The sequence below is a fragment of the Raoultibacter timonensis genome (assembly GCF_022845715.1).
GTDB classification, from domain to species: domain Bacteria; phylum Actinomycetota; class Coriobacteriia; order Coriobacteriales; family Eggerthellaceae; genus Raoultibacter; species Raoultibacter timonensis.
Genome location: NZ_AP025564.1, coordinates 2,537,543 through 2,595,213, shown reverse-complemented (window position 1 = coordinate 2,595,213; position 57,671 = coordinate 2,537,543). Strand labels below are relative to the sequence as shown.

Sequence of the window (57,671 nt, the reverse complement as noted above, 5' to 3'; positions counted from 1 at the left end):
GCACATCACGCAGTACACGTAGAAGACGACGTAGGTGGTCACAATGAGGGATCCCTGATGGTATCCGCCCGATTCATCGAGGTAGAAAAGGCAGCCCGTCCACGTGTTCGCCAGCACGCAGAGCAGGTATAGGAGATAGGGAACGGCGCCGAGTGCGGCGATCGTGCGCTTTCGGGGGCGCGCTTCGGCAACGGTCGCGTACGTATAGTAATAATAAGCCGTGCTGATGAGCGGGGTTGCGACGAAGTACAGCGTGGTGACGATCCAGGTGATTCCCATGACCTCGACGGTGCCGTTCGCAATGAGCAACGTCGAGGCTATGTTGAGCCCGATCGCCGAAACGGTGATGATGAGGCATGCCTGGAAGATGCGGTTCTTCAGGCTCGGCGTCAAATAGCTCTTACGCGAATAGGCGAGTATGATGCATGCTATGACGAACGCGATGCACTCCGCCGTGAAATTCCATGTCACGAGATTCCTGTCTCCGTTGGTACCCGAAGGTAATTATAGGCAATTGTATCGTATATAAAAGCGATTGGATTCGGATACTCTTATATAAGATAGGTGCGCAGTTGCTAGCTAGGTGCCCGGCTGCGCCGATAAAGGACACTTTGTGGAGCGGAGAACTCCCCAGAATTACTTCTTGCAACCACGCCACCGGGCGTATATAATTCTCGGTTGCGTCTGGTTATGGATGGATACACCCGGACGCGTGGAAAGCCGGAGTCGTAAATGCCTCACTCCAGAGCGGGCATTAGGCGGCAATCGGAGCCACACAGGTTATGAGGGTCTTCTGGGGTACGCAAGGAGTGTGCGTGCGAGCGGAAGGCCAATAAAGGACCTTGAGGGTGCGCCGGATTGGCGTGAAAGGCTCCTTCGAGACGAGCTGGCGGCCTCTGTGCCGCGTGCGAGCGAGAAGGATCCTTGAACGGCAAGGCGGCGTGCAGGAAAGGGCCGAGAAAGGAAAGAAATGGGAGTCAAGCAATACAAGCCGACCAGCCCCGGCAGGCGCTTCCAGACGGTCTCGGATTTTGCCGAGATCACCTGCACCACGCCGGAAAAGTCGCTGTTGACGCCGCTGCCTAAGAAGGCTGGCCGCAACAACAACGGTCGCATCACCACCCGCCATCAGGGCGGCGGCACGAAGCGCCGTTACCGTATCATCGATTTCAAGCGCAACAAGGACGGGGTTCCCGCCAAGGTTGCGACCATCGAATACGATCCGAACCGCTCCGCCCGCATCGCGCTTCTGCACTACGCAGACGGCGAGAAGCGCTACATCCTTCATCCGAAGGGCCTGCGCGTGGGCGACGTCGTCATGAGCGGTGTCGACGCCGACATCAAGCCCGGAAACGCGCTTCCCCTGTCGGCGATCCCTGTGGGCACGCTTGTCCACGCTGTCGAGCTTCAGCCCGGCCGCGGTGCCGCAATCGCGCGTTCCGCCGGCACGAGCATCCAGCTCATGGGCAAGGAAGGCGACTACGCCATCCTGCGCATGCCCTCCTCCGAAATGCGTCGCGTTCTCGTGACCTGCCGCGCCACGGTTGGCGAGGTCGGCAACGCCGAGCACGGAAACATCAAGATCGGCAAGGCCGGCCGTAACCGCTGGAAGGGCATCCGCCCGAGCGTTCGCGGTACCGTCATGAACCCGGTCGACCATCCGCACGGCGGCGGCGAAGGCAAGAACAAGTCCGCCGGCCGTCACCCGGTCACCCCCTGGGGCGTTCCCACCAAGGGCCATCGCACCCGCAATCCCAAGAAGGCTTCGAGCCGCTTGATCATCCGTCGGCGCAAGAAGTAGCGCGAGCGCATAAGGAGTAGATGTGAGTAGAAGTTTGAAAAAAGGTCCTTTCGTCGAGCCGCGCCTTCTCGATCGCATTGAGGCGATGAACGCGGCAGGCGAGAAGAACGTCATCAAGACCTGGTCTCGTGCCAGCACCATCTTCCCGGAAATGGTGGGCCACACCATCGCCGTCCATGATGGCCGCAAGCACGTGCCCGTATATGTAACCGAATCCATGGTCGGCCATAAGCTCGGGGAATTCGCGCCTTCGCGTACGTTCCGCGGTCATTCGGCCGACAAAGGCAAGCGATAGGAGGACGCGAGCATGGAAGCTAAAGCAGTATCGCGTTTCGTGCGCGTCTCGCCTCGCAAGGCCCGCATCGTCATCGATCAGATCCGCGGCAAGTCGGTTCCGGCTGCCCGCGAGATCCTCAAGTTCACCAACCGCGGCATTGCCGAGACGGTCGAGAAGACCCTCAACTCTGCCGTCGCCAACGCCGAGCACAACCATCACGTTCGTGCCGAGTCGCTGGTAGTCAAGACCGCATTCGCAGACGAAGGCCCCACCTTGAAGCGCATTCGCCCGCGTGCAAAGGGCTCCGCGTCGCGCATCCGCAAGCGCACGAGCCACATCACCATCATCGTCGCAACACGAGAGGAGGCATAAAGCACATGGGTCAGAAAGTCAGCCCCACCGGATTCCGTCTCGGTATCACCGAGGAGTGGCGCAGCCGCTGGTATTCGGATAAGGATTACGCGAAGAACCTCGAAAACGACCTGGCTATTCGCAAGTTTCTGGACAAGTATCTCGCCCGCGCCGCCGTCTCCAAAGTGGAAGTCGAGCGTGCCGGTGACAAGATCAAGGTCATCATCACCACGGCTCGCCCGGGCGTTGTGATCGGCAAGAAGGGTGCCGAGATCGACACCCTGCGCAAGAAGCTCGACAAGATCGCCAACGGCCCCGTTTCGGTCGAGGTTATCGAAGTCAAGCGCCCCGAACTCGACGCCGTGCTCATCGCCCAGAGCGTCGCAGAGCAGCTCGAGGGCCGCGTGGCCTTCCGCCGCGCAATGCGCAAGGCCGTTCAGTCCGCTCGCAAGAGCGGTGCCCAGGGCATCCGCATCCAGTGCGCCGGTCGTCTCGGCGGTGCCGAGATGAGCCGCCGCGAGTGGTACCGCGAAGGCCGTGTGCCGCTGCACACCCTGCGCGCCAAGATCGATTACGGCTTCGCCACCGCTGCAACCACCATGGGCTCCATCGGCGTGCAAGTGTGGGTCTACCACGGCGAAGTGCTCCCCGGCCAGAAGGCTCCCCAGCCGGCTCTCGAGGGAAGCTCTCGCCCCAACCGTTCCCGTCGCAACGAGAGGGGGGCAAAGTAAATGCTCGTACCTAAGCGTGTTAAGCACCGCAAGGTGCAGCGTGGCTCGATGAAGGGCAAAGCCAAGGGCGGCACCCGTCTGAACCACGGCTCCTACGGCATTCAGGCCCAGGAGGCTTCCTGGATCACGAACCGCCAGATTGAGGCTGCCCGTATCGCCATGACCCGTCACATGAAGCGTGGCGGTAAAGTGTGGATCACGATCTTCCCGGACAAGCCGATCACCCAGAAGCCTGCGGAAACCCGCATGGGCTCGGGTAAAGGTAACCCCGAGAGCTGGGTGGCGGTCGTCAAGCCCGGCCGCATCATGTTCGAGATCGACGGTGTTGATGAGGAGACCGCCAAAGAGGCGCTGCGTCTCGCCATCAACAAATTGCCCATCAAGTGCAAGATTGTTTCTCGCGAAACGGAAGGGCAGGCATAAATGAAGGCAGCAGAGATCCGCGAGCTTTCGGCTGAGGATTTGCAGGCGAAGCTTAAAGAAGCGCGCGCAGAGCTTTTCAATCTGCGTTTCCAGATGGCCACGAGCCAGCTTGACAACACCGCTCGCGTGAGTCAGGTCAAGAAGGACATCGCCCGCATCCAAACCGAGATGCGCGCCCGCGAGCTGAGCGCTTAAGCTCTTAAGCGAACTGAAAGGTTAGGTAGAGAATAGATGAGTGAAGAACGTAATTCTCGCAAGGTTCGCCAGGGCGTCGTCGTAAGCGCCGCGGGCGATAAGACCTGCGTTGTTCAAGTTAAAGAACGCAAGCCGCACCCTGTGTACGGTAAGATGATGACGAGCACGAAGAAGTTCCATGCTCATGACGAGGAGAACGCCGCTGGAGTGGGCGATACCGTCACGATCATGGAGACCCGCCCGCTCTCCAAGCTGAAGCGCTGGCGCCTGCTCAAGATCGTAGAAAAGGCCAAATAGTCTACTTGCTTGCAAGGACTATACGAGACGAAAGTTAGGTTAACGCAATGATTCAGATGCAAACCATGCTCGCAGTGGCCGATAATTCCGGCGCTCGCAAGGTGCAGTGCATCAAGGTCCTGGGCGGCTCCAAGCGCCGCTACGCAGGACTGGGCGATGTCATCATCTGCAGCGTCAAGGAAGCTGCGCCCAACGGCAACGTGAAGAAGGGCGAAGTCGTCCGATGCGTGGTCGTGCGCGTGAAGAAGGAAGTCCGTCGCTCGGACGGCAGCTACATCAAGTTCGATCAGAACGCTGCCGTGCTTATCGACAACTCCGGAGCTCCGAAGGGCACCCGTATCTTCGGGCCCGTCGCTCGCGAGCTGCGCGACAAGAAGTACATGAAGATCGTGTCCCTGGCACCGGAAACGCTGTAAGGGGGTATACGTAAAATGGCAAAGATGAACATCAAAAAGGGCGACAAGGTCAAGGTTCTGACCGGCAAGGACAAGGGCAAAGAGGCCGTTGTCCTGCGCGCGCTGCCCCAAAACGAGCGCGTGGTCGTCGAGAAGGTCAACGTCGTCAAGAAGGCGCTTCGTCCGACTCAGCAGAACCCGCAGGGCGGTATTTCGAGCGTCGAAGCCCCGATCCACGTTTCCAACGTTGCGATCGTGTGCCCCGAGTGCAAGCAGGCCACCCGCATCGCCATCAAGCGCGAAGACGGCAAGAAGATCCGCTACTGCAAGAAGTGCGGCAAGGCCATCGACAAGTAGGAACCGAGTCAGAAGCCCGCATACGGGCTTTCGGCTTACACTGGTAGGAACATGACCCCCGCGCATGCGGGGGACGCAGGGTCGGAAATCCTGTGTTTAATTCATCGAAGAGAGGTTACACAACATGGCTATTCCTCGTTTGAAGGAGCTGTACAACACCGAGATCGTGCCCGCGCTTGAAAAGGAGCTCGGCGTCGATAACATCAACAAGGTTCCGCGTCTCGAGAAGATCGTCGTGAACATGGGCGTCGGTGCGGCTTCCAACGATTCGAAACTGCTCGATGCCGCTATGGCCGATCTGCGCATCATCACCGGCCAGCAGCCCGCCATCACGCGTGCGAAGAAGTCCATCGCCGGTTTCCACGTACGCGAAGGCCAGCCCATCGGCTGCAAGGTCACGCTGCGCGGCGACCGCATGTGGGAGTTCCTGGATCGCCTGCTCGCCACCGCTCTTCCGCGCGTTCGCGACTTCCGCGGCATTCCGGACACGAGCTTCGACGGCCGCGGCAACTACACGCTCGGCATCACCGAGCAGCTGATCTTCCCCGAGATCGAATACGACAAGGTCGATCGCACCCGCGGCATGGACATCACGTTCGTGACCACCGCTGCGGAAAACGAGAGTGCTTTCGCGCTGCTCAAGGCGCTGGGCTTCCCGTTCAAGAATTAGGAACCAAAACCCGAATGCCATCGGGTTGGTTATAGGAAAGAAGGAATTGCATGGCTAAGAAATCGATGATCGCCAAAGCTAAGCGCGAGCCGAAGTTTTCGACGCGCCAGCACAACCGTTGCACTCGCTGTGGTCGCCCCCGCGCGTACTACCGCAAGTTCGGTCTGTGCCGCGTCTGTCTTCGCGAGCTTGCGAACAAGGGCGAACTTCCCGGCGTGACCAAGTCTTCCTGGTAAGACCCTAGGCAGTATCGGTACGCAACGGGTGTGCCGTCGGTATAGGCGGAGGCGCTATGGGCGCCGACGAACCGGACCCCCGGCTCATCACGAACCAAAGGAGAAACAATGAGCATGAACGACCCCATTGCAGATATGCTTACGCGCGTGCGTAACGCAAACTCTGCAAGCAAGCCGACGGTTTCCATGCCGTCGAGCAAGAAGCTTGTCGAAATCGCCCGCATCATGCAGGAAGAGGGCTACATCGCAGGCTACGACATCGAGAAGGCGGAACCCCGCGACATTCTCGAGATCACGCTGAAGTACGGCGACAAGAAGAGCAAGACGATCCGCGGCTTGAAGCGCATCTCCAAGCCGGGTCTGCGCATCTACGCCGGAAAAGACGAGCTGCCCCGCGTTCTGGGCGGCCTCGGTACGGCTATTATCTCGACGAGCCACGGCGTCATGACCGATCGCGATGCCCGCAAAGCAGGCGTCGGCGGCGAAGTCATCGCCTACATCTGGTAGGAAAGGAAGGGATTCAGATATGTCTCGTATCGGCAAACAACCCATCGCCGTTCCTGCTGGCGTCGAAGTTACCATCGACGGAACCACCGTTTCGGTCAAGGGTGCGAAGGGCGAACTGTCCCGCACGCTTCCCGAGATGATGATCATCAGCCGCGAAGGCGACGAAATCATCGTCGAGCGTCCGGACGACAGCCGCGAAGCGAAGAGCTTGCACGGTTTGACCCGCACGCTTGTCAGCAACATGGTCGAGGGCGTGTCCACCGGCTTCAAGAAGAAGCTCGAACTCGTCGGCGTTGGCTACCGCGCCGCGCTGAAAGGCACCGACCTCGAAATGCAGCTCGGTTTTTCCCACCCGGTTCTGATCAAGGCCCCCGAAGGCATCACCTTCGAGGTCCCGAGCCAGACCGAGATCATCGTTTCCGGTCCCAGCAAAGAAGCAGTGGGTCAGGTTGCGGCGAACATTCGCAAGTGGCGCAAGCCCGAACCTTACAAGGGCAAGGGTATCCGCTACGAGGGCGAACGTGTCCGTCGTAAGCTCGGCAAAGCTGCCAAGTCCGATTAATCGCGATCACCGTAGCTGAGAAAAAGGACTGAAGGGAAACTATTATGAAGAAACTCAAAGCAAAGCAAGCCGGGCTGCGTCGTCGCCATACCCGTGTCCGCGGGAAGATCTCCGGAACGCCGGCCCGTCCGCGCCTGTGCATTACGCGCAGCAACTCGAATATGTACGCTCAGGTTATCGACGACGTCGCGGGCAAGACCATCTGCGCGGTGTCCACGCTCGGCCCCGATTTCAAAGCGACCGAGAAGAACGGCGCGACCGTCGATGGTGCCGCCGCTCTTGGAAGCCTGATCGGTAAGAAAGCGATAGAGTCCGGCGTCACGGAAGTTGTCTTCGACCGTGGCGGAAACCTGTATCACGGGCGCATCAAGGCTGTTGCCGACGGTGCCCGCGAAGCCGGCTTGAAATTTTAAAAGGGGTGTTAAACGCTTATGGCTCGTAAACAGCAAGATAACCAGGCGGCCGTTCCTGAGCTTCAGGAGCGCGTGGTCTACATCAACCGCGTTTCCAAGGTTGTCAAAGGCGGCCGTCGTTTCGCCCTGACCGCGCTTGTGGTCGTCGGCGACGGCAACGGACGCGTGGGCGTCGGCATGGGCAAGTCCCAGGAAGTGCCGATCGCCATCAAGAAGGGCGTCGAGGATGCCAAGAAGAACATGTTCACCGTGCCGCTGACCGACGAGAAGACGCTTCCGCATGATATTCTCGGCGAGTACGGCGCAGGCCGCGTGCTCATCAAGCCGGCGACTCCCGGTACCGGCGTTATCGCCGGCGGTCCGGTCCGTGCGATCATGGAACTCGCCGGGGTTACCGACGTGCTCACCAAGTCGCTCGGCACCAACAACGCCATGAACATCGTGAAGGCAGCTGCCGAGGGTCTCAAGAACATGGAGAGCCCCGAAGAGGTTGCCAAGCGCCGTGGCGTTTCGGTCGCCCAGATCTACGGCTGGAAGGAGAAGAAGTAACCATGGCTGACAAGACTCTTCGCGTCAAGCAGGTCAAGAGCGCTATCGGATGCCCGTCCGACCAGGGTAAGACCCTGAAGGCTCTGGGTCTCGGCAAGATTGGCCGCACGGTCGAGCAGGTGGATAACCCCTGCGTGCGCGGCATGATCTTCAAGGTTAAGCATCTCGTGGAAGTCGAAGAAGCCTAAACGGCTTCTTCGTTTCCGTATATACTGCTCGGCTGAGGATAGTATATACTTACTCGGAAGTTTGCTGGCGGCGAGCTGCCAGCATCGGGCATGAGCCCGATACAGCGAATATAAAGGAGAACCATCAATGGAACTGAAAGATCTCGTACCCGCAGAAGGATCCAAAAAGGCCCGCAAGCGCGTCGGCCGCGGCCCCGCATCGGGCACCGGCAAGACTGCAGGTCGCGGATATAACGGTCAGAAGTCCCGTGCGGGCGGCGGCAAGGGCGTAGGATTCGAGGGCGGCCAGACCCCCTTGGCGCGTCGTCTGCCCAAGCTCCCCGGTTTCCGCAACATCAATCACGTCGAGTACGTGCCGGTCAACGTCAGCCGTCTCGAGGCCTGCTTCGAGGCCGGCGATGTCGTCGATTGCGACACCCTGAAGGCAAAGGGCATCATCAAGCACTCCGATGCGCTCGTCAAGGTTCTCGGCGACGGCGAGATTACCAAGTCTCTTACGGTGAAGGTTGATAAGGTTTCTGCTTCGGCGAAGGCAAAGATCGAGGCAGCCGGAGGAAAGGTTGAAGAGCCTTGCTAAGCTCAATTGTAGATGCATTCAAGGTCCCGGAGCTGCGTAAGAAGATTCTCTTCACGCTGGCCATCCTTGCTCTGTATCGCTTCGGGGCGTACGTCCCCGTGCCGGGTATTCCGTTCAACGAGTTCGCCAACTCGTTCCAGGACGCCGGCGTCTCGATGACCATGCTCGACCTGTTCACCGGCGGTGCCCTTTCTAACTTCTCGGTGTTCTCGCTCGGCATCATGCCCTACATCACCGCATCGATCATCATGCAGTTGATGCAGGGCGTCATCCCGGCGGTCGGCAGGTGGGCCAAGGAGGGCGATTCCGGTCGCAAGAAGATCACCCAGGTCACGCGTTACCTGACGCTTGGCCTCGGTCTGATCAACGCCATCGGCTACCTCTTCCTGTTCAAATCGGACCAGTACGGTGTCGTGTTCTCGACCGAAGTGCCCGAGCTTCTCACCGACATCCTCGTCGTGTTCACGCTCGTAGCAGGCACGGCGTTCATCATGTGGATGGGCGAGCTCATCACGCAGCGGGGCATCGGCAACGGCATGTCGCTCATCATCTTCGTGAGCATCGTGAGCCGCGTGCCCTCCGCCATCTTCTCGTCGATCAACCTGCAGGCCGATCTGGGAATGGGCATCGCGATCACCGCGTTGATCGTGGTGGTGGTGCTCGTGTGCATTCCGCTCATCATCTTCGTCGAGCGGGCGCAGCGGCGCATCCCCGTGAACTACGCGAAGCGGATCCAGGGCCGCAAGATGATGGGAGGCCAGTCCACCTACATTCCCTTGAAGGTGAACGCGGCGGGCGTTATCCCGATCATCTTCGCGAGCTGCCTGATCTACTTCCCGGCCCAGATCGCAGCGTTGTTCAACGTCGAATGGCTGACGGGCTTCGCGAACGCGATTTCGACGGGCTGGGTCAACTGGATCATCACGCTCATCCTGATCGTCTTCTTCGCCTATTTCTACACCTCGATGGTGTTCAACCCCGAAGAGACGGCCGATAACCTGCGCAAGCAGGGCGGGTTCGTGCCCGGCGTGCGCCCCGGTTCGGCAACGGTGCTCTACATCAAGAATGTTATCAACCGCGTGACGCTGCCCGGCGGCATCTTCATCGGCCTGATCGCGGTCGTGCCGAGCATCATCTTCTTCTTCACGGGCAACCAGCTCATCCAGGCGTTCGGCGGTACTTCGATCCTCATCATGATCGGCGTCGCCCTCGACACCATGAGCAAGATCGAGTCGCAGCTGAAAATGCACAACTACGACGGGTTCTTCAAGTAGCCCGGCGTCGAAGATTCAACGATTGCGAACGGAGTCCCTTGTGGGACTCCGTTGCATTTTCTGGTCCTGTTCTTTCGGGATGCGTGCAGCATGCGGGCCTTGCGGCTTGCGTCGGCACGGAGCGGCCCGGTTTCCGCTTCCCATCCCACGTTTCCAGCACCTCGCGCCCGCACCCCGCACCCATCTCTCGCATCTCGCACCCCGCACCCTGCACCCCGCACCCATCTCGCGTATTCCGCATCCCGTCTCTCGCTTCCAACTTCTCGCCCGCGCGCCGAAAGGATCAACCGAGGTCCGCTACGCGTGTTTTTGATCGAAGTGTTGCGTTTTCGGGCTTCGATGGGGGAAGTTGACGGCCCGGGTGCGGTACTCATCGCAACGGGCGATATCTGCAATCCTCTGAACAGGCGTTATGAATGAATGCTGGATAACCGCTCCGCAAAGCGGTTATTGGACTGCAACACAAAGGGCAAAAACATGTATTTAGGCTCCCTCTTCGCTGGCGATCTGACGACGACCCGAAGACGAGGACCGATATCGTGGCGGGCGAGGCTTGGGACCTTTTGCCCTCGGGGCCGCCGGCAGGGGGCAAATGAGCTCTTATACCGCGAATCTCTTGAAAAACGGACCAGTCCCCAGCTGCTTTGCTACAATACGATAATCGTATGTAACGAAAGGATTTGAACATGAACATCGTGTTGTTGGGGGCTCCCGGCGCCGGCAAGGGCACGCAAGCCGCAAAGCTCGTTGAGGAGTACGAACTTCCGCATATCTCGACGGGCGACATGCTGCGCGCCGCGGTTAAAGAGGGTACCCCGCTGGGGAAGAAGGCCAAGTCCTTCATGGATGCCGGAGATCTTGTTCCCGATGACGTAATCATCGGCCTTGTGACTGAGCGTTTGCAGGGCAAGGACACCGAGAAGGGGTTCATCCTCGACGGATTCCCGCGCACGTCCGCCCAGGCAGTCGCGCTCGACGCCGAGCTTTCGAAGCTCGGTCGTCCGCTCGACGCCGCCCTGCTCATCGACGTTGATCCCGAAGTGATCGTCAACCGCCTCACATCGCGCCGTATGTGCAAGGAGTGCGGCTACATCGGCACGATCGCCGACGAGACGTGCCCCAAGTGCGGTGGCGAAATGTACCAGCGCGACGACGACAACGAGGCGACGGTACGCAACCGCCTCGATGTGTACGAGAAGTCCACGGCTCCGCTGATCGACTACTACCGCGGCTGCGATCTGCTCGTGGCCATCGACGGCGACCGCGATCCCGCGGTCGTGTACGCGGACGTGAAGAAGAGCCTCGGCCTGTAAGGCGAATGCGAAGCCGAGTCGAGCATCGGTTGCGCGAGCGGGATCCGGCTTGCGAAACGAGCTCGTCCGGCTCGGTTGTTCGGCATAGGCAATGAAAGGGGGTTGGCTGCTGCCAGCCCCCTTTCATTGCGCGGGCTTGCGCGACGGTCTCGGGCGGTGCTTCTTTTGTCGTCGCCCGGCTCCGGGGAATCGCGTATAATCTGTTAAGCTCATGCCAACTCTATGGGAAAAGATCAGACGAATCGTCGGCGACTATGCGCGCGCGAACAAGGCTGCCCTCAAACACGTCGCCCGATGCGTCGCCGTTATCGTGCTTTTGGCGACCGCGCTCGAGGTTTTCGTCTTCAACATCAACTATTTCACGTCGGCGGGCTACAATACGATCGATTTGACCAGCAAGCTCGATCTTCAGCAAACCCATGATGGGGAAAAGACCCAGTACCGGTTGACCGAGGTCGATCACGTGATCGAGTTCTCGAATCTCAACACCGAGGTTCGCAATATCAGGCTCGATTTCGATTTCGCTCAACCAGCCCAGGCGCTTCAGGTGAAGATCCAGTTCACCGACCAAGCCCACCATACCTATTTCGATTCCACCGAGTATACGGTAGGTGTTCCCGAGACCACTGTGTCCACGTTCGTCGATCAAAGCGAGTACATCAACCTCAACACGACGGGCTTGGTTGACAACCTTCGCATCGAGATCGTCGGCGATAACGTGCAGTATCCCATTCTGCTCGACGGCATTACCGTCAATGCGCATCATCCGTTCGACTTCAACGTGACGCGCTATCTCATCGCACTCGGTATCCTGGCGCTCGTTTGCGTGTTCAGGCCCAAATCGAGTATCTACCGCTGCTTCATCGTCGAGCAGCCCCGCCGTTCCAAGGCCATCATAATCGGTACGGTTGTCATCGAGGTGTATCTGATGGCAACGTTTCTGTTCTTCGGCTCGAATCTCGTCGGCGTAGCCACGCAGTCGTACAACTTCGGCGCATGGGACGGCACGTCCATCGTCAATACGTTCGAGGTCGGCGGCGATAACGCCCAGCAGTACGCCGAGCTTGCCAAGGCTATGGCGAAAGGGCAGCTCTACCTCGATGAGGAGCCTCCGCAGTGGCTCCAGGACATGGACGACCCCTACGACAAGGGAGCTCGCGACGAAGCGCAGAAAGTAACGGGGGAGCCGTATCTGTTCGATGTGGCGTATCACGACGGGCGCTATTACGTGTACTTCGGGGTGGTCCCCGTCCTGCTGTTCTACCTGCCGTTCTATCTGCTTACGGGTGCGAATTTCCCGACGGCTATCGGTGTGCTTATCGCATGCATCGCGTTCGTGCTCGGGTGCTCGGCGCTGCTCGACCGCTTCGCGCGCTACCACTTCAAACGGGTGAGCCTCGGGTTGTACCTGCTGCTGCAGATACCGCTCGTGTTCTGCTGCGGGGTGCTCTATCTGCTCAAGTTCCCAACGTTTTACTCGCTGCCGATCATGCTCGGGCTGGCGTTCTCGGTCTGGGGTCTGTACTTCTGGATGAGGGGGAGGGCCTCCGGTTCGCCATGCAAATGGTATTTGGCGGGTTCGCTGTGCATGGCGCTCGTGGCGGGATGCCGCCCGCAACTGCTCGCTCTCTCGCTTTTGGCGTTCCCTTTGTTCTGGAGGCTGTTCATCACGAAACGGCATCTGCTCACGCCGAGAGGCGCGCGCGAGTTCGCCTGCTTGGTTGCGCCGTATCTCGTGGTCGCGGCGGGGCTTATGTGGTACAACTACGCCCGCTTCGGCTCGCCGACGAACTTCGGCGCGAACTACAACCTCACGGTCAACGATATGACCAAGCGCGGTTTCAGCTTTGGAAGGCTCGCTCCGGCGTTCTTTACCTACTTCCTGCAGCCGCCGAGCATTACGGGCGTGTTTCCGTTTATCCAAGCGGCTCCGTTCGAGACGACGTACATGGGGCAGACCATCAAAGAGGTCACGTTCGGCGGTATTCTGGCTTGCCTGCCGATCCTCTGGATCCTGCCGTTTTCGAAGCGCATTCTCAAGATGCGCATTGCGCAGCGCTCGACTCGCACCATTGCGGGCGTCATCATCGTCTTGATTTCGGCAGGCGTCCTCGTCGCCTTGCTCGACGCCCAGATGGCAGGTATCCTGCAGCGCTACTACGCCGATTTCAGCTTCATGTTCCTTGCCGCCGCCGTACTGCTGGCATTCATCGTGAACGAGAACCTCGATCAGGGGTCGACGAAGCGCAATGTGCTCATGAAGGTGCTCATAGCGCTTGTCTCGATCAGCTTGGTCTACAGTCTGCTCGTATGCTTCGTGCCGGAGACGGGCTGGTATTCAGACGTGTATCCTTGGGCCTATCAGAGCGTCATCGAAACGGCTCAGTTCTGGACGTAGGTGGGCTGCGATGGCGAAAGCGAAAGCCTCCAAGAAGAATGGGCAGGCCAAGGCGGAGCGCGCCGCAGCCGAGGGTGAGCAGGCAGCTCGCGAGGCAATCGGCCGCTCCGGGCAATCCGGGGAACTCCCGAGCGCCGTATCGCGCGAGGCTCCTCCCGCCTCGTCGGAGGCGGTTCATAAATCGATGGTTTCGAACAAGCGGGCGAACACGAAACCGGAACTGCTCGTGCGCAAGCGCCTTCGCGAAGCGGGCTTGACCGGCTACCGTCTTCAGTGGAAGGTTCCGGGGCGCCCCGATGTCGCGTGGCCCGGAAAGCGCATCGCCCTGTTCGTCAACGGATGCTTCTGGCACCGCTGCCCGCATTGCAACCTGCCGCTTCCGAAATCGAACGTCGAATACTGGCACATCAAGTTCGAGCGCAACGTGGAGCGCGACGAAAGAAACCTTGCGGCTTTGCGGGACATGGGCTGGCGCGTGCACGTCATCTGGGAATGCCAGCTCAAGAAGAAGGTGATCGACGATACGTTCGCCGATCTTCTGCCCGTGCTGGCCGAGGAGCTCGGCAAGGAGCTGAAAGCCGCCGAGGTTTCAAAACCCGAATTGCCAGCGTAGGCAAAAGCGTTACCAGCGGGCTCGCTGCTTGAGGGATCCCGGTTTCCCATTCACGTTCCCACCATAAAATCAAGCCGTTTGCCGATGGGAGCGACCGCGCCATGCTGCCCGTTTCAATCGTCGCGACGGGCGGCGAATCGAGACTGGTATCATGAATGCCGTGTATCCGACCAGACGAAGTTCGGCCAGACGAAGATTTTCGAGCGAGTGGGGTATTGCCGGGGTAGTTCGGCGCCTCGTTCGAATGGGTGCCATCGTTGCATCGCGCCCCTCTTCGAGCTTCCGGTCAGAGTGAAATCCCTTCAAAAGGAGAGGTGTATGACGAGAGAACTCAAATCCATGGACGGAAACAATGCTGCGGCGTACGTCTCCTATGCGTTTACCGAGGTAGCGGGCATTTACCCCATCACTCCGTCGAGCCCTATGGCCGACTTGGTTGATCAGTGGGCCGCCGCCGGCCAGAAGAACATCTTCGGCACCACGGTGAAGGTATGCGAGATGCAATCGGAAGGCGGTGCCGCAGGCGCAGTCCACGGTTCGCTTGCCGCCGGCGCGTTGACCACCACCTACACGGCTTCCCAGGGTCTGCTTCTCATGATCCCCAACATGTACAAGATGGCAGCCGAAATGCTGCCGAGCGTGTTTCACGTAAGCGCCCGCACGGTTGCCACCCAGGCTCTCAGCATCTTCGGCGACCATTCCGACGTCATGGCGTGCCGCCAAACCGGTTTCGCCATGCTCGCCGAGAGCAACGTCCAGGAGGTCATGGATCTGTCTGCCGTCGCCCACCTTGCGGCCATCAAGGGCCGCGTTCCCTTCATCAACTTCTTCGACGGCTTCCGCACGTCGCATGAAGTGCAGAAGATCGCCGTATGGGATTACGACGATCTGGCCGAGATGTGCGATATGGATGCGGTGCGCGACTTCCGCGACCACGCGCTCAACCCCGAGCGTCCGGCCATGCGCGGCAGCCACGAGAACGGCGATGTGTTCTTCCAGCACCGCGAGGCATGCAACAGCCATTACGCTGCGCTGCCTGCGGTAGTCGAAGATTACATGCACCAGGTGAACGCCAAGCTCGGCACCGATTACGAACTGTTCAACTACTACGGCGCCGCGGATGCCGATCGCGTTATCGTAGCGATGGGCTCGTTCTGCGACGTCGTCGAAGAGGTCGTCGACTACCTGAATGCGCACGGCGAGAAGGTCGGCCTCGTGAAGGTTCGCCTGTACCGCCCGTTCGTGACCGAGAAGTTCATGGCGGCGCTGCCCGAGACCGTGAAGAAGATCGCAGTCATGGACCGCACCAAAGAGCCGGGCGCCGTAGGCGAGCCGCTCTACATGGACGTGGTGAACGCGCTCGTGCACGAAGGCCGCACCGATCTCATCGTGGTCGGCGGCCGTTACGGTCTGGCTTCGAAGGACACGCCCCCCTCGTCGGTGTTCGCCGTATACACCGAGCTCGAGAAGGACGCTCCGGCGCGCGAGTTCACGGTCGGCATCGTCGACGACGTGACGAACCTCTCGCTTCCCGAAGATCCGGCGAGTCCGAATACCGCAGCTGAAGGCACCATCGAGTGCAAGTTCTGGGGTCTCGGCGGCGATGGCACGGTCGGCGCTAACAAGAACTCCATCAAGATCATCGGCGACCATACCGATAAGTACGTGCAGGCCTACTTCCAGTACGACTCCAAGAAGACCGGCGGCGTGACGATCAGCCACCTGCGCTTCGGCGACTCGCCCATCAGGAGCACCTACTACGTCAACAAGGCCGACTTCGTCGCCTGCCATAACCCGTCGTACGTGACCAAGGGCTTTCGCATGGTCAACGACGTCAAGCCCGGCGGCACGTTCATGATCAACTGCCAATGGACGCCCGAGGAGCTCGAGCATCATCTGAACGCCGAGGCGAAGCGCTATATCGCCGAGAACGATATCAAGCTCTACACCATCAACGCCATCGATCTCGCCCAGGAGATCGGCATGGGCAAACGCACGAACACCATCCTGCAATCGGCGTTCTTCGCGCTTGCGAACGTGATTCCCCAGAACGAAGCCCTTCAGTACATGAAGGACGCGGCGACCAAGTCCTACCTTAAGAAGGGCCAGGAAATCGTCGGCATGAACCATCGCGCCATCGAAGCGGGCGCTACGGCCTTCATGCAGGTCGAAGTGCCGGCGAGCTGGGCCGAGGCGACCGATGAGGCCGATACCGCCGAGCTTGCGGGTCGTCCCGAGCTCGTGAAGCAGGTTGTCGAGATCATGGAGCCGGTCGGCCGCATGGACGGCGACCGCCTGCCCGTTTCGGCATTCGTCGCTCATGCTGACGGCCAGTTCGAGCAGGGCGCTGCCGCCTACGAGAAGCGCGGCGTTGCCGTGAGCGTGCCCGAATGGGACGCTGCGACCTGTATCCAGTGCAACCAGTGCGCCTTCGTGTGCCCGCATGCCACCATTCGTCCCTTCGCCCTGACCGAAGCAGAGGCTGCCGGCGCCCCGTCGGCAGCCAAGCTCGTGCCGATGAAGGGCAAGGGCAACGACGGGTTCCAATACACGCTTGCCATCTCGCCGCTCGACTGCATGGGCTGCGGCGTGTGCGTGAACGTGTGCCCGACCGATTCGCTTGCTATGGTCGCACAGGAAAACGAGCTCGCCCAGCAGGGCGTGTTCGAGTACTGCGTCGCCCAGGTTTCCGATAAGCCCGAGCTGGAAGATGTCAGCGTGAAGGGCAGTCAGTTCAAGCAGCCGCTGCTCGAGTTCTCGGGCGCTTGCGCCGGCTGCGCGGAGACCGCGTACGCGAAGCTCGTCACCCAGCTGTTCGGCGATCGCATGTACGTTGCGAACGCCACGGGCTGCTCGTCGATTTGGGGAGGGCCTGCGGCTACGTCGCCTTATGCCATCAACAAGGACGGCCATGGCCCCGCGTGGTCGAACTCGCTCTTTGAAGACAACGCCGAGCACGGTTTGGGCATGCTGCTCGGACACGAGGCCGTACGCGACAAGCTCGTTGCCGATACGGAGAAGCTCATCGCGGCAGCGGGTGCCGGCGAAGCGGTCAAGGCGGCTGCGCAGGCATGGATCGACTCCATGGGCGATGCGGATGCGAGCAAGGACGCTTCGGCTGCCTACATCGCCGAGCTCGAGAAGCTCGCTGCAGGTGCCGATGGCGAAGCCGGCAAGCTTGCCGCTGCCGTTCTCGAGAACAAAGAATACCTGACCAAGAAGTCCGTCTGGATCTTCGGCGGCGACGGTTGGGCGTACGACATCGGCTACGGCGGACTCGATCACGTGCTCGCTTCGGGCAAAGACGTGAACGTGTTCGTCTTCGATACCGAGGTGTATTCCAATACCGGCGGCCAGGCTTCGAAGGCTTCCAACATCGGCCAGGTCGCCCAGTTCGCGGCTTCTGGCAAGGATATCAAGAAGAAGAGCCTGACCGAGATCGCCATGGCCTACGGGTACGTGTACGTAGCGCAGGTCGCCATGGGTGCGAAACCCGCGCAGACCATCAAGGCCATCGCCGAGGCCGAAGCCTATCCCGGGCCGTCGCTCATCATCGGCTACTCGCCGTGCGAGATGCACTCCATCAAGGGCGGCATGGCGAATTGCCAGGACGAGATGAAGAAGGCTGTGGACTGCGGTTACTGGAACCTGTTCCGCTTCAATCCCGAAGCGCCTGCGGGCAAGAAGTTTGTTCTGGACTCCAAAGAACCTGCCGGCGGCTACCAGGAGTTCCTCATGAACGAGGCTCGCTACAGCCGTTTGACCCGCGAGTTCCCCGAGCGCGCAACCGAGCTGTTCGAGCGCAACGAGAAGGCGGCGGTCGATCGCTACGAGCATCTTCTGAAGCTCAAGGAGGTGTACTCCGAGGCGTAGGGCCTCGGTACGAGGTATCAAGGAAAAGGGGCTTGGACGATAATCAAGCCTCTTTTCTTGTATAGTATGCACGTACGAAAACATCCATGCACCAAACAAGGAAGGAAAGAGGGTTCCAATGGCAGAACTACCCCTGATCTTGGGCCTCGTGGCCGGCGTTTTAGCAGCCGTCTACGCGGGTGTCTTGATCACTCGGATCAACAAGTTGCCAGCTGGCAACGAAACGATGCAGGGTATTGCATCGGCAATCCAGGAAGGCGCAATGGCGTATCTTGGCCGCCAGTACCGCACCGTCGCCATCGTGGGCGTCGTTGTGGCTATCGTACTGCTCGTCCCCGGATTCATGGGCGTATCGGGCTTCGGCATTTGGACGGCTATCGGCTTTGTCGTCGGTGGCGTGGCTTCGGCCGCTGCGGGCTTCATCGGCATGCGCATTTCGGTTGCGGCGAACGTGCGCACGGCTGAAGCGGCACGCACCGGGCTCGGTCATGCCCTGCGCGTGGCGTTTCAATCGGGCACCGTCACCGGCATGTTCGTGATCGGCCTGGGCATTCTTTCGGTGTCCATCATGTCGTTTCTCGTGTTCGCGGGCATCGCGCCGTTCTCGGCGCTCGTCGGACTTGGCTTCGGCGGTTCGCTCATTTCGGTGTTCGCCCGTCTCGGCGGCGGTATCTTCACGAAGGCCGCCGACGTAGGAGCCGACCTCGTCGGCAAGGTGGAAGCGGGCATCCCCGAGGACGATCCGCGTAACCCCGCCGTTATCGCCGACAACGTGGGCGATAACGTGGGCGACTGCGCCGGTATGGCGGCCGACCTGTTCGAGACCTACGTCGTGACCACGGTTGCCGCCATGCTCATCGGCAACCTTGCATTCGGCGGCGACAGCATCTACGTGTCGCTCGGTTTCCCGGTCGTGATCGGCGTCGCCTCGATCATCGCTTCGATCATCGGCACGCTGTTCGTCAAGATGAGCCCGAACGGCACCATCATGGGTGCGCTGTACAAGGGCCTGTGGATTTCGGCGATCATCGCCATCATCGCGTTCTTCCCGATCACGAACTGGATGCTCGAGGGCGTTACCGTGGTGAATACCTCGCTCGCCCCGGCGGGCATCACGCCGCTTTCCATCTGGATCTGCGCCGTCATCGGCGTTGTGCTCACGGCGGCAATGGTCTACATCACCGACCACTACACGTCTTCTGAGAAGAAGCCGGTCGAATCCATCGCCGAGGCAAGCGTTTCGGGCCACGGCACGAACGTTATCCAGGGCTTGGCTGTCGGCATGGAGGCCACCGGCCTCCCGATTCTCGTAATCGTCGTCGCGACGCTTGCGAGCTTCTTCTTGGGCGGCATCTTCGGCATCGCCGTCGCAGCGCTCTCGATGCTTTCGATGGCGGGCATCGTCGTCGCCATCGACTCCTTCGGTCCGGTGACCGACAACGCGGGCGGAATCGCCGAGATGAGCGGTTTGCCCGAGAGCGTGCGCGAGAACACCGACGCGCTCGACGCGGTGGGCAACACCACCAAGGCCGTTACCAAGGGCTACGCCATCGCTTCGGCCGCGTTGGCCGCCGTGGTTCTGTTCGCCGACTTCACCCATACGGTGACCGAGGAGACCGGCGCGGTGTTCTCGTTCGACCTGGCGAACCCGTTCGTCCTCATCGGCCTGTTCATCGGCGGCCTCCTGCCGTACCTGTTCGCATCGCGCGCGATGACGAGCGTCGGCAAGGCTGCAGGCGACGTCGTCGAAGAGGTGCGCCGTCAGTTCAAGGAGATCCCCGGCATCATGGAGGGTACGGGCAAGCCCGACTACGCGAGATGCGTCGACCTCGTGACCAAGGCTGCGCTGCGCGAGATGGTGCTTCCGGCTATGATTCCGATCGGCACGCCCGTTCTCATCATCGTCGTCGGCTTCATCCTGCAGGCGATCGGCTATCCCCAGGCGTTCGAGTTCACCACCCTCGTGCTGGGCGGGGCGCTCGTGGGCACCATCATCACGGGCCTGTTCGTCGCCATCTCCATGACGAGCGGCGGCGGTGCGTGGGATAACGCCAAGAAGCTCATCGAGGAGGGCAAGTACGGCGGAAAGGGCTCGTTCGCCCATCAGGCCGCCGTTACCGGCGACACCGTCGGCGACCCCTACAAGGACACGGCGGGTCCCGCGTTGAACTCCATGATCAAAGTGTTCAACATCGTGGCGCTCCTGCTGGTTCCGCTTCTGGCGCTGCTTGCGTAAAGCGCGCGTTCAGGTAAGCTCTGCAAGGGTCGACGGCATCGTGCCGCCGGCCCTTTTCTTTGGCCGAATCGCAGCGCGGCTTTGACCTCGGATACGCGATCTTCCTTTTGGCTTGGGGTTTGCTGCGCCGTTCGGGGATGCGAGCCCGCTTCGCCATACCCTGACGGTGTCCACGAAGGGCCTCTGTGCGAAGAGAATTCCGGATTAATCGCCCTTTCGCTTTTTGCGATCAGGACTTTTGCTGCAGATATTCCATCATGTAGCGCCTGAAACCTCGCACGGAAGCGATCGGCGGACAGGGGCCGAGGGTTTGGCGGTTGAGCGTGGTTCGGTGGCTGGAGCCTTGCCGATTGTTCGCAGGATGGACGATCGGCGCAAGGGTTGACGGGGCTACGGCTGGTTTTGCCTCATGGGGTCTCCCGCTTGCCCTCCACGAGGTCGATGAGTTCTTGATGGGTGTGCACGCCGAGCTTTGCGTAGATATGGCTCACGTGGGTTTTCACGGTATTGTACGAAACGACGAGCTTCTCCTGGATGAAGCGGGCGTTGCGGCCCTGCGCGAGCAGGCCGAATATCTCGTCCTCGCGGGCGGTGAGGCCGTGGGTTTCGCTCAGCATACGGCAGCGCTGTTCGAAATCGGCGGGGCGCTCGCTCGGGGCAAGGGGTGCCGCAGGTTCCACTTTGCGAATCGTGTCACCGAAGCTGAAATTGCGCTGCGTGGCCAGGATGTAGATCACGAGGCCGAACACGATGCAGGCGGAGACGGTTGCGATCATGCCGTAATCGACATGGTAGTATTGGTTTGCGAGCCGTCCTAGGTTCGCGCCGATGATCGTACCGAGCGAAGCCATGGCGTTGCCCCATGTGAGCACGACGAGCGCATTGGGTGTGTTCTTGGCGGAAAGCGCAACGAGTACGAAGTACATGAGGATCTCGAACAGCCCGGTGCCGCTGCTCAAAAGGTTGCTTGCGATCAGGTCGTTTTGCGTTCCGGCGATCGAGGGCACGAGAAAGCCCGCGATACTGAGCAGGATCGATGCTCTGAACAGCGCATCGGGGTCGAGAGGCCGCTTGCTGACGAGTCGGATGAGGGCGTAGACGCCGAGCGGGATGAGGGCGAGCAGGGGGAAGATGGGCACGCGGTCGGTTTCGGCGAAGGTGAGGGTATAGCCGTAGATGAATCGGAAGATGATGAGCGTGATGAACACCTGGTGGACGAACGGGAGATACGACGCCGGCGAGGTGACCGCCGCATCGGCGGGGGAATCGGCGGCGAGAATCTGACGCAGGATGGGGCGCGCAAGGGAGCTGCAGAGCGCAAGCGTGAGAAAGGGAACGGCTGCGAACAGAAGCAGATTCGCCTCGATCGGAAGATAGGGAAACGCGATGCGCAATGCGTAGGATGCGAAATAGGCAAGCGCGATGCATACGCCCAAGACGCGCAGATCGAGCCCCATGCAGGCGACGCCGACGATAACGGCTGCAAGGCTGATGCCGATCGTGGCCACCGACGCCCCGATGGCGAGCGTGAGAAACGAATTCAGATACAGACCCGCGAGCGTGAGGATGGCACCCGCCGCGAGCGAGGCGAGGATTCCCGAGAAGAGGCGCTTTTTGAGCATACCTGGCTTCCAGCGGGCGACGAGCGCCATGACGATGAGCGCGAGCCCGCCTGCTGCGGCGCTGATTTCGCGGGTCCACGGCGAAACGGCATCGAAGAGTGGAAACGCGCAGTAGTTGAGCAACCAGTACTCCGTGAACACGAGCACGAGCGCCCCGAAGCATGACGCAATGCGTTTCGCCTGCTTGCCTTCGATGTTCCGCAGCGTGCGTGCGGCATCGGACGATGCGATCGTGTGAGCCATGGATCCCCTCAGGTAACGACTTCAATTTCGATGTTCATTCTAACAGGGTGATTTGTGCGATACAGCGGGTAGCGGCCAAAATCACCCGAGTCGTATGATGAAAAAACGGCCCGTGCGACGCTACGGTCTTACGAGTCGGGAGCATCGATTCGATTCGAAGTGCAGCCGACGTATAAGAAAAAGCAGGGCAAGGGAGGATCTATGAAATCATCAACCACCATGCAGAAAAGCGGCATGAGCCGCCGCGCCTTCTTAGGACTCGGCGCAACGGCAGCCGCACTTGCAGGCGCAGGCCTTGCGGGGTGCGCCCCTGCGGCTCCCTCGGCGAGCGCCGAGGGCGGAAGCGGTGCCGATGCGGCAACCGACTGGCTCGGTGCCGAGCCGGAGATCGACGAGAGCGATATCGTCGAGACCGTCGACACCGAAGTGCTCGTATGCGGAGCGGGAACGTCGGGCTTGTTCGCCGCGTGCTCGGCAGCCGAGGAGGGTGCCAAGGTCGTATGCCTCGAAAAGGGCTCCATCGGCGGCGGCGTGCGCGACAACCTCGGCTCGATCAACAGCCGTCTCCAGAAGGAAGCGGGCGTGGAGATCGACGAGAACGAGATCTGCAACGATTTGACCCGCTACGCGAACAATTACTGCAATCAGCGCCTCTACCATATCTGGGCTCAGAATTCCGGCGAGGCGATCGACTGGTACCAGGATCGGCTCGAGGAGGCGGGCTTCGAGCTGTTCTTCGAGGGTGCCGAGAATGCGAAGCCGTCGCGCTACAAGCACTGGCCGACCGGCCACATTCCCAGCTGGCCCGCCGATGCCGAGTTCGCCGGCCTCAAAGATGTGGTCAACGGCAAGATCGTACTCGGCGACTATGCGAAGGAGAAGGGCGTCGATTTCCGCTTCTTGACGCCGCTCGTCAAGCTCGTCAAAGAGGGCGACAAGGTTACGGGCGCCATCGCGAAGGGCCCCGACGGCTACATCAGGATCAACGCCTCGAAGGGCACCGTGGTGTGCACGGGCGGCTATGCGCGCAACGAGGACATGCTCAAGGCGCTGCAGCCCCAGACGCTCAGCAAGTACTCGCTTTCCATCGCCATCGACGGCACGACGGGCGACGGCATCAAATCATGTCTGTGGGCAGGGGCGCACATGGACGAGGCCCATACGGCCATGGTGTTCGACCGCGTTGCCGTCAAGCCCGACGAGTACGGCGGAGCTGAAACGGTGGGGTCGCTGTTCTGGATGGGGTCGAACCCCTGGCTCAAGGTCAACCTCAACGGCGAGCGCTTCACCAACGAATCGGCTCCCTACGACTACGTGCTCAACGCCGCCATCGCACAGCCGCACCATACGGTCGTCGACATCTGGGATTCGGATTATGCGACCTACCTCGAGCAGTTCGATATCCACGGATGCGCCCGCGTGTACCCGTTCGATAACGGCGCGCCTACCAATATGACGCTCGAAGTGACGGAGGGCATCAACGAGGGCCTCATCGAAAACGGCTACATCATCAAAGCCGATACGATCGAGGAGCTGGCGAAGGGTCTCGGCATTCCCGCAGATAACCTGAAGAAGACGGTCGACCGTCAGAACGAGAACTTCGACAACCAGATCGATCCCGATTTCGGCAAGGAGGATTTCCGTCTGTCCGCCATCCGTACGCCCCCGTTTTACGGGGTGCGCACCTCGGGCTACATGCTCTGCACGCTCGACGGCATCACGATCAACGAGGATTTCCAGGCGGTTGACGAGGGCGGCAACGCGATCGAGGGCCTGTACGTGGCGGGCGTCGATTCGGGATCGTACTTCGCCCACACCTACCCGAACATGTCGACCGGCCATTGCTGCGGACGTTCGGTTACCTTCGCCCGCATGATCGGCAAGGCGCTCGCTGCGAAGTAGCATCGAGCCTCTATCGGCAACGTCTCCCTCAACGCTGCCCGCATAAGAAAACCCGCGCAGTTCGGTTGCGCGGGTTTTCTTGCGTCGCGATTAATAATTTGGAAAGATATAATTAAGAAAGTCTCAAGGTGGGAAGAATAGCCATTAATCTTTGCGGCTCGTAATCTCATTGTTGGCACCGATTGTGTCAATCCCAGGGGGAGTGCAACAAAGAGGAGGATCAATGACGAGCTATTTGGAGCGAATCCGGCAGTCTTCGGACATCACCCGAAGGGGATTCATCAAAGCAAGCGCGGCTGCTACGGCGGCTCTTGCTGTTTCGGGAAGCCTTGCGGGCTGCGCGAACAAAGTGGAACCGGCCGATGCGAATGCAGGCGGCACTGAAGCGGTCGCAGTCGACGGGGAGTGGGTCACGGCGGCGTGCTGGCATAACTGCGGGGGACGCTGCCTCAACAAGGTTTTGGTGAAGGACGGTGTAGCGCTCCGACAGAAAACCGACGACACTCATGAGGACAGCCCCGATTACCCTCAGCAGCGTGCGTGCCTTCGCGGCCGTTCGCAGCGCAAGCAGGTGTTTTCTGCCGATCGCATCAAGTACCCCATGAAACGCAAGGGGTGGAGCCCCGATAACCCTCAGGGCGAACTGCGCGGCAAAGACGAATGGGAGCGCATCGAATGGGACGAGGCCCTCTCCTACGTAGCCGATGAGCTGAAGAAGGCGAAAGAGCAGTACGGAAATCGCTCGATCCTGGCTGCCGGATCGGAAATCGGCCGCTTGCTGACGTTGTTCGGCGGTTACACCGCGTCGTGGGGTACGGGCTCGTACGGCTCTTTTGCGCTTACGGCGGGCATAATCGGCGCCGAGGTGTGGTCGGGCGGTATCAACGATCGAATTGATATGAGGGAGAACACCGAACTCTTCGTAATGATCGGATCGAATCCTGCATGGAGCTCAGGCGGCAGTCCGGCGTTCCATATGCTGCAGGCGAAGGAGAACGGAGCGCGGTTCGTAGCGATTGATCCGTATTACAATGATACCTATGAGCTGCTTGGAGCCGAATGGCTGCCTATCCGTCCCGGTCAGGATACAGCATTTCTTATCGGGTTAGCGTATGCGCTTATCGATGGCGACGCTCAAGGCGGGAATCTTATCGATTGGGATTTTCTCAATACGCACGCAATCGGATTCGATGCGGAGCATATGCCTGAGGGCAGCGATCCCCGAGGCAATTTCAGGGACTATGTTCTGGGAACCTACGACGGTCTTCCGAAGACTCCCGAATGGGCTGCAGAGCTTTGCGGCATCTCGGGGGAGCGTATACGTCAGCTTGCGGAGGAAATCGCCCCGAGCAGGGCGGTGGCGCTTATGTGCGGATGGGCGCCGGCCCGAACCCATAATTCGGACGGATTCCCCCAGGTGTTCTCGACGATCGGTGCGATGACGGGACATATGGGCAAGCCCGGTCATATGACCGGAGTCAACTGCCATAGCGCAGCGGGCAACGGAGGTCCTTCTCTCGTGAACCCAGGACCCTCTGGAGTTGCTGCGATCAAGGAGGTTCCCGTTGACGACAGCATCAATAAAACCGAGATCTGGAAAGCGATCATGACGGGGCGGTATACGTGGAATGGACGCTCTGGAACCGTCACGATGCCGGCGGATGCGGAGAAAGCTCCAGGGGAAGTACGCGATATCGATATCCATGTAATCTATCACGGAGGCGGTGCCGCACTCCAGACGACGGATGCCATGTCGGAAGGGATAGCCGCCCATCGCAAGGTCGACTTCGCCGTCTCCCACGCGCAGTTCCTTACGACTAACGCACTGTATTCCGACATCATCCTCCCGGTTACGACCCTGTGGGAAAGGCCTGGCGGATTGCTTACCGGTAACCGTGAAATGCTCATCATGTACACGCAGGTTACGGAACCGCTCTTCGAAAGCCAGAGCGACCAGTGGATCGCTCGCGAGCTGGCCAAGAAACTCGGAATGGAAGAGAGCGCCGTCTACGATATCGACGAAAACCAGCAGTTCTTCAATACGGTTGCCGGGGCCACCTATGTCGAGGACGACGGCGTGACCGCATCGCCGCTGGTGACGATTACGGAAGAAGACATTGAGGAGTGGGGCGCGGTGGGTACGCCCCAGGAAGGCGTCATCTCTTTTAAGGACTTCAAAGAAAAGGGAGTGTACCAAATCGAGCGCAAGGCGGGCGACAACTACGGGTTCGTCGCATACAGCGGTTTCGCGAAGGATCCCGAGAGCAACCCCCTTCCTTCGCTATCGGGCAAGCTGGAAATCTACTCAGCACGTCTTGCCGAGATCGTGAACGGCATGGGATATAGTACGATTGAGCCTGTTCCGACGTACATCCCCCAAGCTTGCGGATATGAGGCAACCTTTGGCGATTATGCGGCGGGAGAGAAGGGCGACTATCCCTTCCAGATATTCAACATCCATTACCTTCGTCGCTCGCATACAGTGTTCGATAACATTCCTTGGTTGCGCGAAGCGTGGGCGAATCCCGTCTATCTCAACGCGCAAGATGCTGAAGAGAGGAATATCGCTGCAGGCGATACGGTGCGGATAACGAGCCCGTACGGTTCGGTGCTGCGCAAAGCCACGCTGACCAATCGCGTGATCCCCGGCGTTGTCATGCTTCCGCATGGTGCCTGGGTAGATATGGACGACGATGACGAGAACGATACCGCAGGAGCCGATAACGTCATTTGCGGGGGTTGTCCCACTGGTCAAGGCGTTTCTGGTTGGAACACCGCGATCTGCAACTTTGAAAAGTACGACGGCGAAGCGATAGTCGATGATGCGGCGCGTCCTCAGCGCATCATCTGCGAATAGCGAATGGAGAGATCATGGGACGAAAAGGCTTTTACTATAACCAAAACGCCTGCATCGGATGCCGCACCTGTCAGGTAGCCTGCAAGGATAAGAACGATCTGGACGTGGGTACGCTTTTCCGTCACGTTACCAGCTACGAAACGGGAACGTTTCCCGAAGCGCATGTCTACCACTATGCTGCGACCTGCAATCACTGCGAAGACGCGGCGTGCGTTGCGGTGTGCCCGAATGCTGCGACCTACTACGACGAGAACGACGGCACAGTGCAGCACGATGACGAGAAATGCATAGGATGCCAGTATTGCGTAAAGGCGTGCCCTTATGGAGTTCCGCAGTACATCGCAGACATCCAGAAAACGCATAAGTGCGATGCGTGCATCGGCCTTCGGTCGACGGGAGAGCAGCCTGCATGCGTTGCCGCATGCCCCATGAGGGCCCTTGATTTCGGGGATATCGAAGAGGTGAGGAAGGCTCACCCCGATGCGGTCGATCAGATCGCCGTTCTGCCCGAAGCATCGCAGACGAACCCGTCGGTTGCTATCGGCGCGAAGGAAGTCGCCCTTGCGGTCGATCCGGTTGCGATAGCTCTTTAGCCTGCATGTCCACAATGGCCGCAGTATCGCATAACGGTACTGCGGCCTTATGCGTAAGGGGGAATTATGGATGAGGCGATCGAGGCCCTTTTGGCTGCCCGGAACTTCCTGTATTCGTATCTGAGCCGAGCATTTGCAGCCGAGCCGGACGAAGCGTTTCTGGAAATCGTAAAGAGCGATTACACGTACGACATGTGGACTCTTCTGGACGGCAGGGGAGGAGAAGCGGAAAAGCTTCAGCGTGCCCTTGCGGTGCTGGCGGAAAAGCCCTCTGCCCTTGCGGAATTGCGAAGCGAGTACACGAGGCTGTTCGTCGGCCCCGATCAATTACCTGCACCGCCGTGGGAATCGATTTACGTTTCGGGGGAAGCCCTTTTATTCCAGAAGAGCACCCTGGCTGTCCGAGATGCCTATCGTGCTTCAGGATTTCGGGCAGCTGGGTATCCCCGCGAAGCGGACGACCATATCGCGACGGAGCTGAACTTCATGGCGGTTCTTGCGGAGAGAGCCTATCGTGCCTACGAGTCTTGCGAGCATGGGGCGCTGCTCGATTCGCTCGATGCCCACGAGAGGTTCCTCGGGCATCATACGGCGCTTTGGCTCGGAGCCTTCGCCGAGCGGCTCGAAGCGTGCGGTGTATCGGAATTCTATGCTTCGTTCGCGGCGCTGAGTGTTCTCTTCTGCACGCATGAAAGCGAGGTTTTGAAAGAGCTCCAAGACTCGGTGTAGTACTATGGATTGCGGGAGGCGCTTGTGGGTAACATCACGCTGAAAACGAAGTTCGTCGTGCTGATCTCAGCGCTCGTCGTCGTGTCTCTTTTCGCCAACCTGGCGTGGACATCAGTCAACAAGCGCGCTCAGATGGAAAACGAGCTGCGCGAGAAGGGCGAAGTGCTCGCACAGCAGATGGATGCGGTATGGGAGTTCATGGCATCGAACCAGGATCGCCTCGAGCAGATATCGTATACCGAAGACGGCGTGTACCAGGGTCTTCACTGCGCGATCGTCGGGCGTAGCATCGGACTCTTGTTCACCTCGCAATCCGAGTACACGACGCGGTTCGTGAACTTCGACCCGCGAAACGACGCCGACGAGCCCGACGAGTTCGAGGCCGAGGCCCTCGCTGCATTCACCGAGCAAGAGGGCCGAACCGAGTACTACGAGATAGCCGAGTACCAGGGTGAAGAGGTGTTTCGCTATCTTGCGCCCATGACGATCGAGGAAAACTGCCTCGATTGCCACGGCGAGCCAAAGGGTGAGATCGATGTGACGGGCTTCCCTAAAGAGGGGTGGACGATAGGGGATGTGGGCGGTGCCATCAGCATCATCATGCCGCTCGACGTATACCGCGAAAGCGAGCAGTCCGCCATCGTGCAGGATGTGATCTTCTTCGGCGGCATGCTTGCGTTCTGCCTCGTCATCGTCTATGTGGCGCTCGGCTATCTCGTAACCCGGCCGCTCAACAAGATCCAGGCAGGCGTTGAGCAGATCAAGACAGGCGACCTCGACGTGGAGCTCGCCTATACCGAATCGTCGCGCGAGATGAACACGCTTACGGCTGATTTCAACCGGATGGCCGAGGAGCTTTCGACGATGTACGGCAATCTCGAAACCCAGGTCGAGGATCGAACCGCCCAGCTCGCCCACGCAAACGACGTGCTCGAGCGACAGCGCGCCCAGCTCGAAGAAGTGAACGGCCTCTTGCGCGACGAGAATCAGTACAAATCCGAATTCTTGGCCATGATGAGCCATGAGCTGCGCACGCCGCTTACCTCCATCATCGCGTTCGCTGAGATGCTCAACAAGGAGAGCGAGCCGAAAGACGAGAAGGAAGCCGAGACGCGCCGCGAGATCGAAGCGAACAGTCGGGCGCTTCTGTTCATGATCAACGATATTTTGGAGATGAGTCGCCTCGATGCGGGTAGGATAGAGATGAATGTTGAAACGGTCGATTTGGGGGATGTCGCCGGGCTGGTGCAGTCGGTCGTGCAGCCGTTGGCGAAGCAGAATGGAATCGAGTTCACGTGCGAGATCGACGCGGATGTGCCGCTGATCGAAGCCGACTTCGAGAAAGTCAGGCACGTGCTCGAGAACCTGGCGGGCAATGCGGTGAAATTCACGCCCAGGGGCGGATCGGTGCGCTTGCACATAAGCCACCATCCCGAGTGTCGGGAGGTGTGGCTCAGAGTCGCCGATACGGGCATCGGCATTGCCAAGAAAGACCAGCAGCGGGTGTTTGAGCGTTTCGTCCAAGCCGACTCCTCCGCTTCGCGCAAGTACAGCGGTACGGGGCTCGGCTTGGCATTGGCGAAAGAATATACCGAAATGCACCACGGCAGCATCTCGCTGGAAAGCGCAATCGGCGAAGGCAGCGTCTTCACCGTGCGCATGCCGGTCGGCCACGACGCCGAAAGCGAACGGGAGGCGATGTGTAGATGACCCAGGCGAAGATCATGCTCATTGACGATGACGAGAGCTTGCATGTGCTCGTCAGGCGTCTTGCCGAAGATGCGGGATACGCGTTCTGCTCGGCGTACGGGGGAGAAGAGGGTCTAAAAGTCCTCGGCTCCGAAAAGCCCGATCTGCTGCTGCTCGACGTCATGATGCCGGGCACGAACGGGTTCGACGCCTGCCGCCAGATGAGAGAAGACGGCAGGCGCATACCGATCATCTTCCTTTCCGCAAAGGGCGATATCGTCGACAAGAGCATCGGCTTCAAGGCGGGCGGCGACGATTATGTGGTGAAGCCGTTCAGCTCCGACGAACTGCTTCTGCGCATCGAGGCCCATCTGCGCAGGCATAAATCGGATCTCGCGTTCGCCAAGGCGATCACGCGGGAGGGAAGCAACGTGACGGGCGACATCGAGGTGTGCTTCAACCGGTACGAAGTTCGGCTGCGCGGCGAGAAGGTCGATCTCACGGCGAAGGAGTTCGAGATACTGGCCCTTCTGGCGGCGAGTCCCGGCCAGGTGTTTACGCGCGCGCAGATATTCGAGCATATCTGGGGCGAGGGAAGCGATGTGGACGAGAGCAGCATCACGGTGTTCATCCGTAAGATCCGCGAGAAGATCGAGGATAATCCCTCGCAACCCAAATACCTGCTCACCGTATGGCGCGTGGGATACAAGTTCGCCGAACGCGTGTAGCGCATAGCTTGCGGCGGGTCGCATGCCACCGGATAGCATGCGAGCCGCCGCCTCTTTTCCGCATCCGCAAGCCATCCTTTGGGATGCGGTTTGGTAACGTTGCGAGAGGAGTTTGCCCTTGTAATCTTGACGGTCGGGTGTCGGTACAATACAGTATTCAAAACATGACGAAACCGATAGTAGAACCGAGGTGCAGATCGCTTGAATACGCAAGAGGCGTTGCAGTCTTTCGACCTTGATCCACGTCTGTTCTACGACGCTATGGCTTTCAGTACCGATGACTACCTGTACGTTATCGATATGGCGACCGATCGTGCGCTCATCTCGGACAACATGAAGGCAGATTTCGATCTGCCCGACTGCCTGTTCGAGGGGCTCATCCCCTTATGGCGCGCACTCATCGCCGAGCGCGATCTTCAGAGCTTCGACGAATCCATCGATGACATGGTGGCCGGCCGTACCGATTCGCACGACCTCGAGTATCAGGTGAGAAACCGCAAGGGCGAATACGTGTGGATCGTCTGCCGCGGGCTTATGAAGCGCGACGAGAACGGCGCTCCTGCCATGTTCGCGGGTGTGGTTACCAACCTCGAGCGCAAGGGCAAGATCGATCCGACGACGGGACTGTTCATGCACGATAAGTGCATCCAGGTGCTCGACCGCATGCTTGCTCGCGACCGTGTTGCCGGCGGTGTGCTGCTGCTCGGTCTCGACGATTTCTCTCGCATCAATTCGTTGAACGACCATGCATTCGGCAATGTTGTTTTGCGCGTGTTCGCCCAGGGCGTTCAGCGGCTGCTGCCCGAAGACGCTTCGATCTTCCGCTTCGATGGCGATGAATTCGCGATCGTCGCCGAGGGGGCCGATCGCGCCGCGATGGAGGATCTGTACCATGCGATTCACGCGCTCGCGAACCGACAGCAGGATATCGACGGGACCACGTACTTCTGCACGGTTTCGGGCGGGATTGCGATGGGGGATGCGGAGCAATCCAGCGGCTCGGATTTGATCAAGCATGCCGAAAGCGCTTTGGAGGAGAGCAAGCATCGGGGGAAGAACACGGTCTCGTTTTTCTCGGCCGATATGACCGAGGCGAAGCTTCGCCGCCTCGAACTGAGCGACCGCCTTCAAGCATCGGTGCTCGAAGGCATGCGCGGATTCTCGGTTCACTATCAACCGCTTGTGAACGCCGATACGATGAGGATCGACGGAGCGGAGGCCCTGCTTCGCTGGAAAGACGAAAGCCTCGGGCCGGTCGGTCCCGACGAGTTCATTCCCGTACTCGAATCGTACGGCCTTATCGGACAGGTGGGGCGCTGGGTGCTCGAGCGGGCGGTGGAGCAATGCGCCGCTTGGAGCAAGGCGCGTTCTGGATTCATAATGAACGTGAACATTTCGTATCTGCAGCTGTTCGAGTCCGATTTCATCCCATTCGTCAAGCAAGTGCTGGATGAATCCCAGGTCAATCCGTCGCAGCTCGTGCTCGAGATGACTGAAAGCTATTTCGTCACCGATCTCGACGCGCTTAAAACGACGTTCGATCGGCTGCGCAGTCTCGGCATTCGACTTGCTATGGACGATTTCGGAACCGGGTACTCGTCGCTCGGCATGCTCTCCCAATCTCCCGCCGATATCGTCAAGATCGATCGCATGTTCATTCGCAACATCGACGGGGAGGCGTTCAACCGCTCGTTCATCGATGCGGTCATCGACTTGTGCCACAGCGTCGGCATCGAGGTGACGGTCGAAGGCGTCGAGGAGCCGACCGAGCTCGATACCGTTCGCTCGATCGGCGCCGACTGCATCCAGGGCTTTCTCGTATCGAGGCCCCTTTCCGCAGCCGATTTCGAAGAACGCTTCCTGGCGTAAACGCAAGGTTGCAGCGAGCAGGGCGGTGCCGTTCGCATGCGCGCGGCGAGGCGATGGCGGTGCCGTTCGCATGCGCGTTAGGGCTGCAGGAGCTCGATCAGGTCGTCTTCGGTCAGATTGGCCAGGGAGACGCCTGCGTTGCCCGAACCGATGATGCGATCGGCCAACCCGCTTTTCGCTTCCTGCAGTTTGAGGATGCGCTCTTCGATCGTATCTTTGGCGATCATCTTGTATACGCTGACCACCTTCGATTGCCCGATGCGGTGGGTGCGGTCGGTGGCTTGGGCTTGCGCGGCGGCATTCCACCAAGGATCTGCATGGATTACGATCGACGCCCCGGTGAGGTTGAGCCCGGTACCGCCCGCTTTGAGCGACATCAGAAAGGCCGGCGTATCGTCTTCGTTGAACGCATTTACCAGATCGAGCCGTTTTCTCTTGGCCGTCGAGCCGGTGAGGGTGTAGTGGGGGATACCCGATGCGTCGAGACGTTCGGCGATGAGCGCAAGGAAGCTGGTGAACTGCGAGAACACGAGCACCTTTTCGCCTGCGCCGCACGCCGATTCCACCAGTTCGACGATAGCGTCGAGCTTTGCGGCCGAACCGGCGTAGTTCTCGTAGAGCAGGTGCGGATCGCAGCAAAGCTGTCGCAGCCTCGTCAGCTCGGCGAGAACCTCCACCTTGTGCTCGTTGAATGCGTGTTCCTTGCGGTTCCTCCGCTGCTCGGTCAGCGATTCGCGCAGTTGCTGCTCGTGGGCTGCGTAGAGCTTTCGCTGCTCCTCTTCCAAGGGGGTGTAGAACACTGATTCGATCTTGTCGGGCAGATCGCGCAGTACGTCGGCTTTAAGCCGGCGCATCATGAACGGGCCGACGAGCGCCTGCAGTCGACGAGCGGCCTCGTCGTCATCGCCCATGATCGAAAGCTCGAATCGCTCGCGAAATCGCATGTACGATCCCAACAGGCCGGGCATGAGGAAGTCGAAGATGCTCCACAGCTCGCTCAATCGGTTTTCCATCGGCGTGCCGGTGAGTGCGAAGCGATGGCGTGCGTTGATGCGCTTGACGCTCCGCGTCGTAAGCGTCGCGTGGTTCTTGATGTACTGGGCTTCGTCGAGGATGCAGCAGAAGAACTCCCTGCCGTCGTAATCGGCCGAATCGATGCGGAGCAGATCATACGAGGTGATGAACACGTCGCACGCCCGATCTGCGCGAATGCGCGCCCGTTCCCGCTTCGTGCCGACGATCGGCCGCACATCGAGTTCGGGTGCGAATCGTTCGAACTCGGCGACCCAGTTGTAGACGAGCGAGGCGGGGCACACGATGAGGCTCGGGCCGATCTTGTGCGCCTCGGTGCGGCGTGCAAGAAGCAATGCGATGATCTGAGCCGACTTTCCGAGGCCCATCTCGTCGGCAAGGACGCCGCCGAAGCCGCTGTCGAGGAGCATGCTCAGCCATCGGAAGCCTTCAAGCTGGTAGGCGCGCAGCATGCGGTCGAGTGGCTTGGGAGCGCGGTGCTTTCGCCTACTTACGTTTCGGAGCTTTTCGAGGTAATGCGTGAACGATTCGTCCCGCCGGGCGTCTTCGAGCTCGTCATCGAGGTAGAACGCGCGAAACGAGGGCAGCTCTACGGCCCCCGAGCTCAACTGCTTTCCCGAAATGTTCAGATCCGAGACGATGCGATCGAGCTGCGCGAGGTCGCATTCCTTCAGATCGACGAACGCCCCGTTGCGCAGCCGATGGTAGCGCTTGCGCTTCTTGTAGCTGGCGAGCAGCGGCCCTATCTCGGATGCGGGCAGGTCGTCGGAAGAGATGGTAAGGTTGATGAGGTTTCCGGCCAACGAGAGGCCGAAGGATACGCGGGGCTTGCGATCGGTGAGAAGCCGATCGAAGGCGGGGGTGGTGAACACCGCTCCGACTGCTTGGAACTCGACAAGGCCGCCGAATACGAGGGCGGCAACCGCTTCGTCGTTTTCGATGGGTATCCGTTGGCCGGGGTAGCGGAAGTACCGGTTCACAAGCTGCTTCGCGTAGTTCTCGACGAGGTCGTCGCGCAGCGGGGCGGGGGCGTGTTGCTCTTCCTTGCGGATTTCGCCCTGCGCGAACAGGGGGAATCGGCGCTCGCCGTAAACCGCTTGCGCGTCGCATGAAACTCCCTGCTTGTCGCGGTCGAAGAAAAACTCGAGGTTGCAGGGAACGGGGCGGTACGCTTCGATCTCGCTCGGAGCCCGTACGTTCAGACGGTTCTCGATGCACGGTAGCACCGTTGCGCAGAACAGCGGCATGTCGGCGCATGCGATGAACAGGCGGTCGTCATCGCTGTCGTATACGTCGCGCAGAAAATCGGCGCAGTGCGAAAACTCCGGCGAGCATCGAAAGAACACGTCGCCCTGCCATACGTACATGCGCTCGCCGTGGGCTGCAAAGGGGATCGCGTCGGTTCGGACGATCGAATAGCCGTCTGCGCCCACCTTGTTCAGCTTGAGGTCGATGCGCGGATCCTGGTGTTCGACGTGGGCAAGCGTATTCGAGCGGACCCCGTAGTCGTTTCCCTCCACGGCGAAATCGGTCCCATCGAGCATATCGACGAGTTCGATGAGCTCCGCTTCGGATAGATCCAGATCGCGATCGGCGCTGTCACGGCTGCGGTATCGTCGGGAGAACGCGGTGTCGGCGTGCTCGCGCACCGCTACCGTCTTATCGAGAAACCGCGCGAGAGATTGCGCTCGTTCGGTCAGCATGGCGGGATGGTGCGCGAAGGCGAGCTTCTTCCCGTAGGAAAAGGTCTCGCCCTTGCGCATGCGGTGCACGAAATCCGTGACGCTCTTGAGCACGTAGGAGCCCTGGGGTCCGACCACCTTGAAATGCGCGGTCCATGCGCGGTATCCGTATCCGATGATCGTTTCGATCTCGATGGAACCCTCTTCGGGGGAGCGATTGATCTGCTTTCCGCGCTCCATGAACGCGGCGATGCTGGCGGAGGTGCTTGCCGCTGCCCGCTTCTTCTGGAACCCGAGGAACCTTTCGGGAGCCTCGTTGTAGGAGAGGACGAGGGCGGCGCAATGCTTGCACATTCCGTCGTAAGAATCCATCGCGGGGCAGGTGCACGAGTAGTCGAGGATATCGTCGTCCTCTTCGTCGAAGACGACGTAGGTGCGGTAGCGCTCGTTCCAACCCTTGCTTCCCACGAAGAACGCGCTTACGGCGGTCTCCGATTCGCCGTATCGGCACTTTTTCGTGAGGATGCTCTTGTCCGAGGCCGCGATTTGCTTTGCGCGCTCGAAGGTGCGTGCAAAGCAGTGTCGATTGATTTCTTCCTCAGATATCATGTGCACCTTACAAGGATGCTCGCATGGTTCTGCGAGCATCCTGATCGATCGGATTTGAGCTGTGCATATGCGCAGTGAAACGCACTACGCTTCGAGCAGATCTTCCACTGCGGCGAGCTTCACGCAGCACACGAACACGTCCATGGCCGCCTCGAGTTCTTCGAGCGGGGGCAGCGTGGGGGCGATGCGGATGTTGCTGTCGGCCGGATCGTTTTTGTACGGGTAGGTGGCGCCGGCTCCGGTCATCACCACGCCCGCCTCCTTGGCGAGCCCGACGATGCGCTTCGCCGTGCCGGCTGGCGCGTCGAATGAGACGAAATAGCCGCCGCGCGGGTTGCTCCACGAACCGCACCCGGTTTCGGCGAGACCCGCTTCGAGCTTTTCGCATACGAGCTCGAACTTCGGGCGCACGATAGCGGCGTGCTTTGCCATATGGCGGGCAAGGCCTTCGGCGTCGCGGAGGAAACGCACGTGGCGCAGCTGGTTAAGCTTGTCGTGGCCGATGGTCTGAACGCCCATGCGCTTTTTGATGTCGGCGACGTTCTCGGGGCTTGCGGCCATAGCGGCGATGCCCGCACCCGGGAAGGTCACTTTGGAGGTCGAGGCGAACTTGAAATAGCGGTCGGGGTTGCCCGCTTCGATGCAGGCATCGCCGATGTCCATGAGGTGATCCTGGTCGGCGACGTCGTCGTAGAGGTGATGGACGCAGTAGGCGTTGTCCCAGAAGATACGGAAATCGTCGGCTGCGCACTCCATGTTCGCCAGGCGTTCGACGACCTCGTCGGAATAGGTTACGCCGCCGGGGTTCGAGTACTTCGGAACGCACCAGATGCCCTTGACCGACTCGTCTTCGGCGACGAGGCGCTCGACTTCGTCCATATCGGGACCGTCGGCGAGCATGGGCACGGTAATCATCTCGATGCCGAATGCTTCGGTCACGCCGAAGTGGCGGTCGTAGCCGGGGACGGGGCAGATCCATTTGACCGTATCGAGCCGGCCCCACGGGGTGGAGCCGAGCGTCCCGAACATCCAGCAGCGCGCGACGGCGTCGTACATGATGTTGAGGCTCGCATTGCCGAAGACGATGACGTTTTCGGCTTCGTCGTCGAGCATCGAAGCCATGAACTCTTTGGCTTCGGGCAACCCGTCGACGACGCCGTAGTTGCGGCAATCGGTGCCGTCGGCGCTCTTGTAGTCGGCGTCGGAGGACAGGATGTCAAGCATCGGCATGCTGAGATCGAGCTGGGCGGCGGCGGGCTTTCCTCGTGCCATGTTGAGCTTGAGCCCCTTGGCTTTATAGCCGGCGTATTCTTCTTCGAGCTGCGCACGCAGCGTATCCAATTCGGCAGCCGATAGGTCTGCATAGGTTGACATCGTGGTTCCTTTCACCGTCTTGGCCGATAGATGCAACAAAAAGAGGGAGGTTACTCCATTCAGATAAAGTATAATCCCACCGTACTGTTCATTATAGGGGAAGAAGCGAATACATGGTTTCCAACGATTTTTGGGTATTGCTCGCCATGCTCATCTACTTCATCGTCGTGGTGGTTATCGGCTTCGTGTACGCGAAACGGTCGAACGCCTCGTCGGAAAACTACTTTCTCGGGGGGCGCAGCCTCGGGCCGTGGCTTACGGCTTTGTCGGCCGAAGCGTCGGATATGTCGGGCTGGCTGCTTATGGGGCTGCCCGGCGTGGCGTACTTCACCGGCGCGTCCGATGCCATGTGGACGGCCATCGGCCTTGCCTGCGGCACGTACCTGAACTGGAAGATCGTCGCGCGCCGTCTGCGCAAGTACTCCGAAGTGGCCAACAACTCCATCACGCTGCCCGATTTCTTCTCGAACCGCTTCCACGACAAGAAGAACATCCTGATGACAATCGCCGCGATTATCATCCTGCTGTTCTTCTGCATCTACGTGGGCAGCTGCTTCGTCACGTGCGGCAAGTTGTTCTCGACGCTGTTCGGACTCGATTACGCGACTATGATGGTCCTCGGCGCGCTCATCGTGTTTCTGTACACGTTCGTGGGAGGCTACCTCTCGGTCTGCACGACCGATCTTGTGCAGGGCATGCTCATGGTCACGGCGCTCGTGGTCGTGTTCATCGGCAGTGTGACCGCGGCGGGCGGCGTCGACAACACGGTGGCGTTCTTGCAGGACATCCCCGGGTTTTTGAGCGGTACGCATATGGCGGCGCCCGTGCTCGACGACGCGGGGCGGCAGATCGTCGAAGACGGTATGCCCCTGTTCGGCGTTCCGAACGAATACGGGCTCGTGACGATCATCTCGGGCCTCGTGTGGGGCCTCGGCTATTTCGGCATGCCGCAGGTGCTCGTGCGCTTCATGAGCGTGCGCCATTCCGACGAGATCAAGAAGTCGCGTATCATCGCCACCGTCTGGGTCGTGGTGTCGCTGACCGCTGCTGTGCTCATCGGCCTTATCGGCCGTGCGGTCATTCCGACCGAGTTTCTCACGCAGTCCGCCGCCGAGAACGTGTTCATCGTGCTCTCGCAGATGCTTCTGCCGGCGTTCTTCTGCGGCCTTGTCGTATCGGGCATCTTCGCCGCATCGATGAGCTCGTCTTCGTCGTATCTGCTCATCTCGGGATCGGCCGTAGCCACCAACATCTTCAAGGGCCTCATCAAGAAGGACGCGACCGACCGTCAGGTCATGATCGTCGCTCGCTTGACGCTCGTGGTCGTGCTGCTGTTCGGCATCGTGATCGCGCTCGACGAGAACTCCTCGATCTTCCAGGTCGTGTCGTACGCGTGGGCCGGGTTCGGCGCCTCGTTCGGCCCGCTCATGCTTATGAGCCTGTACTGGCGCCGCACCAATCTTCCCGGAGCGGTGGCGGGCATGCTCGTCGGTGCGGGCACCGTGCTTGTCTGGAATGCGTTCGTCAAACCGCTCGGCGGATGGTTCGGCATCTACGAGCTGTTCCCGGCGTTCGTGCTCGGGCTCCTCGCGATCATCGTGGTGTCTCTGGCAACCAAGGAACCCTCGAAGGAAGTCACCGACGAGTTCGACAGCTATCTGGAAGCCGACGTGTAGGAGGCTCGTTCGCCCATGCGAACTACGCGAGCGGCTCGCCAACCCATGGCGAGCCGCTCGTTTTTTCGGATACGGTTCGGGCATGCGTCACCCTGGCGATCGGATGATCGGCCGCATGTGCGTTGTCGGATAGTACCTCTCGCTGGATCGCTATTGTGCGTATGTTTTCATGCGAGCCCCTCTTCTGGCAAGTCGGCCACGACGTGAGCTTTCTTCTATTACGGAATGTATAACCTGCACCGTTTTGTGAAAGAAACGACACCGAGAAGAACGGGCGCATGCGCGAAATGCCTGATGGTGGTTTGGAGATATCTTCCCTGCGGCAAAACACTTTCACAAAACGGTGCAGGTTATACATTCCCTTTCGGTACAGGATTGCGTTAATGCAAGATTGCGTAGATGCGTGGTTCTGCGTTTCGGCTGCGTTGCCGGCAATCTCGACGCGGCCCACTGAGGGCACTATGCCCGATTTGAGCGTGTAATCCTTGGCCTGGCGCGAAAGGCAGTGCCGTGAAGTCCGGTCGCGCAGGTCGAGAGGCGCCGTCGCGTGGCGGAGAGATGCGGTTCACATTTCGAACCTGCTAGCGGATGGGCTTTACTGTGCGAGCGCAGGGGTACGAATCGGGCTTCAAAATCGCTGATAGCGATTCTCCGCCATAACTATTGACCGATACGGTCAATAGTCGCTATACTCGATCTGTTGACCAAATCGGTCAATCGCGTTTTGCAGAGGCGCGGAAGAGCGTGCGCTTCGCGGCCGCGCAGGTCGAAGCATTGGGAAAGCAGGCACATCCATGAACGAACGGTTTTTCGCTTTGCCGGAAGAGAGGCGCAATGCGATCGTCAATGCGGGGTTTCACGTATTCTCGAAGCATGGGTACAAGAAGGCGTCCACCGACGAGATCGCGCGCGAGGCGGGCATCTCCAAGGCGCTTTTGTTCCATTACTTCGAAAGCAAGAAGGGGTTGTTCGCCTACCTGTACGACTACGGCGTGGAATTCCTCGCGGATGCGATAGGCAGGCTGCACGACTACGACGAGACGGACTTCTTCGAGATATTCGCGAATGCGCAGGCGTGCAAGATCGAGATGCTTCGCGAGCATCCGGATGCGATGCAGTTTCTCGTGAGCGCCTATCTCGAAGGCGATCCCGCATTCGGACCGGAGTTCGGCGCGGGGTTCCAGGAGGCGCTCGAGAAAAGCTCGCGGGCGTTTCTTGTGCGCGCCGATGCGTCGAAGTTCAGGGACGGCATTACCGTCGAGCAGGTGCTCAACATCGTGCTGTGGATGTCGGACGGCTTCATGCGCGCACAGCCGCCGCAGGCGCTTGCCGATCTCGAAGCGGTCAACAACGAGTTTCTCGCCTATCTTGAACTGCTCAGACGCCAGTTCTACAAGGAGGAGTACCTATGAACGATGCAGTCATCGAAGCGGTAAAGCTCACGAAGCGCTACGGGAAGGCGCGCGGCGTCACCGAAGTTGATCTGGCGGTGTCCCGCGGTGACATCTTCGGCTTCATCGGGCCGAACGGGGCGGGGAAGAGCACGTTCATCCGCACGGTGCTCGGGCTCATCAAGGCGACGTCGGGCGAAGCGCGTGTTCTCGGGTTGGAATGCGGCCCTTCCCGCAAGGAGGTGCTCGCCCGGGTGGGGTACATGCCTTCCGAGGCGCAGTTCTACCACGGGATGCGGGTGGCCGACGTGATCGCGTATTCGGCCCGTCTGCGCCGCAGGGATTGCGCGGCCGAGGCGAAGCGGCTGTGCGAGCGGCTCGGCCTCGATGCGAAGCGGAAGGTCGAGGATCTTTCGCTCGGCAACCGCAAGAAGGTGAGCATCGTATGCGCGATGCAGCACAAACCCGACGTCTACATCTTCGACGAACCGACGAGCGGTCTCGATCCGCTTGTGCAGAAGGAGTTCTTCGCCCTGCTGCTCGAGCGTCACGACGAGGGTGCAACCGTCATGCTCTCGTCCCACGTGCTCTCCGAGGTGCAGCGCTACTGCGAGCATGCGGCCATCATCCGCGAGGGGCGCATCATCGCGTCGGGCACGGTCGACGAGCTTTCGGCTTCGGCCGCCCGCCACGTGCGGGTCCGCGGGGTCTCGGACGGATTCCAGCCGCCTTCGGGCTCGCGCAGCTTCGCGCTGCACGATGGCGATGCGGCGTTTCTGTACCAAGGCGACATGCATGCGCTCGTCGAGTGGCTTGCGGGCGTCGGCTTTGTCGACGTGATGATCGAGGAACCCGATATCGAAGAGGTGTTCATGCACTTCTACGCCGACGGAGCCGCCGATGCGGATAGCAAAGTGAGAGGCGGTGGTGCGCTATGACGGTCTTCGCGCACGAGATGAGGCAGAACTGCAGGATGCTCGTCATCTGGACGCTTGTCATCGGAGGCATGATTGCGGTTTGCATGGCCATGTTTCCCGAGATGGAAGCGCAGTCAGCCGATCTCAACGAGATGTTTGCGAGCATGGGCGTGTTCACCGAGGCCTTCGGCATGGATCGCTTGAGCATCGGCGAGCCGATGGGATTCTTCGGCGTCGAGGTGGGAAGCGTGCTCGGCATCGGGGGAGCGTTCTTCGCTGCTTACCTCGGCATACGCATGCTGTCCAAGGAGGAGACGGAGCATACCGCCGAGTTTCTCCTCACGCATCCGGTGAGCCGGTTCTCGGTGGCGGCGCAGAAGCTCGCGGCGGTCGTCGCCTGCATCGTCATCCTCAACGTCGCCTGCGCGGCGTGCTCGATCGCTTCGTTCGAGATGGTCGACGCGGCAATCGATTGGGAACCCTTCTGGCTGTTCTGCGCCGCCGAGCTTCTCATGCAGCTTGAGATAGCTTGCGTGTGCTTCGCCCTCTCGGCGTTCATCGGCCGCGGAAGTATTGGGGTGGGGCTCGGGTTCGCCGCACTCCTGTACTTCCTCAACATCGTCGCGAGCTTGAGCGACAAAGTCGACTGGCTTCGCTTCGTCACGCCGTTCGCCTACGCCGATGCGGCGAGCATCATTCCCAACGCCGCCCTCGACGAAACGCTTGTGGGACTCGGCGTGTTGTATGCCGTCGTCGCGCTCGTGATCGCGGTTTCGGTGTACGCGCGCAAGGACATCGCCGTGTAGCGCGCGATCATGCGCGGGTAGCCTGGAACGAACGTTTGTGCGATACTATGCTTTTACGGAATAGGCTCCCGGAAGAAAGCGACGCGACTATGGATGCAGCGAACAGCCCGAGCGCACCAGACGATACGGCCGCAAAGGCTGCTTTGGCCTCGCCGGGCGACTCGCCTGCGCCGGCGCAGGCTGCGGATTCGCCGGCCCGTGCGCTCGATCGCTTCTCCGAAGGCGTGCGCGGGTGGTTCCTCGAGACGTTCTCGGCACCCACGCCCTTGCAGGGGCTCGCTTGGGCGGCTATCGCGCAAGCTGAGAACGTCCTTGTCGTCGCACCGACCGGATCGGGCAAGACGCTCGCCGCGTTCCTGTTCGCCATCGATGCGCTCATGCGGGAGAAGGCGGATCGCGGCGATGGGGGCTTCGGCGCGGACGACGGCGCGCGCGCAGCGGCGCCCGATGCCGCATCTGACGGGGGCGCATCGAAGCGCCGTCGCGCCGCTGCGGGCAAGGGGGCCTCGCTTCGAACGAAGGCTGCGAAGGGCGTTCGCGTGCTCTACATCTCTCCCTTGAAGGCGCTCGGCGCCGATGTCGAGCGCAACCTGCAAGAGCCGCTCGCGGGCATAGCGGAGCGGATCGCCGAGGCGGGCGGTGCCGTGCCGTCGGTGCGCACCGGCATGCGTACGGGGGATACGACGCCCGATGAACGGCGCGCGCTTGTCCGCAATCCTCCCGACATCCTCATCACCACGCCCGAATCGCTCTACCTCATGCTCACGTCGAAGGCGCGCGAGACGCTGCGCACGGTCGAGACGGTCATCGTCGACGAGGTGCATGCGCTCGCCGGCAGCAAGCGCGGCGCGCACCTCGCGCTCAGCCTCGAGCGCCTGGACGATCTGCTCGAACGGCCCTGCCAGCGCATCGGCCTTTCGGCTACGGTGCGGCCCGCCGACGAGATCGCACGCTTTCTCGGCGGCATCCATCCCGTGCGAATCGTCGCTTCCGGGGAGCGGCCCGCCATGGAGGTGCGGGTGAGCGTGCCGGTAGCGGATTTGAGCGCCATACCATCGTTCGGCGGCTTCGAGCCCGACAGGGCGGATGCGGCGCAGGGGGGAGCGCGCCGTGGGGGTGCAGGCGGGCCCCGCCGCGCACCCGCCGAGCAGGCATGGAAATCCGATAGGGCGCTGCGTGCGGTCATGGACGGTCATGCGCCGAAGACGGTTTCGCCCGACAGCCGGGCGGGCTCTTCGTCCATCTGGCCCTATGTCGAGTCGGCCATCCTCGACGAAGTGCTCGCGCACAAAAGCACCATCGTGTTCGTGAATTCGCGCGGCCTCTGCGAGAAGCTGACCTCGCGCATAAACGAGCTCTACGCGAAGAGACGGGGCGAGTTCCCCGGGGTGGGCGAGACCGATCCGAGCGCCATCCGCTCGGGCATCGGCGCGACCACCGATCTCGCCCAGCCGACAGCCGAGGTCATAGCCAAGGCGCACCACGGCTCGGTGTCGAAAGAACGCAGGCAGCAGGTGGAAGCCGAACTCAAGGCGGGCGAGCTGCCCTGCGTCGTGGCAACGTCGAGCCTCGAGCTCGGAATCGATATGGGTTCGATCGATCTGGTGCTGCAGGTGGCCCCGCCGCCTTCGGTGGCAAGCGCGCTGCAGCGCATCGGCCGTGCGAACCACCAGGTGGGCGGCAGATCCGCAGGCGTCATCTACCCGCGCACGCGAACCGAGGTCATCGATGCGGCCGTCGTGTCCGAGGGCATGGCCTCCGGTGCCATCGAAGAGACGGCGATCGTGAGGAACCCGCTTGACGTGCTCGCGCAGCAGACGGTCGCCGCCGTCGCCATGGACGAGTTATCCGCCGACGATTGGTACGCGACCGTGTGTCGCGCCGCGCCGTTCTCGGGGCTGCCGCGCCAGGTGTTCGATGCGGTGCTCGGCATGCTCGGCGGGGCGTACTCGTCGGCCGACCTCGCCGATTTCTCCCCGCGCATCATCTGGGATCGGGAGCGCGGCATGCTCGAAGCCCGTCCGGGCTCGCAACGCCAGGCGGTCACGGCGGCGGGCACCATTCCCGATCGCGGCATGTTCTCGGTCGTGCTGCCCGAAGGCGATGCGAAGGCGGGCAGGAGGCGGGTCGGCGAGCTTGACGAGGAGATGGTGTACGAATCGCGCGTCGGCGACATCATCGCGCTCGGTACGAGCACATGGCGCATCCGCGAGATCACGCGGGATCGCGTGATCGTGGAGCCGGCGCCCGGTCGATCGGCGCGCTTGCCGTTCTGGCACGGCGAGGGCATCGGCCGTCCCGCCGAGACGGGAAGGATGCGCGGCGGTCTTCTGCGCGCGATCGTCGCGGGGCTCGATGGGGCCGACGACGATCGAAGCGCTGCGGCTGCGGGCGGGGGGGAGGTTTCGGATGAAGACCGGGGAAAGCGCCTTACCCCCGAATTGGCCGCACGCCTCGAGGCCGACGGCCTCGATGGGAACGCGCAGCGCAACCTTGTGGAACTGGTTCGCGCCCAGCGCGCCGCTACGGGCTCTGTTCCCGACGATCGAACGCTCGTCGTCGAGCGTTGCGAGGACGAGCAGGGCGATTGGCGCGTCATACTCCATTCCCCCTACGGCCGCCGTGTCCACGAGCCGTGGGCGATGGCGGTGTCGGACCGCATCGTGCGCACGCGCGGGTTCGATCCGCAAGCGCTTGCGACCGACGACGGCATCCTTGTGCGCATACCGATGGGCGAGGCGGTGCTGCCCGGTGCCGAGCTGTTCGCATTCGACTCAGACGAGCTCGAGCGCATCGTGCGGGATCGGGTGGATTCGACAGCGCTGTTCGCGGCACGGTTTCGCGAATGCGCGGCCCGTGCGCTCATCATGTCGCCGACTACCCCGGGCAAGCGCGCCCCTTTGTGGCAGCAGCGCCTGCGGGCGGGCCAGCTCTTGGAGGCGGCGCGGCGCGAAGGCGATTTCCCGCTGCTCGCCGAAACCGCCCGCGAGTGCTTGCAGGATGTCTACGACATGGACTCGCTGCTCGGGCTTATGAAGGATATCGAGGCGGGTGCAGTCCGGCTCGTCGAAGCCCAGACGGCCACGCCCTCGCCGTTCGCCGCTCCGCTTCTTTTCGGATACGTGGGAGACCATCTCTACGACGGCGATCTTCCCGCCGCCGAGCGCAAGGCTTCGATGCTCTCGCTCGACCCGACGGTTCTGGGCGAGCTTCTGGGCTCCGACGAGGTCGGCCAGCTGATCGACGATGACGTGGTCCGAACGGTCGAGTCCCAGCTGCAGCGCCTTGCCCCCGATCGCCGCGTACGGGGCATCGAGGGGGTTGCGGATCTGCTGCGCTCGCTCGGGCCGCTTACGGTCGAAGAGGTCGCTGCGCGCCTCAGGTCCGACGATGAGGCTGCGGAGGCTGCAGCGCGCAGCGGGTTCCACGATGCGTCCGAGGGCTCCTCCGACAGCGCGCCTGCGGCATCGGACGCGCAGGCGCTCGCCGCTCTCGAGGCGCTCGGAGCGGCGCATCGGGCGTTCGCTGCGACCTTCGGCGCTGTAGCGCGATGGGTCTTTGCCGACGATGCGAGGCGGCTGCACGACGCCTTGGGCATCGCGGTTCCCCCGTGGGCTCTCGATTCTGCTTTTGCCGAGGCGTCCGACGAGCGCAGCGAGCGCCGTCATCCGCTCGACGAGCTTGTCGCGCGCTTCGCACGCGGCCGCGGCCCCTTTTCGGCGGCGGATGCGGCCGGGTTCTTCGGCATCGGACGCGCCGTCGTGTTCGACAGCCTCGAGCGCCTCGCTTTCGAGGGGCGGCTCGTCCAGGGTCGGTTCGGGAGCGCCGAGGCCGGAGGCGAGATGCGGGAGTGGGTGTCGGCGGAGGTCTTTCGGCGGCTGCGATCCTTGTCGCTCGCCAAGGCACGCAAGGCTGTGCGTCCTGTCAGCAGCGATGCATACCTGCGTTTTCTTTTCGATTTACAGGGGGTGGGCCCGGTCGGTCGCGGGCGTTTCGGTGGCGTCGAGGGCGTGGCGCACGTTATCGCTCAATTCGAGGGAGTGTATCTGCCGGCGGGCTTGTGGGAATCCGCAGTGCTGCCGAGCCGCGTGAGCGACTACCACCCTTCGATGCTCGACGAGCTGATTTCTTCGGGTGAAGTCATGTGGGTTGGCGGACGGCGCGCCGAGGCGGGGGGAGAAGAGGGCTCGCCGCGTTCGCGTGGCCGTGCATCCTCGAAGCCGTCGGCCTCCGTCGGCCTCGTCGCGTTCTACCCGACCGATTCGCCGTTCGCACCCGTTTCGCCGGACATCGAGGACGGTTTGTTCGAATCCGCCGTTGCCGAACCGGGGGCGGGGATTTTGCTCGGCGAGAGCCGCATGGGGGAGCATCCGGCCGCAGACGAGGGCTCGGTGGAGGAAGCCGTCATCGATGCGCTCGGATTCGGGGGCGGGCTGTTCTTCCATCAGATCGTCGACGCCGTACGCCGCAGGTTCGTCTCGGAGTCGGTCGACGAGGAGGTCGTGGCGTCGGTGATACAGAGGCTCATGTGGCAGGGGCGGGCAACCAACGATACGTTTGCCCCGGTAAGGACTGCGTCTTCGGGCGATTCGGCACCCAAGGCGCGCTCCGTCTCGCGCCGTCGCGTCAGCAGCCGGCGTGCGCGCATGCGGGGCGATTACGCCGAAGCGACGGAGACGGGTGCGCGCATGGCTGCCCGAATGAGCGTTCGGGCCGTACATGCGGGGCGCTGGTCGCTGATTGCGCCCTCCCAGGAAAACGATACGGTGCGGGCTCTTGCGCTCGTCGATTCCCTGCTCGACCGCTACGGCGTGCTTACGCGCGACATCGCGCTTGCGGCCGGGGTACCCGGCGGACTCGGTTCGCTCATGGCCGTACTGCGATCGATGGAGGATGCGGGTGATCTTTTACGCGGTATGTTCGTCGAGGGTCTCGGCCCTGCGCAGTTCGCCGCCCGCGAGACGGTCGATGCGCTGCGAACCTACGCCGCTGACGGCGATGCGCAGCCGAGCGAACATGCGCAGGTGTCCCGGAATGCATCTGCCGACGGCGGGCGAGTTTCTTTGCGTGCGCAAAGCCGTATCGATACCGTAGTGCTTGCCGCCGACGATCCGGCGAATCTTTTCGGAATCGGCTTTTCCTGGCCTTTCGCTGCGGGAGCCGCCGACGATGCGGGCGAAGCGGCTGCGGGAGCCGCCGACGAGGGGTCGGGAGGAGGTGCGGCGCCGGGCGAACCGGCCGGTGGGCGCGAGCCGTCCGATCGGGTTTTGCGTCCCTCGCGGCGTTCGGGCAGCCTCGTCGTCGTTCGCGGTGGGAGGCCGGTTCTGTACGCGACGTCCAACCTGCGCTCCATCCTCTCGTTCTCGGGCGAGCCAGCGGCCCTCGCCGACGGGGCCCACGCCCTCGCCGTGCACGTCCAGCGGGCAATCAAACGCGAAGGCGAATCGGGCGCGCGGAAAAAGGTGCTCGTCGAGGAGTTCGACGGCTCTCCTGTGCTCGATACCGCCTTCGCCGCCATCCTGCAGCACGAGGGGTTCGTCCGCCTTCCCGACGGTATGCGGCTCTACGCTTCGCTGTTCTAGCGGGTTGTTCGCGCCTGGGCGATGCAGCTTAGATTGCGAGCGCGTCTTTCAAGGGCTGGTAGGCGGCAACGAGATCGGGCATGCGCATGCGGGCGTTCGCGGGGCTCGTGGAGGGCAGCGCGGTATGGACGAGGCGTTCGGCGAGATCGGCGTCGAACCTCCGATAGAGCGCCGCGGCCTTTGCGCCGGTGGTGAACACGGCCTCGATGGGCGCGACGTCGACGACGGTCGAGAGGTCGTTCGGTACGGGGTCTGCGATGCTCGCATCCGAAGCGCCCTCGATCGTGCATGAAGCGAGCACGTCCCACAGCGCGATGCGGCGGGCGAGCAGAAACGCCGTGCGCTCTTCGTTCGTGCGAGGTTCGGGCTCATCGAACAGGGCACCGAGCACCTTCCAGAATCGATTCTGCGGATGCCCGTAGTAAAAGCCGACCTCGCGCGAGGTCGGGGAGGGCATCGTCCCCAAGACGAGCACCCTCGAGTGCTCGTCGAAGATGGGGGCAAGCGGGTGCGCTATGCGGCAAGGTTCGTTCATGGCTGCTTTCCGTGTGCGGGTTCCTCCATCGGTCGAACAGATGTTTCACATGAAACATCTGTTCGTATTTACATGAGCTAGAGGCGCTTCTGGTAGTAGGCGAGGGCGATGGCGCCCACGACGAGGCTCGCGATCCAGACGCCCAAAAACACCGTCATGCCGACAAGGTCGATGTGGCCGGTCATCTTGAGGCCGATGATGGCGAAGGGCACGAGCGTGAAGAACGAGGTTCCCATGGCGGCGTTCGCCTTGAGGCGGATCAGCCGATAGCGCTCGTCGGTCTGCCCGTAGGTCATCTCCTTGAGCCGTTCGGCGTTGTTCGCCTGGTAGTGGAAGGTGCCGATTCCGAAGGCGAGGCAGATCGTCCCGATGACCCCGAGGATGATCGCTACGCGCGGGTTGGTGCCGAACAGGCTGGTGATGAGGGGCACGTTCGCGACGACGCCGATCAGGGAAACGTAGTACAGGGCGGCAACCGCCAGACACACGATACCCATGATGCGGATTGAGCCGCGCTGTTTCTTGACGGGCTCAGGAAGATTCTCGATGTCCTGGTTAGTCATTGTCTTCCTCCTCGTAGACGAAGATGTCTTCGATGGGTTTGCCGAAATAGCGGGAGATCTTGAACGCGAGCGTGATCGAGGGGTTGTAGCGTCCCTTTTCGAGCGAGCTGATGGTTTGGCGGGTGACTTCCAGCGCGTCTGCGAGCGCCTCCTGGTTAAGCCCGCGCTCCCGGCGCAGTTCTTCAACGCGGTTCTTCACGAAGCTCCTCCCGATGGCGCGGTTCGAATGAATGTAAAGCTAGCTTTCCATAGAGCATACCGCATGCCGGTCGATATGTAAAGCGAGCTTTCCATATTGGAGGAAAAGGCATGCGGCAAACGATTGCGAAGATGGGCGTACGGCGGGTTTGATCTGTTTGCACCGGCTCGTACCCGCCCTTGCTTCAGCCTGTCGGGTTTTATCGAAACCCCACCAAAAATGGTTGCGAATCGCCGTTTTGCGCCGCCGAATCGGGTTTCTACGCACGCTTACGGTCGAAAAGTTAACAGTTAGAAACCCCGACCAGGCGATACGCCGAAGCAGTGCGAACCCAAAAGTCCCGTTCGCCTTCCGAATTTCGCAAACCGAAGGTTCGCCGCCATCCGAAAGCCGTTTTCATGCAGAAACGCATTATCAATAAAGCAAGGCGCTATCGACGATGCGGATTCGCTTCGGGCGCGCTCCGCAATGCGCTCTCGCTCAAGGCATCCCCCGCCCAGCAACGTGTTCGCGCTCGCGGCGCCTCGCGGTGCCTCGCCTGCGGCGAACTCGCGCTCGCGGCGCCTGGCACTGCGCTCGCAGCCCGCCCTCGCTACGCCCTGCTCGGCAGGTCGAGTACGACCTCCTCGATTACGTGGCCGCGCACGGCCCGCCTGAATTCGTTGAGGAAGTAGCCCTCTTCGAGATCGAGCTCGGTATCGAGCGCGTAGACGGTGAGCGTGTAAACGTGGTCTTTATCGGGCGGGTAGGGGCCGGCGTACCGATGGATGATGCGCGGATCGGTCCAGCTTCCCGCAAGCGGCGACCAATCGCTGTTGGATCCCTGCACGCAGGGTACGGCACCCGAGGCGCTCGCGTTTTCGGGGATGAGCGTGGTGCCGGCCGGGAAATTGCAGGCGAGCCAGTGTATCCAGCAGAATCCGCTCACCGGTATGGCGTCCCAATCGAGAAACGTGAGGGCAAGGCTTTTCGTGTTTGCGGGAACGTCGGCGATCGTTAAGGGGAACGAGACGGTCGGGTGGCCTTCGAGCTGATACGCGGCAGGAGCATGCTTGCCGTACTTGTCGGCGAGCATGCCGTTTTCCAGAGGTACCGAGATCTTCATGGGGCTCCTTTCGGTCGGGTTGAACGGGCGGGGTTTCGCATACCTTTATAGTATAGAGTCCGGCGCATCGTTGGGCGTAAGGCCCGGCATGTAAACAGATCGCAACATTTCCATCCGAATATGCCATGATCGGTTGGTGGATTGAAGCCTTTCGGCGAACTACTATGGTTGGTGCGAAGGAGTATGAAAAACATGATCGGTATGAATATTCAAAGCAGGCGCAAAGTGTGCGGCCTCACGCAAGAGCAGCTTGCACAGCGTTTGGACGTCTCTCGCCAAACGGTTGCGAAGTGGGAGAGCGGCGAGACCGTGCCCGACTTGGGGAACGGTTCAGCTCTGGCAGAGGCACTCGACGTGTCGCTCGATGCTCTGGTGAGCTACGACCCGCACGGCACGGCGCTTCCCATGCCGCCGCGAGGCAAGCATTTGTTCGGTACGGTGACGGTGGGCGAGCGCGGGCAGGTGGTCATACCGAAGCAGGCGCGCGATCTGTTCGGCATACGCCCCGGCGATTCGCTGCTCGTGTTCGGTGACGAGGGACAGGGCATCGCGATCGTCAAGGCCGACGATTTCATGAAGCGCGTGGAGGCGCTCCTCGATCAGGCGGATGAAAAGCGCTAGGCGGTCGCGACCTTTCGGGTTTGCTCGGCTGCGGCTCGGGAGGCGAAGACTTGGCTGAGGCGCACGTGCAAGACGCGCGGTCTGAGGCGGGCGAGGCGGCGAAGCCGAATGCGATTCAAAACGGGACATCTTGCCGTTGCCGGACGCGGCGAAGGAGCGGCGGGTAAGGGAAAGAAGGTCGGTATGGCAATCGCGTTGCTGGTCGGAGTGCTCGTCGTGGCGGTTGCGGTGGCGCTCGCCCTGTACGTCGACCGCAACAGGCATGGCGAGGCGCGCATGATAGAGCGGGCGCATGCTGCCGGTTTAGAGGAGAAGCAGGCGGATATCGACGGAACGCGCGTCAACTACGCCGAGGGCCCCGACAGCGGGCCTGCGCTGCTGCTCGTTCACGGCCAATCGATGCAGTGGGAGGATTACGCGAGCGTTCTGCCGGGCCTCGCCGAGTCGTACCACGTGTTCGCGATCGACTGCTTCGGGCATGGCGAATCGGCGCACGATCCCAGCCTCTACACCTGCGCGACCCAGGGCGCTTCTCTGGTCTCCTTCGCCGAGCGGATGATCGGCGAGCCGTATATCGTGTCGGGTCTCTCGTCGGGGGGAATCATCGCCGCATGGGTTGCCGCGAACGATGCCGAGCGGGTAGCCGCGCTCGTTCTCGAGGACCCGCCGTTTTTCCGCGTGACGCCCGAAGCGATGCAGCAGGAGCCCGGATGCTTTGCGTGGCTCGACGGGTTCGAGGTTGTCCACGCGTTTCTCCAGCAAGACGAAATCGACGATCTCGCCGTGTTCTACGCTGCGCACAGCTACCTCTTCTCGCAGTTCGGCGGCTTGCAGCCCAAGATCGCGAAATGGACGGCTGCCGAGCGGGCGGCGCATGAGGAAGGCCACCTCGTGCTTTCATGGGTGCCCCACGACTGGGTGAGGGGCATGTACTACTACGATGATTTCGACCCGCAGTTCAGCGAAGCGTTTTATCGGGGTACGTGGGTGAGCGAGGGCGAGCAGGCTTGCATGCTCGAGTCGATCGCATGTCCGACGGTGTACCTCAAAGCCGAAACGCAGTACGGAAAAGACGGCGTGCTCTACGCCGCCAACAGCGACGAGGATGCGCTGCGCGTCGAGAAGCTCGTGGACGACTGCGAGACCGTCCGCATCAAGTCAGGCCACGACATCCACTACGAACACCCCGATGGTTTCGTCGGAGCCGTCGACCGGGCGGCTGCGATGGCGGCGATGGGTGACGGTGCCATAATAAGGTAAGAGCCGGTGCGTTTGGGCAGACGTTTTCGCTCGCGCCCCATTCCTGAGCGTGCGTCGTGCGGCGGCAAATACGGCGCGACCGTTCGCCGCTTTCGAACGCCTATGGTCTTTCGATGCGCACGTTCGTCAAAAATCGGGTCTTTTTAAATCTCATCTGACGTATTATCATATCCCGCGGGCAAACTTCGGTGAGCCTTGATAATGCGCAAACGTTTGCTGCGCTGGCCCGATCTACCGTACGCTGGTAAAAGGGAAGTGCAGAAACGGAGGAATGGTGGAGATACACCCGGGGGCGTGTAAACCGTTGACACCCCGCTTTTCCTAGCGTATTATTCATCTGCTCGCGCGATCGCGCCAAAGCGATGCGCAAGCAGGCAGCTTGATAAATACACATGAGTTGAGCAGACATTTGGGAGTGTGCCCGAGTGGTTAAAGGGGACGGGCTGTAAACCCGTTAGCTATGCTTACCTAGGTTCGAATCCTAGCGCTCCCACCATCTGCCTGTGTAGCTCAGTCGGTAGAGCACTTCGTTGGTAACGAAGAGGTCACCGGTTCAAGTCCGGTCGCAGGCTCCACTAATGGCGGTGTAGCTCAGTTGGTCAGAGCACACGGTTCATACCCGTGGCGTCACTGGTTCAAATCCAGTCACCGCTACCATTTTGGAATTTACACGAACGAACGGTTCGTGCTTTACGTCGCATGCCCCGTACGGTGCATGCGCTTTTTTTACTTGCAAGAAATTGCACCCAGCTTAGAAGGTGCCCGGGAGGGCACGCGAAGCGCACCTTATTATCTCTATCGCGAAAGCGAGCCTATTTTAGGAGGATGACAATGGCTAAGGAGAAGTTCGAGCGCAGCAAGCCGCATGTTAACATCGGTACTATCGGCCACGTTGACCACGGCAAGACCACGCTCACCGCTGCTATTTCCAAGACCCTGTCCAGCAACGACGGTTCCCACGGCACCGCTGCTGCTGACTTCACGGCCTTCGAGGACATCGATAAGGCCCCCGAAGAGCGCGAGCGCGGCATCACCATCTCGATCGCTCACATCGAGTACGAGACCGATGCTCGTCACTACGCTCACGTTGACTGCCCCGGCCACGCCGACTACGTCAAGAACATGATCACCGGTGCTGCTCAGATGGACGGCGCGATCCTCGTTATCGCTGCTACCGACGGCCCGATGGCTCAGACCCGCGAGCACATCCTGCTCGCCCGTCAGGTTGGCGTTCCCTACATCGTCGTGTTCCTCAACAAGTGCGACATGGTCGACGACGAGGAGCTCCTCGAGCTTGTCGAGATGGAAGTTCGCGAGCTGCTCGACAGCTACGAGTTCCCGGGCGACGACACCCCGATCATCCGCGGTTCCGCTCTCAAGGCTCTCGAGGGCGACGCCGATTACCAGGCCAAGATCTGGGAGCTCATGGATGCGGTCGACTCCTACATCCCGACTCCCGAGCGCGACGTTGACAAGCCGTTCTTGATGGCTGTCGAGGACACCATGACCATCACCGGCCGCGGCACCGTTGCCACCGGTCGTGTCGAGCGCGGTACCCTCCACGTCAACGACAACCTCGAGATCATCGGCATCAAAGAGACCATGACCACGGTTTGCACCGGCATCGAGATGTTCCGCAAGCTCCTCGACGAGGCTCAGGCCGGCGACAACATCGGCTGCCTGCTCCGCGGCGTGAAGCGCGAAGAGATCGTTCGCGGCCAGGTTCTTTGCAAGCCCGGTAGCGTGACCCCGCACACCGAGTTCGAGGGCCAGGTTTACATCCTGACCAAGGAAGAGGGCGGCCGTCACACCCCGTTCTTCGATGGCTATCGTCCGCAGTTCTACTTCCGCACCACCGACGTCACCGGCGTTGCCCACCTTCCGGAGGGCACCGAGATGGTTATGCCTGGCGACAACGTGCTGCTGAAGGGCGAACTCATCCACCCGATCGCCATGGAAGAGGGCCTGCGCTTCGCTATCCGCGAAGGCGGTCGCACCGTTGGCTCCGGCCGCGTTACCAAGATCATCAAGTAACAAGGCTCGACTGAACGAATGCTTAAGACGGAGCCCGCACTATCCTGCGGGTTCCGTATGCGAATCGCTTATCATGTGTATGAATCGAAGCGCACAACGTTACAATAAAAGGAGAATTCATGCGTACATTGGTCACATTGGCGTGCACTGATTGCAAGCGCCGCAATTACACGACCAAGAAGAACAAGCAGAATAATCCTGATCGCATCGAGATGAAGAAGTACTGCAAGTGGTGCGGCCACCATACGCTGCACAAGGAAACTCGGTAAGTAGTCAGGGAAAGCAATAGGCCAGTAGCTCCAATTGGTAGAGCGGCGGTCTCCAAAACCGCATGTTGGGGGTTCGAGTCCCTCCTGGCCTGCCAGCTTGTTTAGTTTGAGCAGCTTGGTTCGAAGTTGCTTGCGAGAGAAGCAGCTTGGGATCAGGCTGCTGATCGATACCGATATGGTTGGTCGAGCAGTCTTGAGATGAGGCTGCTTGTTTGGCGTTATAAGGCGGATAGATTCCGCCGCGAATAAAGGATGCAGATGGCTAAGAAATCAAAGACACAGCGAGCGAAAGCATCGGCCGCCCGTGCAGCAAAGCGAGAGCAGCAGGCGACGGTCGAGGGTGCAGAGGTCGAGGCTAAAGATGTAGCCGAAGCCAATGCCGAAGCTGAGAAAAAGCCTAAGCTGAAGCTCTTCAAGAAGGCCGATAAGGCCGAGGATCCTGCCGAGAAGAAGCAGGTCGCCAAGAAGGAAGAGAAGAAGCCGGAAAAGAAACCCAAGAAACCGGGTTTCTTGAGCGAGGTTCGCGCCGAGATGAAGCGCGTGACTTGGCCGACGAAAGCCGACGTGCTCCGTTGGAGCGGCGTGGTCGTCGTTGCTCTGCTGTTCTTCGGCATCTACGTTTCGGTGCTCGATAACTTCATCGTGACCCCGGTACTCGTCGCCATATCAGGTTTGGGAGTGTAATCGAATGTCGAAAAAGTGGTATGTCCTTCATACGTACTCGGGCTACGAGAACAAGGTGAAGAAGAACCTCGAGACGCGCATCGAAACGATGGGCCTCGAGAACAACGTCTTCGGCATCGAAATCCCCACCGAGATGGTCACCGAGATCAAAGAGGGCGGCCGTCGCGTGGAGAACGAGAAGAAGGTTTTCCCGGGATACGTGCTCGTTCGCATGGAGCTCGACGATCGCAGCTGGGCTGCGGTCCGCAACACGCCGGGCGTGACGGGCTTCGTGGGCAGCCAGGGCAATCCTGCGCCGCTGACGCGCGAAGAGTACAACAAGATCATGAAGCGGACGGATAAGGCGAAGGACAAGAAGAGCGTCGTATCTTCCAGCTTGGAAGTGGGACAGTCCGTCAAGGTCGTTTCCGGTCCTTTGGCGGAGTTCGACGGCGTCGTTTCGGAAGTATCGCCCGAGGCCGGCAAGGTCAAGGTGATGGTTTCGATCTTCGGGCGCGAAACCCCGGTCGAGCTTTCATTCGATCAGGTGGCGAAGATTTAAAGTTGGATATCATGAGCGTTGCGTGCCTGGTGGACGGGGCTTCTCACGCAAGACGCTTTGTTGATAGAGTGAGATTGAAATAGCATCAGCTGAAAGGAACGTTTCTATCATGGCTGAAAAGAAAGCAACCGGCTTCATTAAGCTTCAAATCCCCGCAGGTGCCGCAAACCCGGCTCCTCCGGTCGGTCCGGCACTCGGCGCCCAGGGCGTCAACATCATGCAGTTCTGCCAGGCGTTCAACGCCGAGACGCAGGATAAAGCCGGCACCATCATCCCGGTCGAGATCACGGTGTACGAGGACAAGACGTTCTCGTTCGTTACCAAGACCCCGCCCGCGGCCATCCTCATCAAGGAAAAGCTCGGCATCCAGAGCGGCTCTGGCGTCCCGCAGCTCCAGAAGGTGGGCACGCTCACCGAGGACCAGCTTCGCGAGATCGCCGAGACCAAGATGCCCGACCTGAACGCCAACACGATCGAGGCTGCGATGGAGATCATCGCCGGCACCGCTCGCAGCATGGGCGTCCAGATCGAGGGTCGCGCTCCGAAGAAGACCTACGTGCCTTCCAAGAAGCTCGCCGCCATGCTCGCCGGCCGCACGCTCGACGAGGAATAAGCGAAGCCAAGGGAGTCCTTGGGCTCCTCTTGCATAAAACGATGTGGAAGAGCGCTTGCCCGCTCGCCATCACCACGAAAGGAAAACGAAATGGCAAAGAAATCCAAAAACTACCGTGCAGCAGTCGAGAAGATCGGGGAGGGCCCCTACGCCCCGCTCGAGGCAATCAAGCTCGTGCAGGAGATCTCGACCGCCAAGTTCGACGAGACCGTCGAAGCGCACTTCCGCCTGGGCATCGACACCCGTCAGGCAGATCAGCAACTTCGCGGCACTGTCAGCCTACCGAACGGTTCCGGCAAAACCGTCCGCGTTGCCGTGTTCGCCGAGGGCGACGCAGCCCGTGCGGCTCAAGAAGCCGGCGCCGACATCGTCGGTTCCGACGATCTGATCGCCGACATTCAGGCCGGTAACATCAACTTCGACGCCACCGTTGCGACCCCCGACCAGATGGCCAAGGTCGGCCGTTTGGGCAAGATCCTCGGTACGCGCGGCCTCATGCCGAACCCCAAACTCGGTACCGTTACCAACGACGTGGCGAAGGCCATCAAAGAGCTCAAGGGCGGCCGCGTCGAGTATCGCGCCGACCGCTACGGCATCGCGCATGTCATCGTCGGCAAGGTGAGCTTCACCCCCGAACAGCTCGCTGAGAACTACGGAGCCGTCTACGACGAGATCATCCGCATGAAGCCGGCTGCCGCCAAGGGCAAGTACGTCAAGTCGATCACCGTCACCTCGACGATGGGACCCGGCGTTCCGGTCGATTCGTCGGTGACGCGCAACTACACCGCTGCAGCTGAATAACTCACTTGAAGCTGTACTGAGCGCAAACGGAAGGAGCCCGAGGGCTCCTTTCTTTTTTGATTTCAATGTGATATCATCTTAATATCAACAAAGCGAGGATAGGGCCATTGGCCCGCCTTGAAGGAAAGGGGACGTTATGGCCGCAGAGAAGTCCGTTCGAGTAAAAAGCGGGTGGCCCATGCTGTTCGTCGTGGTGGTGCTTACGGCGGTATGCGTCGCTGCCATCATAGCGGGTGCGATGATGCTGTCGCCCGAGGACATGCCCGTTGCTACGGGAACCGAAGTGCTCGGCGTCGTGCTGCTCGTCGTGGGCATCGTCGCTTTGTGCGTAGGTCCCTTCGTCCTGCTTATGGGCTTTTTTACCATACAGCCCAACCAGGCGCGCGTGCTCATTCTGTTCGGCGATTATCGCGGAACCGTGCGCGACGAGGGTTTCCACTGGGCGAACCCGTTCTACTCGCGCTCGGCGGGCACGACCGTGGATGCCAACGGAAAACCGACGGCCCGTTCGCTCAGGCTTTCGCTGCGTGCCCGTACCTACAACGGGGAGCACTTGAAGGTGAACGATAAGAACGGTAACCCTATCGAGATTGCCGATGTGGTGGTATGGCGCATCGAAGATACCGCCAAGGCCATCTTCGACGTGGACGACTACAGCTCCTACGTGCACACGCAGAGCGAGACCGCGCTGCGCCACGTGGCCACCACGTACGCCTACGATTCCGACAGCGATGAGATCACGCTGCGCAGCAACATCGAAGAGGTGTCGGCGGCGCTCAAGGAGGAGCTCTCCGTTCGCCTCGAGAAGGCCGGCGTGGTCATCGACGATGCGCGTTTGACGCACCTTGCATATGCTCCGGAGATCGCCCAGGCGATGCTGCGCCGCCAGCAGGCCGAGGCCGTCATCGC

At 60.8% G+C, this 57,671-nt stretch carries 52 protein-coding genes and 4 tRNA genes (2 of these 56 running past the window's edge); 48 read left to right on the top strand and 8 right to left on the bottom strand.

Going from position 1 to position 57,671, the window contains the following annotated elements:
• On the bottom strand, positions 1–471 hold the beginning of the coding sequence (locus MWL89_RS10730; protein WP_102377704.1) for a GGDEF domain-containing phosphodiesterase. Its footprint begins 1,455 nt before the window's first position; only the first 471 of its 1,926 coding nucleotides appear in the window; the start codon lies at positions 469–471; the stop codon falls past the left edge of the window.
• Positions 472–970: 499 nt separating this feature from the next.
• On the opposite strand from MWL89_RS10730, the gene rplB reads away from it, so the two are divergent.
• The 23 genes from rplB (at position 971) to MWL89_RS10615 (ending at position 20,236) form a co-directional block, all read left to right on the top strand.
• On the top strand, positions 971–1,801 hold the full coding sequence (rplB, locus tag MWL89_RS10725) for a 50S ribosomal protein L2 (protein ID WP_102377705.1): 831 nt from the start codon (positions 971–973) through the stop codon (positions 1,799–1,801).
• Between the two features lie 22 nt (positions 1,802–1,823).
• Positions 1,824–2,096: a 30S ribosomal protein S19 gene (rpsS, locus tag MWL89_RS10720; RefSeq protein ID WP_102374289.1), complete on the top strand. Its 273-nt coding sequence runs from the start codon at positions 1,824–1,826 to the stop codon at positions 2,094–2,096.
• Between the two features lie 12 nt (positions 2,097–2,108).
• Positions 2,109–2,450, top strand: coding sequence for a 50S ribosomal protein L22 (gene rplV / locus MWL89_RS10715; protein WP_102374290.1), 342 nt, complete (start codon positions 2,109–2,111; stop codon positions 2,448–2,450).
• Positions 2,451–2,455: 5 nt separating this feature from the next.
• The gene (gene rpsC / locus MWL89_RS10710) at positions 2,456–3,160 is read left to right on the top strand and encodes a 30S ribosomal protein S3 (RefSeq protein ID WP_102377706.1); all 705 of its coding nucleotides are present in this window, start codon (positions 2,456–2,458) and stop codon (positions 3,158–3,160) included.
• Positions 3,161–3,583 carry a 50S ribosomal protein L16 gene (gene rplP / locus MWL89_RS10705; protein WP_102377707.1) on the top strand — a complete coding sequence of 141 codons (423 nt, stop codon included), beginning with the start codon at positions 3,161–3,163 and terminating at the stop codon, positions 3,581–3,583.
• Positions 3,584–3,778 (top strand): 50S ribosomal protein L29, encoded by a 195-nt coding sequence (gene rpmC, locus MWL89_RS10700; RefSeq protein WP_102374293.1) that lies wholly within the window; start codon positions 3,584–3,586, stop codon positions 3,776–3,778.
• Positions 3,779–3,814: 36 nt separating this feature from the next.
• Positions 3,815–4,075, top strand: coding sequence for a 30S ribosomal protein S17 (gene rpsQ / locus MWL89_RS10695; RefSeq protein WP_102377708.1), 261 nt, complete (start codon positions 3,815–3,817; stop codon positions 4,073–4,075).
• 47 nt (positions 4,076–4,122) lie between these two features.
• Positions 4,123–4,491: a 50S ribosomal protein L14 gene (rplN, locus tag MWL89_RS10690; protein ID WP_102377709.1), complete on the top strand. Its 369-nt coding sequence runs from the start codon at positions 4,123–4,125 to the stop codon at positions 4,489–4,491.
• Between the two features lie 15 nt (positions 4,492–4,506).
• Positions 4,507–4,827, top strand: coding sequence for a 50S ribosomal protein L24 (gene rplX / locus MWL89_RS10685; RefSeq protein WP_102377710.1), 321 nt, complete (start codon positions 4,507–4,509; stop codon positions 4,825–4,827).
• A gap of 124 nt (positions 4,828–4,951) precedes the next feature.
• The gene (gene rplE, locus MWL89_RS10680) at positions 4,952–5,497 is read left to right on the top strand and encodes a 50S ribosomal protein L5 (protein WP_425226268.1); all 546 of its coding nucleotides are present in this window, start codon (positions 4,952–4,954) and stop codon (positions 5,495–5,497) included.
• Positions 5,498–5,547: 50 nt separating this feature from the next.
• Positions 5,548–5,733, top strand: a complete 186-nt coding sequence (locus tag MWL89_RS10675; RefSeq protein ID WP_041239446.1) for a type Z 30S ribosomal protein S14 — start codon at positions 5,548–5,550, stop codon at positions 5,731–5,733.
• 108 nt (positions 5,734–5,841) lie between these two features.
• On the top strand, positions 5,842–6,240 hold the full coding sequence (gene rpsH / locus MWL89_RS10670) for a 30S ribosomal protein S8 (RefSeq protein ID WP_102377712.1): 399 nt from the start codon (positions 5,842–5,844) through the stop codon (positions 6,238–6,240).
• A 19-nt stretch (positions 6,241–6,259) separates the two neighbouring features.
• Positions 6,260–6,802: a 50S ribosomal protein L6 gene (gene rplF, locus MWL89_RS10665; RefSeq protein WP_102377713.1), complete on the top strand. Its 543-nt coding sequence runs from the start codon at positions 6,260–6,262 to the stop codon at positions 6,800–6,802.
• 44 nt (positions 6,803–6,846) lie between these two features.
• Positions 6,847–7,215: a 50S ribosomal protein L18 gene (gene rplR / locus MWL89_RS10660; protein ID WP_102377714.1), complete on the top strand. Its 369-nt coding sequence runs from the start codon at positions 6,847–6,849 to the stop codon at positions 7,213–7,215.
• Positions 7,216–7,233: 18 nt separating this feature from the next.
• Positions 7,234–7,764: a 30S ribosomal protein S5 gene (gene rpsE / locus MWL89_RS10655; protein ID WP_102377715.1), complete on the top strand. Its 531-nt coding sequence runs from the start codon at positions 7,234–7,236 to the stop codon at positions 7,762–7,764.
• 2 nt (positions 7,765–7,766) lie between these two features.
• The gene (gene rpmD, locus MWL89_RS10650) at positions 7,767–7,952 is read left to right on the top strand and encodes a 50S ribosomal protein L30 (RefSeq protein ID WP_102377716.1); all 186 of its coding nucleotides are present in this window, start codon (positions 7,767–7,769) and stop codon (positions 7,950–7,952) included.
• A gap of 127 nt (positions 7,953–8,079) precedes the next feature.
• A complete protein-coding gene (gene rplO / locus MWL89_RS10645; RefSeq protein ID WP_102377717.1) occupies positions 8,080–8,529 on the top strand; it encodes a 50S ribosomal protein L15 in 450 nt (149 codons plus the stop codon).
• The gene (gene secY, locus MWL89_RS10640) at positions 8,523–9,803 is read left to right on the top strand and encodes a preprotein translocase subunit SecY (protein ID WP_102377718.1); all 1,281 of its coding nucleotides are present in this window, start codon (positions 8,523–8,525) and stop codon (positions 9,801–9,803) included. The genes rplO and secY overlap by 7 nt, the downstream gene beginning before the upstream one ends.
• A gap of 686 nt (positions 9,804–10,489) precedes the next feature.
• A complete protein-coding gene (locus MWL89_RS10635) occupies positions 10,490–11,116 on the top strand; it encodes an adenylate kinase (protein ID WP_102377719.1) in 627 nt (208 codons plus the stop codon).
• 211 nt (positions 11,117–11,327) lie between these two features.
• Positions 11,328–13,514, top strand: a complete 2,187-nt coding sequence (locus tag MWL89_RS10630; protein WP_244385995.1) for a cytochrome C oxidase Cbb3 — start codon at positions 11,328–11,330, stop codon at positions 13,512–13,514.
• A gap of 10 nt (positions 13,515–13,524) precedes the next feature.
• The gene (locus MWL89_RS10625) at positions 13,525–14,127 is read left to right on the top strand and encodes a very short patch repair endonuclease (protein ID WP_244385994.1); all 603 of its coding nucleotides are present in this window, start codon (positions 13,525–13,527) and stop codon (positions 14,125–14,127) included.
• A 318-nt stretch (positions 14,128–14,445) separates the two neighbouring features.
• Complete coding sequence (gene nifJ / locus MWL89_RS10620; protein ID WP_244385993.1) at positions 14,446–18,000, top strand: pyruvate:ferredoxin (flavodoxin) oxidoreductase; 3,555 nt, start codon at positions 14,446–14,448, stop codon at positions 17,998–18,000.
• Between the two features lie 118 nt (positions 18,001–18,118).
• A complete protein-coding gene (locus MWL89_RS10615) occupies positions 18,119–20,236 on the top strand; it encodes a sodium-translocating pyrophosphatase (protein WP_102377722.1) in 2,118 nt (705 codons plus the stop codon).
• 407 nt (positions 20,237–20,643) lie between these two features.
• Here MWL89_RS10615 and MWL89_RS10610 read toward each other — a convergent pair whose 3' ends face one another.
• Positions 20,644–22,101, bottom strand: a complete 1,458-nt coding sequence (locus MWL89_RS10610; protein ID WP_244385992.1) for a helix-turn-helix transcriptional regulator — start codon at positions 22,099–22,101, stop codon at positions 20,644–20,646.
• Between the two features lie 201 nt (positions 22,102–22,302).
• Between MWL89_RS10610 and MWL89_RS10605 the strand changes: the two genes are divergently transcribed.
• The 7 genes from MWL89_RS10605 (at position 22,303) to MWL89_RS10575 (ending at position 32,468) form a co-directional block, all read left to right on the top strand.
• On the top strand, positions 22,303–24,003 hold the full coding sequence (locus MWL89_RS10605) for an FAD-dependent oxidoreductase (RefSeq protein ID WP_244385991.1): 1,701 nt from the start codon (positions 22,303–22,305) through the stop codon (positions 24,001–24,003).
• 223 nt (positions 24,004–24,226) lie between these two features.
• The gene (locus tag MWL89_RS10600; RefSeq protein ID WP_244385990.1) at positions 24,227–26,860 is read left to right on the top strand and encodes a molybdopterin-dependent oxidoreductase; all 2,634 of its coding nucleotides are present in this window, start codon (positions 24,227–24,229) and stop codon (positions 26,858–26,860) included.
• A gap of 14 nt (positions 26,861–26,874) precedes the next feature.
• Positions 26,875–27,453, top strand: a complete 579-nt coding sequence (locus tag MWL89_RS10595) for a 4Fe-4S dicluster domain-containing protein (RefSeq protein ID WP_244385989.1) — start codon at positions 26,875–26,877, stop codon at positions 27,451–27,453.
• Positions 27,454–27,519: 66 nt separating this feature from the next.
• Complete coding sequence (locus tag MWL89_RS10590; protein WP_244385988.1) at positions 27,520–28,182, top strand: TorD/DmsD family molecular chaperone; 663 nt, start codon at positions 27,520–27,522, stop codon at positions 28,180–28,182.
• Between the two features lie 24 nt (positions 28,183–28,206).
• Positions 28,207–29,892 carry an ATP-binding protein gene (locus MWL89_RS10585; protein ID WP_102377727.1) on the top strand — a complete coding sequence of 562 codons (1,686 nt, stop codon included), beginning with the start codon at positions 28,207–28,209 and terminating at the stop codon, positions 29,890–29,892.
• Positions 29,889–30,599: a response regulator transcription factor gene (locus MWL89_RS10580; protein WP_102377728.1), complete on the top strand. Its 711-nt coding sequence runs from the start codon at positions 29,889–29,891 to the stop codon at positions 30,597–30,599. Before MWL89_RS10585 ends, MWL89_RS10580 begins: the two co-directional genes overlap by 4 nt.
• Positions 30,600–30,800: 201 nt before the next feature.
• On the top strand, positions 30,801–32,468 hold the full coding sequence (locus MWL89_RS10575) for a putative bifunctional diguanylate cyclase/phosphodiesterase (RefSeq protein ID WP_244385987.1): 1,668 nt from the start codon (positions 30,801–30,803) through the stop codon (positions 32,466–32,468).
• Positions 32,469–32,545: 77 nt separating this feature from the next.
• Here the strand turns inward: MWL89_RS10575 and MWL89_RS10570 are convergent, their stop codons facing one another.
• Positions 32,546–35,791, bottom strand: coding sequence for a DEAD/DEAH box helicase (locus tag MWL89_RS10570; RefSeq protein ID WP_244385986.1), 3,246 nt, complete (start codon positions 35,789–35,791; stop codon positions 32,546–32,548).
• A gap of 84 nt (positions 35,792–35,875) precedes the next feature.
• On the bottom strand, positions 35,876–37,165 hold the full coding sequence (locus MWL89_RS10565; RefSeq protein WP_102377731.1) for an aspartate aminotransferase type Ic: 1,290 nt from the start codon (positions 37,163–37,165) through the stop codon (positions 35,876–35,878).
• Between the two features lie 113 nt (positions 37,166–37,278).
• Between MWL89_RS10565 and putP the strand changes: the two genes are divergently transcribed.
• From putP to MWL89_RS10540, 5 genes are all read left to right on the top strand, one after another.
• Positions 37,279–38,841, top strand: coding sequence for a sodium/proline symporter PutP (putP, locus tag MWL89_RS10560; protein ID WP_102377732.1), 1,563 nt, complete (start codon positions 37,279–37,281; stop codon positions 38,839–38,841).
• Between the two features lie 794 nt (positions 38,842–39,635).
• Positions 39,636–40,253, top strand: coding sequence for a TetR/AcrR family transcriptional regulator (locus MWL89_RS10555; RefSeq protein ID WP_244385985.1), 618 nt, complete (start codon positions 39,636–39,638; stop codon positions 40,251–40,253).
• Positions 40,250–41,170, top strand: a complete 921-nt coding sequence (locus tag MWL89_RS10550) for an ABC transporter ATP-binding protein (RefSeq protein WP_244385984.1) — start codon at positions 40,250–40,252, stop codon at positions 41,168–41,170. The genes MWL89_RS10555 and MWL89_RS10550 overlap by 4 nt, the downstream gene beginning before the upstream one ends.
• Positions 41,167–41,955 carry an ABC transporter permease subunit gene (locus MWL89_RS10545; RefSeq protein WP_244385983.1) on the top strand — a complete coding sequence of 263 codons (789 nt, stop codon included), beginning with the start codon at positions 41,167–41,169 and terminating at the stop codon, positions 41,953–41,955. The genes MWL89_RS10550 and MWL89_RS10545 overlap by 4 nt, the downstream gene beginning before the upstream one ends.
• Before the next feature lie 89 nt (positions 41,956–42,044).
• Entirely contained in the window at positions 42,045–47,537 is a 5,493-nt protein-coding gene (locus MWL89_RS10540; RefSeq protein WP_244385982.1) for a DEAD/DEAH box helicase, read from the top strand.
• 28 nt (positions 47,538–47,565) lie between these two features.
• Here MWL89_RS10540 and MWL89_RS10535 read toward each other — a convergent pair whose 3' ends face one another.
• The 4 genes from MWL89_RS10535 to MWL89_RS10520 form a co-directional block, all read right to left on the bottom strand.
• Positions 47,566–48,072: a DNA-deoxyinosine glycosylase gene (locus MWL89_RS10535; RefSeq protein ID WP_244385981.1), complete on the bottom strand. Its 507-nt coding sequence runs from the start codon at positions 48,070–48,072 to the stop codon at positions 47,566–47,568.
• A gap of 77 nt (positions 48,073–48,149) precedes the next feature.
• Positions 48,150–48,635 carry a hypothetical protein gene (locus MWL89_RS10530; RefSeq protein WP_102377743.1) on the bottom strand — a complete coding sequence of 162 codons (486 nt, stop codon included), beginning with the start codon at positions 48,633–48,635 and terminating at the stop codon, positions 48,150–48,152.
• Entirely contained in the window at positions 48,628–48,834 is a 207-nt protein-coding gene (locus tag MWL89_RS10525) for a helix-turn-helix transcriptional regulator (RefSeq protein ID WP_244385980.1), read from the bottom strand. The genes MWL89_RS10530 and MWL89_RS10525 overlap by 8 nt, the downstream gene beginning before the upstream one ends.
• Before the next feature lie 592 nt (positions 48,835–49,426).
• Positions 49,427–49,939, bottom strand: coding sequence for a YbhB/YbcL family Raf kinase inhibitor-like protein (locus MWL89_RS10520; protein ID WP_102377745.1), 513 nt, complete (start codon positions 49,937–49,939; stop codon positions 49,427–49,429).
• A 192-nt stretch (positions 49,940–50,131) separates the two neighbouring features.
• Between MWL89_RS10520 and MWL89_RS10515 the strand changes: the two genes are divergently transcribed.
• The 13 genes from MWL89_RS10515 to MWL89_RS10455 all read left to right on the top strand — a co-directional run.
• Positions 50,132–50,560 (top strand): helix-turn-helix domain-containing protein, encoded by a 429-nt coding sequence (locus MWL89_RS10515; RefSeq protein WP_102379486.1) that lies wholly within the window; start codon positions 50,132–50,134, stop codon positions 50,558–50,560.
• A gap of 183 nt (positions 50,561–50,743) precedes the next feature.
• Positions 50,744–51,820 carry an alpha/beta hydrolase gene (locus tag MWL89_RS10510; RefSeq protein WP_244385979.1) on the top strand — a complete coding sequence of 359 codons (1,077 nt, stop codon included), beginning with the start codon at positions 50,744–50,746 and terminating at the stop codon, positions 51,818–51,820.
• A gap of 411 nt (positions 51,821–52,231) precedes the next feature.
• A tRNA-Tyr gene (locus MWL89_RS10505) sits at positions 52,232–52,316 on the top strand.
• A gap of 3 nt (positions 52,317–52,319) precedes the next feature.
• Positions 52,320–52,395, top strand: a tRNA-Thr gene (locus tag MWL89_RS10500).
• Positions 52,396–52,400: 5 nt separating this feature from the next.
• Positions 52,401–52,477: transfer RNA gene (locus MWL89_RS10495), tRNA-Met, on the top strand.
• Between the two features lie 174 nt (positions 52,478–52,651).
• On the top strand, positions 52,652–53,854 hold the full coding sequence (tuf, locus tag MWL89_RS10490; RefSeq protein ID WP_102377746.1) for an elongation factor Tu: 1,203 nt from the start codon (positions 52,652–52,654) through the stop codon (positions 53,852–53,854).
• Between the two features lie 119 nt (positions 53,855–53,973).
• A complete protein-coding gene (gene rpmG, locus MWL89_RS10485; protein ID WP_102374322.1) occupies positions 53,974–54,123 on the top strand; it encodes a 50S ribosomal protein L33 in 150 nt (49 codons plus the stop codon).
• Between the two features lie 18 nt (positions 54,124–54,141).
• Positions 54,142–54,218, top strand: a tRNA-Trp gene (locus MWL89_RS10480).
• Between the two features lie 163 nt (positions 54,219–54,381).
• The gene (secE, locus tag MWL89_RS10475) at positions 54,382–54,807 is read left to right on the top strand and encodes a preprotein translocase subunit SecE (RefSeq protein ID WP_102377747.1); all 426 of its coding nucleotides are present in this window, start codon (positions 54,382–54,384) and stop codon (positions 54,805–54,807) included.
• A gap of 4 nt (positions 54,808–54,811) precedes the next feature.
• Positions 54,812–55,348: a transcription termination/antitermination protein NusG gene (nusG, locus tag MWL89_RS10470; protein WP_102377748.1), complete on the top strand. Its 537-nt coding sequence runs from the start codon at positions 54,812–54,814 to the stop codon at positions 55,346–55,348.
• A 109-nt stretch (positions 55,349–55,457) separates the two neighbouring features.
• Positions 55,458–55,961 carry a 50S ribosomal protein L11 gene (gene rplK / locus MWL89_RS10465; protein ID WP_102377749.1) on the top strand — a complete coding sequence of 168 codons (504 nt, stop codon included), beginning with the start codon at positions 55,458–55,460 and terminating at the stop codon, positions 55,959–55,961.
• Positions 55,962–56,051: 90 nt separating this feature from the next.
• A complete protein-coding gene (rplA, locus tag MWL89_RS10460; RefSeq protein WP_102377750.1) occupies positions 56,052–56,762 on the top strand; it encodes a 50S ribosomal protein L1 in 711 nt (236 codons plus the stop codon).
• Positions 56,763–56,898: 136 nt separating this feature from the next.
• Positions 56,899–57,671 carry the 5' portion of an SPFH domain-containing protein gene (locus MWL89_RS10455; protein WP_244385978.1) on the top strand. The gene runs 187 nt beyond the window's last position, so 773 of the gene's 960 nt are visible here — the first part of the coding sequence; it begins with the start codon at positions 56,899–56,901; its stop codon lies beyond the right edge, outside the window.

Bases quoted from the DNA above. Each gene is read 5' to 3' on its own strand.
- MWL89_RS10570 (WP_244385986.1), bottom strand. From the start codon at position 35,791: ATGATATCTGAGGAAGAAATCAATCGACACTGCTTTGCACGCACCTTC.
- rplN (WP_102377709.1), top strand. From the start codon at position 4,123: ATGATTCAGATGCAAACCATGCTCGCAGTGGCCGATAATTCCGGCGCT.
- rplF (WP_102377713.1), top strand. From the start codon at position 6,260: ATGTCTCGTATCGGCAAACAACCCATCGCCGTTCCTGCTGGCGTCGAA.
- nusG (WP_102377748.1), top strand. From the start codon at position 54,812: ATGTCGAAAAAGTGGTATGTCCTTCATACGTACTCGGGCTACGAGAAC.
- rplR (WP_102377714.1), top strand. From the start codon at position 6,847: ATGAAGAAACTCAAAGCAAAGCAAGCCGGGCTGCGTCGTCGCCATACC.
- secE (WP_102377747.1), top strand. From the start codon at position 54,382: ATGGCTAAGAAATCAAAGACACAGCGAGCGAAAGCATCGGCCGCCCGT.
- MWL89_RS10565 (WP_102377731.1), bottom strand. From the start codon at position 37,165: ATGTCAACCTATGCAGACCTATCGGCTGCCGAATTGGATACGCTGCGT.
- MWL89_RS10635 (WP_102377719.1), top strand. From the start codon at position 10,490: ATGAACATCGTGTTGTTGGGGGCTCCCGGCGCCGGCAAGGGCACGCAA.
- rpmC (WP_102374293.1), top strand. From the start codon at position 3,584: ATGAAGGCAGCAGAGATCCGCGAGCTTTCGGCTGAGGATTTGCAGGCG.
- rplX (WP_102377710.1), top strand. From the start codon at position 4,507: ATGGCAAAGATGAACATCAAAAAGGGCGACAAGGTCAAGGTTCTGACC.
- MWL89_RS10610 (WP_244385992.1), bottom strand. From the start codon at position 22,101: ATGGCTCACACGATCGCATCGTCCGATGCCGCACGCACGCTGCGGAAC.
- nifJ (WP_244385993.1), top strand. From the start codon at position 14,446: ATGACGAGAGAACTCAAATCCATGGACGGAAACAATGCTGCGGCGTAC.
- putP (WP_102377732.1), top strand. From the start codon at position 37,279: ATGGTTTCCAACGATTTTTGGGTATTGCTCGCCATGCTCATCTACTTC.
- rpsH (WP_102377712.1), top strand. From the start codon at position 5,842: ATGAGCATGAACGACCCCATTGCAGATATGCTTACGCGCGTGCGTAAC.
- MWL89_RS10530 (WP_102377743.1), bottom strand. From the start codon at position 48,635: ATGACTAACCAGGACATCGAGAATCTTCCTGAGCCCGTCAAGAAACAG.
- rplE (WP_425226268.1), top strand. From the start codon at position 4,952: ATGGCTATTCCTCGTTTGAAGGAGCTGTACAACACCGAGATCGTGCCC.
- MWL89_RS10555 (WP_244385985.1), top strand. From the start codon at position 39,636: ATGAACGAACGGTTTTTCGCTTTGCCGGAAGAGAGGCGCAATGCGATC.
- MWL89_RS10590 (WP_244385988.1), top strand. From the start codon at position 27,520: ATGGATGAGGCGATCGAGGCCCTTTTGGCTGCCCGGAACTTCCTGTAT.
- MWL89_RS10615 (WP_102377722.1), top strand. From the start codon at position 18,119: ATGGCAGAACTACCCCTGATCTTGGGCCTCGTGGCCGGCGTTTTAGCA.
- rpmG (WP_102374322.1), top strand. From the start codon at position 53,974: ATGCGTACATTGGTCACATTGGCGTGCACTGATTGCAAGCGCCGCAAT.
- MWL89_RS10520 (WP_102377745.1), bottom strand. From the start codon at position 49,939: ATGAAGATCTCGGTACCTCTGGAAAACGGCATGCTCGCCGACAAGTAC.
- MWL89_RS10595 (WP_244385989.1), top strand. From the start codon at position 26,875: ATGGGACGAAAAGGCTTTTACTATAACCAAAACGCCTGCATCGGATGC.
- rpsQ (WP_102377708.1), top strand. From the start codon at position 3,815: ATGAGTGAAGAACGTAATTCTCGCAAGGTTCGCCAGGGCGTCGTCGTA.
- MWL89_RS10580 (WP_102377728.1), top strand. From the start codon at position 29,889: ATGACCCAGGCGAAGATCATGCTCATTGACGATGACGAGAGCTTGCAT.
- rpsE (WP_102377715.1), top strand. From the start codon at position 7,234: ATGGCTCGTAAACAGCAAGATAACCAGGCGGCCGTTCCTGAGCTTCAG.
- MWL89_RS10600 (WP_244385990.1), top strand. From the start codon at position 24,227: ATGACGAGCTATTTGGAGCGAATCCGGCAGTCTTCGGACATCACCCGA.
- MWL89_RS10625 (WP_244385994.1), top strand. From the start codon at position 13,525: ATGGCGAAAGCGAAAGCCTCCAAGAAGAATGGGCAGGCCAAGGCGGAG.
- MWL89_RS10545 (WP_244385983.1), top strand. From the start codon at position 41,167: ATGACGGTCTTCGCGCACGAGATGAGGCAGAACTGCAGGATGCTCGTC.
- MWL89_RS10540 (WP_244385982.1), top strand. From the start codon at position 42,045: ATGGATGCAGCGAACAGCCCGAGCGCACCAGACGATACGGCCGCAAAG.
- MWL89_RS10535 (WP_244385981.1), bottom strand. From the start codon at position 48,072: ATGAACGAACCTTGCCGCATAGCGCACCCGCTTGCCCCCATCTTCGAC.
- rplK (WP_102377749.1), top strand. From the start codon at position 55,458: ATGGCTGAAAAGAAAGCAACCGGCTTCATTAAGCTTCAAATCCCCGCA.
- MWL89_RS10675 (WP_041239446.1), top strand. From the start codon at position 5,548: ATGGCTAAGAAATCGATGATCGCCAAAGCTAAGCGCGAGCCGAAGTTT.
- MWL89_RS10630 (WP_244385995.1), top strand. From the start codon at position 11,328: ATGCCAACTCTATGGGAAAAGATCAGACGAATCGTCGGCGACTATGCG.
- rplA (WP_102377750.1), top strand. From the start codon at position 56,052: ATGGCAAAGAAATCCAAAAACTACCGTGCAGCAGTCGAGAAGATCGGG.
- MWL89_RS10510 (WP_244385979.1), top strand. From the start codon at position 50,744: ATGGCAATCGCGTTGCTGGTCGGAGTGCTCGTCGTGGCGGTTGCGGTG.
- tuf (WP_102377746.1), top strand. From the start codon at position 52,652: ATGGCTAAGGAGAAGTTCGAGCGCAGCAAGCCGCATGTTAACATCGGT.
- rplP (WP_102377707.1), top strand. From the start codon at position 3,161: ATGCTCGTACCTAAGCGTGTTAAGCACCGCAAGGTGCAGCGTGGCTCG.
- MWL89_RS10605 (WP_244385991.1), top strand. From the start codon at position 22,303: ATGAAATCATCAACCACCATGCAGAAAAGCGGCATGAGCCGCCGCGCC.
- MWL89_RS10515 (WP_102379486.1), top strand. From the start codon at position 50,132: ATGATCGGTATGAATATTCAAAGCAGGCGCAAAGTGTGCGGCCTCACG.
- rplB (WP_102377705.1), top strand. From the start codon at position 971: ATGGGAGTCAAGCAATACAAGCCGACCAGCCCCGGCAGGCGCTTCCAG.
- MWL89_RS10550 (WP_244385984.1), top strand. From the start codon at position 40,250: ATGAACGATGCAGTCATCGAAGCGGTAAAGCTCACGAAGCGCTACGGG.
- rpsC (WP_102377706.1), top strand. From the start codon at position 2,456: ATGGGTCAGAAAGTCAGCCCCACCGGATTCCGTCTCGGTATCACCGAG.
- rpmD (WP_102377716.1), top strand. From the start codon at position 7,767: ATGGCTGACAAGACTCTTCGCGTCAAGCAGGTCAAGAGCGCTATCGGA.
- rplO (WP_102377717.1), top strand. From the start codon at position 8,080: ATGGAACTGAAAGATCTCGTACCCGCAGAAGGATCCAAAAAGGCCCGC.
- rplV (WP_102374290.1), top strand. From the start codon at position 2,109: ATGGAAGCTAAAGCAGTATCGCGTTTCGTGCGCGTCTCGCCTCGCAAG.